55 protein-coding genes and 1 pseudogene (1 of these 56 cut by a window edge) are annotated in these 54790 nt (G+C 71.7%); 24 read left to right on the forward strand and 32 right to left on the reverse strand.

Features of this window, described 5'->3' with window-relative positions; all coding sequences use genetic code 11:
• Positions 1-522 precede the first annotated feature (522 nt).
• The 4 genes and pseudogenes from ACZ3ZE_RS14920 to ACZ3ZE_RS14935 all read left to right on the forward strand — a co-directional run bounded on the left by ACZ3ZE_RS14920 (position 523) and on the right by ACZ3ZE_RS14935 (position 2636).
• Entirely contained in the window at positions 523-1104 is a 582-nt protein-coding gene (locus tag ACZ3ZE_RS14920) for a Uma2 family endonuclease (RefSeq protein ID WP_467259303.1), read from the forward strand.
• A 238-nt stretch (positions 1105-1342) separates the two neighbouring features.
• Positions 1343-1705, forward strand: a pseudogene (locus ACZ3ZE_RS14925) (CPCC family cysteine-rich protein); the annotation flags it as partial.
• A gap of 405 nt (positions 1706-2110) precedes the next feature.
• Positions 2111-2380 carry a type II toxin-antitoxin system Phd/YefM family antitoxin gene (locus ACZ3ZE_RS14930; protein WP_019434848.1) on the forward strand — a complete coding sequence of 90 codons (270 nt, stop codon included), beginning with the start codon at positions 2111-2113 and terminating at the stop codon, positions 2378-2380.
• The gene (locus ACZ3ZE_RS14935) at positions 2373-2636 is read left to right on the forward strand and encodes a type II toxin-antitoxin system RelE family toxin (protein WP_356515150.1); all 264 of its coding nucleotides are present in this window, start codon (positions 2373-2375) and stop codon (positions 2634-2636) included. Before ACZ3ZE_RS14930 ends, ACZ3ZE_RS14935 begins: the two co-directional genes overlap by 8 nt.
• Positions 2637-2770: 134 nt before the next feature.
• On the opposite strand, the gene ychF is transcribed toward ACZ3ZE_RS14935, so the two are convergent.
• A complete protein-coding gene (gene ychF, locus ACZ3ZE_RS14940; RefSeq protein WP_361176190.1) occupies positions 2771-3859 on the reverse strand; it encodes a redox-regulated ATPase YchF in 1089 nt (362 codons plus the stop codon).
• 151 nt (positions 3860-4010) lie between these two features.
• On the opposite strand from ychF, the gene ACZ3ZE_RS14945 reads away from it, so the two are divergent.
• Complete coding sequence (locus ACZ3ZE_RS14945; RefSeq protein ID WP_442305357.1) at positions 4011-4622, forward strand: DUF6542 domain-containing protein; 612 nt, start codon at positions 4011-4013, stop codon at positions 4620-4622.
• 189 nt (positions 4623-4811) lie between these two features.
• Here ACZ3ZE_RS14945 and ppgK read toward each other — a convergent pair whose 3' ends face one another.
• Both ppgK and ACZ3ZE_RS14955 read right to left on the reverse strand, forming a co-directional pair.
• Positions 4812-5567 carry a polyphosphate--glucose phosphotransferase gene (ppgK, locus tag ACZ3ZE_RS14950; protein WP_467259307.1) on the reverse strand — a complete coding sequence of 252 codons (756 nt, stop codon included), beginning with the start codon at positions 5565-5567 and terminating at the stop codon, positions 4812-4814.
• Between the two features lie 30 nt (positions 5568-5597).
• Positions 5598-6617: a 4-hydroxy-3-methylbut-2-enyl diphosphate reductase gene (locus ACZ3ZE_RS14955; protein ID WP_361176186.1), complete on the reverse strand. Its 1020-nt coding sequence runs from the start codon at positions 6615-6617 to the stop codon at positions 5598-5600.
• 54 nt (positions 6618-6671) lie between these two features.
• Between ACZ3ZE_RS14955 and ACZ3ZE_RS14960 the strand changes: the two genes are divergently transcribed.
• From ACZ3ZE_RS14960 to ACZ3ZE_RS14975, 4 genes are all read left to right on the forward strand, one after another.
• Positions 6672-8039, forward strand: coding sequence for an APC family permease (locus tag ACZ3ZE_RS14960; protein WP_361176184.1), 1368 nt, complete (start codon positions 6672-6674; stop codon positions 8037-8039).
• Between the two features lie 110 nt (positions 8040-8149).
• Complete coding sequence (xseA, locus tag ACZ3ZE_RS14965; RefSeq protein WP_361176182.1) at positions 8150-9361, forward strand: exodeoxyribonuclease VII large subunit; 1212 nt, start codon at positions 8150-8152, stop codon at positions 9359-9361.
• A 194-nt stretch (positions 9362-9555) separates the two neighbouring features.
• Entirely contained in the window at positions 9556-9813 is a 258-nt protein-coding gene (locus tag ACZ3ZE_RS14970) for an exodeoxyribonuclease VII small subunit (RefSeq protein ID WP_361176180.1), read from the forward strand.
• A gap of 137 nt (positions 9814-9950) precedes the next feature.
• Entirely contained in the window at positions 9951-10544 is a 594-nt protein-coding gene (locus ACZ3ZE_RS14975; RefSeq protein ID WP_361176178.1) for a malonic semialdehyde reductase, read from the forward strand.
• Between the two features lie 86 nt (positions 10545-10630).
• Here the strand turns inward: ACZ3ZE_RS14975 and ACZ3ZE_RS14980 are convergent, their stop codons facing one another.
• Positions 10631-11146 carry a DUF4245 domain-containing protein gene (locus tag ACZ3ZE_RS14980; protein ID WP_467259783.1) on the reverse strand — a complete coding sequence of 172 codons (516 nt, stop codon included), beginning with the start codon at positions 11144-11146 and terminating at the stop codon, positions 10631-10633.
• A 134-nt stretch (positions 11147-11280) separates the two neighbouring features.
• Here ACZ3ZE_RS14980 and glpX point away from each other — a divergent pair, with 134 nt between their 5' ends.
• The gene (glpX, locus tag ACZ3ZE_RS14985) at positions 11281-12312 is read left to right on the forward strand and encodes a class II fructose-bisphosphatase (RefSeq protein WP_361176174.1); all 1032 of its coding nucleotides are present in this window, start codon (positions 11281-11283) and stop codon (positions 12310-12312) included.
• Positions 12313-12420: 108 nt separating this feature from the next.
• On the opposite strand, the gene ACZ3ZE_RS14990 is transcribed toward glpX, so the two are convergent.
• Together ACZ3ZE_RS14990 and ACZ3ZE_RS14995 are read right to left on the reverse strand one after the other, a co-directional pair.
• On the reverse strand, positions 12421-12789 hold the full coding sequence (locus tag ACZ3ZE_RS14990) for a WhiB family transcriptional regulator (protein ID WP_361176172.1): 369 nt from the start codon (positions 12787-12789) through the stop codon (positions 12421-12423).
• A gap of 204 nt (positions 12790-12993) precedes the next feature.
• Positions 12994-13704 carry a DUF1707 SHOCT-like domain-containing protein gene (locus ACZ3ZE_RS14995; protein WP_361176170.1) on the reverse strand — a complete coding sequence of 237 codons (711 nt, stop codon included), beginning with the start codon at positions 13702-13704 and terminating at the stop codon, positions 12994-12996.
• A gap of 209 nt (positions 13705-13913) precedes the next feature.
• On the opposite strand from ACZ3ZE_RS14995, the gene ACZ3ZE_RS15000 reads away from it, so the two are divergent.
• Entirely contained in the window at positions 13914-15581 is a 1668-nt protein-coding gene (locus ACZ3ZE_RS15000; RefSeq protein ID WP_467259310.1) for a fumarate hydratase, read from the forward strand.
• Positions 15582-15765: 184 nt separating this feature from the next.
• The gene (locus tag ACZ3ZE_RS15005) at positions 15766-16398 is read left to right on the forward strand and encodes an HAD family acid phosphatase (RefSeq protein WP_361176166.1); all 633 of its coding nucleotides are present in this window, start codon (positions 15766-15768) and stop codon (positions 16396-16398) included.
• A gap of 27 nt (positions 16399-16425) precedes the next feature.
• On the opposite strand, the gene ACZ3ZE_RS15010 is transcribed toward ACZ3ZE_RS15005, so the two are convergent.
• Both ACZ3ZE_RS15010 and ACZ3ZE_RS15015 read right to left on the reverse strand, forming a co-directional pair.
• Entirely contained in the window at positions 16426-16929 is a 504-nt protein-coding gene (locus ACZ3ZE_RS15010) for a dirigent protein (RefSeq protein WP_361176164.1), read from the reverse strand.
• A 154-nt stretch (positions 16930-17083) separates the two neighbouring features.
• The gene (locus ACZ3ZE_RS15015; protein ID WP_361176162.1) at positions 17084-18622 is read right to left on the reverse strand and encodes a ricin-type beta-trefoil lectin domain protein; all 1539 of its coding nucleotides are present in this window, start codon (positions 18620-18622) and stop codon (positions 17084-17086) included.
• A gap of 134 nt (positions 18623-18756) precedes the next feature.
• Between ACZ3ZE_RS15015 and ACZ3ZE_RS15020 the strand changes: the two genes are divergently transcribed.
• The 3 genes from ACZ3ZE_RS15020 to ACZ3ZE_RS15030 all read left to right on the forward strand — a co-directional run bounded on the left by ACZ3ZE_RS15020 (position 18757) and on the right by ACZ3ZE_RS15030 (position 23190).
• Positions 18757-20166, forward strand: a complete 1410-nt coding sequence (locus ACZ3ZE_RS15020) for a class II fumarate hydratase (RefSeq protein ID WP_467259313.1) — start codon at positions 18757-18759, stop codon at positions 20164-20166.
• 141 nt (positions 20167-20307) lie between these two features.
• Positions 20308-20973, forward strand: a complete 666-nt coding sequence (fomD, locus tag ACZ3ZE_RS15025; RefSeq protein ID WP_361176158.1) for a cytidylyl-2-hydroxypropylphosphonate hydrolase — start codon at positions 20308-20310, stop codon at positions 20971-20973.
• A 360-nt stretch (positions 20974-21333) separates the two neighbouring features.
• Positions 21334-23190 carry an ATP-binding SpoIIE family protein phosphatase gene (locus tag ACZ3ZE_RS15030; protein ID WP_361176156.1) on the forward strand — a complete coding sequence of 619 codons (1857 nt, stop codon included), beginning with the start codon at positions 21334-21336 and terminating at the stop codon, positions 23188-23190.
• Positions 23191-23260: 70 nt separating this feature from the next.
• Here the strand turns inward: ACZ3ZE_RS15030 and ACZ3ZE_RS15035 are convergent, their stop codons facing one another.
• Positions 23261-25450 carry a transglycosylase domain-containing protein gene (locus tag ACZ3ZE_RS15035; protein WP_361176154.1) on the reverse strand — a complete coding sequence of 730 codons (2190 nt, stop codon included), beginning with the start codon at positions 25448-25450 and terminating at the stop codon, positions 23261-23263.
• Between the two features lie 230 nt (positions 25451-25680).
• Here ACZ3ZE_RS15035 and ACZ3ZE_RS15040 point away from each other — a divergent pair, with 230 nt between their 5' ends.
• The 3 genes from ACZ3ZE_RS15040 to ACZ3ZE_RS15050 are packed head-to-tail and all read left to right on the forward strand — an operon-like array spanning position 25681 to position 29230.
• Entirely contained in the window at positions 25681-26205 is a 525-nt protein-coding gene (locus ACZ3ZE_RS15040; protein WP_046909803.1) for a PadR family transcriptional regulator, read from the forward strand.
• On the forward strand, positions 26202-26885 hold the full coding sequence (locus tag ACZ3ZE_RS15045) for an ABC transporter ATP-binding protein (protein WP_361176152.1): 684 nt from the start codon (positions 26202-26204) through the stop codon (positions 26883-26885). The genes ACZ3ZE_RS15040 and ACZ3ZE_RS15045 overlap by 4 nt, the downstream gene beginning before the upstream one ends.
• Complete coding sequence (locus ACZ3ZE_RS15050) at positions 26882-29230, forward strand: FtsX-like permease family protein (RefSeq protein WP_361176150.1); 2349 nt, start codon at positions 26882-26884, stop codon at positions 29228-29230. The genes ACZ3ZE_RS15045 and ACZ3ZE_RS15050 overlap by 4 nt, the downstream gene beginning before the upstream one ends.
• An 86-nt stretch (positions 29231-29316) precedes the next feature.
• Here the strand turns inward: ACZ3ZE_RS15050 and ACZ3ZE_RS15055 are convergent, their stop codons facing one another.
• On the reverse strand, positions 29317-30252 hold the full coding sequence (locus ACZ3ZE_RS15055) for a LysR substrate-binding domain-containing protein (protein WP_361176148.1): 936 nt from the start codon (positions 30250-30252) through the stop codon (positions 29317-29319).
• Between the two features lie 152 nt (positions 30253-30404).
• Between ACZ3ZE_RS15055 and ACZ3ZE_RS15060 the strand changes: the two genes are divergently transcribed.
• Positions 30405-30959: a peroxiredoxin gene (locus tag ACZ3ZE_RS15060; RefSeq protein WP_361176146.1), complete on the forward strand. Its 555-nt coding sequence runs from the start codon at positions 30405-30407 to the stop codon at positions 30957-30959.
• A gap of 2 nt (positions 30960-30961) precedes the next feature.
• The gene (locus ACZ3ZE_RS15065) at positions 30962-31495 is read left to right on the forward strand and encodes an alkyl hydroperoxide reductase (protein ID WP_329423570.1); all 534 of its coding nucleotides are present in this window, start codon (positions 30962-30964) and stop codon (positions 31493-31495) included.
• Between the two features lie 63 nt (positions 31496-31558).
• On the opposite strand, the gene ACZ3ZE_RS15070 is transcribed toward ACZ3ZE_RS15065, so the two are convergent.
• The 5 genes from ACZ3ZE_RS15070 to ACZ3ZE_RS15090 form a co-directional block, all read right to left on the reverse strand.
• Positions 31559-32236: a hypothetical protein gene (locus ACZ3ZE_RS15070; RefSeq protein ID WP_361176142.1), complete on the reverse strand. Its 678-nt coding sequence runs from the start codon at positions 32234-32236 to the stop codon at positions 31559-31561.
• Complete coding sequence (locus ACZ3ZE_RS15075; RefSeq protein ID WP_467259315.1) at positions 32233-33693, reverse strand: AI-2E family transporter; 1461 nt, start codon at positions 33691-33693, stop codon at positions 32233-32235. Before ACZ3ZE_RS15075 ends, ACZ3ZE_RS15070 begins: the two co-directional genes overlap by 4 nt.
• 97 nt (positions 33694-33790) lie before the next feature.
• On the reverse strand, positions 33791-34492 hold the full coding sequence (locus ACZ3ZE_RS15080; protein ID WP_442305352.1) for an aggregation-promoting factor C-terminal-like domain-containing protein: 702 nt from the start codon (positions 34490-34492) through the stop codon (positions 33791-33793).
• A gap of 360 nt (positions 34493-34852) precedes the next feature.
• Positions 34853-36175: a PhoH family protein gene (locus ACZ3ZE_RS15085; RefSeq protein ID WP_361627500.1), complete on the reverse strand. Its 1323-nt coding sequence runs from the start codon at positions 36173-36175 to the stop codon at positions 34853-34855.
• 359 nt (positions 36176-36534) lie between these two features.
• Positions 36535-37296: an isoprenyl transferase gene (locus ACZ3ZE_RS15090; RefSeq protein WP_329423559.1), complete on the reverse strand. Its 762-nt coding sequence runs from the start codon at positions 37294-37296 to the stop codon at positions 36535-36537.
• A gap of 110 nt (positions 37297-37406) precedes the next feature.
• Here ACZ3ZE_RS15090 and mgrA point away from each other — a divergent pair, with 110 nt between their 5' ends.
• Complete coding sequence (gene mgrA / locus ACZ3ZE_RS15095; protein ID WP_361176134.1) at positions 37407-38444, forward strand: L-glyceraldehyde 3-phosphate reductase; 1038 nt, start codon at positions 37407-37409, stop codon at positions 38442-38444.
• Positions 38445-38712: 268 nt separating this feature from the next.
• Here mgrA and ACZ3ZE_RS15100 read toward each other — a convergent pair whose 3' ends face one another.
• Positions 38713-40239 (reverse strand): DUF2079 domain-containing protein, encoded by a 1527-nt coding sequence (locus tag ACZ3ZE_RS15100; protein ID WP_467259318.1) that lies wholly within the window; start codon positions 40237-40239, stop codon positions 38713-38715.
• A 25-nt stretch (positions 40240-40264) separates the two neighbouring features.
• Positions 40265-41008: a prepilin peptidase gene (locus ACZ3ZE_RS15105; RefSeq protein WP_361176130.1), complete on the reverse strand. Its 744-nt coding sequence runs from the start codon at positions 41006-41008 to the stop codon at positions 40265-40267.
• Between the two features lie 53 nt (positions 41009-41061).
• On the opposite strand from ACZ3ZE_RS15105, the gene ACZ3ZE_RS15110 reads away from it, so the two are divergent.
• Positions 41062-41466: a DUF192 domain-containing protein gene (locus ACZ3ZE_RS15110; protein WP_361176128.1), complete on the forward strand. Its 405-nt coding sequence runs from the start codon at positions 41062-41064 to the stop codon at positions 41464-41466.
• Here the strand turns inward: ACZ3ZE_RS15110 and ACZ3ZE_RS15115 are convergent.
• Complete coding sequence (locus tag ACZ3ZE_RS15115; protein WP_361176126.1) at positions 41427-42524, reverse strand: glycosyltransferase family 39 protein; 1098 nt, start codon at positions 42522-42524, stop codon at positions 41427-41429. The genes ACZ3ZE_RS15110 and ACZ3ZE_RS15115 overlap by 40 nt on opposite strands.
• 30 nt (positions 42525-42554) lie before the next feature.
• Positions 42555-42911: a hypothetical protein gene (locus ACZ3ZE_RS15120; RefSeq protein ID WP_361176124.1), complete on the reverse strand. Its 357-nt coding sequence runs from the start codon at positions 42909-42911 to the stop codon at positions 42555-42557.
• Between the two features lie 169 nt (positions 42912-43080).
• Here ACZ3ZE_RS15120 and ACZ3ZE_RS15125 point away from each other — a divergent pair, with 169 nt between their 5' ends.
• Positions 43081-44022: a hypothetical protein gene (locus tag ACZ3ZE_RS15125; RefSeq protein WP_467259321.1), complete on the forward strand. Its 942-nt coding sequence runs from the start codon at positions 43081-43083 to the stop codon at positions 44020-44022.
• Positions 44023-44034: 12 nt separating this feature from the next.
• Here ACZ3ZE_RS15125 and ACZ3ZE_RS15130 read toward each other — a convergent pair whose 3' ends face one another.
• The 13 genes from ACZ3ZE_RS15130 to ACZ3ZE_RS15190 form a co-directional block, all read right to left on the reverse strand.
• The gene (locus ACZ3ZE_RS15130; RefSeq protein WP_442305347.1) at positions 44035-44649 is read right to left on the reverse strand and encodes an OmpA family protein; all 615 of its coding nucleotides are present in this window, start codon (positions 44647-44649) and stop codon (positions 44035-44037) included.
• Positions 44650-44659: 10 nt separating this feature from the next.
• The gene (locus ACZ3ZE_RS15135) at positions 44660-45247 is read right to left on the reverse strand and encodes a hypothetical protein (protein ID WP_467259324.1); all 588 of its coding nucleotides are present in this window, start codon (positions 45245-45247) and stop codon (positions 44660-44662) included.
• Between the two features lie 21 nt (positions 45248-45268).
• Positions 45269-45952: a pilus assembly protein TadG-related protein gene (locus ACZ3ZE_RS15140; protein WP_363291012.1), complete on the reverse strand. Its 684-nt coding sequence runs from the start codon at positions 45950-45952 to the stop codon at positions 45269-45271.
• Entirely contained in the window at positions 45952-46161 is a 210-nt protein-coding gene (locus ACZ3ZE_RS15145; RefSeq protein ID WP_361627482.1) for a Flp family type IVb pilin, read from the reverse strand. The genes ACZ3ZE_RS15140 and ACZ3ZE_RS15145 overlap by 1 nt, the downstream gene beginning before the upstream one ends.
• A gap of 90 nt (positions 46162-46251) precedes the next feature.
• Positions 46252-46854 (reverse strand): response regulator transcription factor, encoded by a 603-nt coding sequence (locus tag ACZ3ZE_RS15150; protein WP_467259327.1) that lies wholly within the window; start codon positions 46852-46854, stop codon positions 46252-46254.
• Entirely contained in the window at positions 46851-47738 is an 888-nt protein-coding gene (locus tag ACZ3ZE_RS15155; RefSeq protein WP_361176114.1) for a DUF5936 domain-containing protein, read from the reverse strand. The genes ACZ3ZE_RS15150 and ACZ3ZE_RS15155 overlap by 4 nt, the downstream gene beginning before the upstream one ends.
• 12 nt (positions 47739-47750) lie before the next feature.
• Positions 47751-48695 carry a type II secretion system F family protein gene (locus tag ACZ3ZE_RS15160; protein WP_361176112.1) on the reverse strand — a complete coding sequence of 315 codons (945 nt, stop codon included), beginning with the start codon at positions 48693-48695 and terminating at the stop codon, positions 47751-47753.
• Between the two features lie 15 nt (positions 48696-48710).
• Complete coding sequence (locus tag ACZ3ZE_RS15165; protein ID WP_361176110.1) at positions 48711-50054, reverse strand: CpaF family protein; 1344 nt, start codon at positions 50052-50054, stop codon at positions 48711-48713.
• A complete protein-coding gene (locus tag ACZ3ZE_RS15170; protein ID WP_361176108.1) occupies positions 50051-50467 on the reverse strand; it encodes a TadE/TadG family type IV pilus assembly protein in 417 nt (138 codons plus the stop codon). Before ACZ3ZE_RS15170 ends, ACZ3ZE_RS15165 begins: the two co-directional genes overlap by 4 nt.
• Before the next feature lie 113 nt (positions 50468-50580).
• Positions 50581-50949: a TadE/TadG family type IV pilus assembly protein gene (locus tag ACZ3ZE_RS15175; protein WP_361627476.1), complete on the reverse strand. Its 369-nt coding sequence runs from the start codon at positions 50947-50949 to the stop codon at positions 50581-50583.
• A 1-nt stretch (position 50950) separates the two neighbouring features.
• Positions 50951-52204 carry a CpaE/TadZ family protein gene (locus tag ACZ3ZE_RS15180; protein ID WP_361176104.1) on the reverse strand — a complete coding sequence of 418 codons (1254 nt, stop codon included), beginning with the start codon at positions 52202-52204 and terminating at the stop codon, positions 50951-50953.
• An 8-nt stretch (positions 52205-52212) separates the two neighbouring features.
• The gene (cpaB, locus tag ACZ3ZE_RS15185; protein ID WP_361176102.1) at positions 52213-52917 is read right to left on the reverse strand and encodes a Flp pilus assembly protein CpaB; all 705 of its coding nucleotides are present in this window, start codon (positions 52915-52917) and stop codon (positions 52213-52215) included.
• A 138-nt stretch (positions 52918-53055) separates the two neighbouring features.
• Complete coding sequence (locus ACZ3ZE_RS15190) at positions 53056-53916, reverse strand: hypothetical protein (protein ID WP_467259330.1); 861 nt, start codon at positions 53914-53916, stop codon at positions 53056-53058.
• 403 nt (positions 53917-54319) lie between these two features.
• Here ACZ3ZE_RS15190 and ACZ3ZE_RS15195 point away from each other — a divergent pair, with 403 nt between their 5' ends.
• Positions 54320-54790 carry the 5' portion of a chitinase gene (locus tag ACZ3ZE_RS15195; protein ID WP_442305344.1) on the forward strand. The gene runs 1212 nt beyond the window's last position, so only the first 471 of its 1683 coding nucleotides appear in the window; its start codon is at positions 54320-54322; the stop codon falls past the right edge of the window.

Genomic DNA, 54790 nt, shown 5'->3' on the forward strand with positions numbered 1-54790 from the left:
CCCTCTCGGGCTTTCCTCCGGGCGCTTCCTTCGTTCTTGCGTTTCCGACTCTATCAGATCTTTCCGATCCGATTTCCTCGGTGCTTTCCGGTCCCTTTCGCTTTCGCTCCGGGCCCTTCCGGCGGTTCCGACTCTATCAGATCCTTTCGGGCCTGACTCCCAGTCAGCGGGTTTTGTCTTCTCGGCTGTTGGGCCGTTCCGACGAGTGAGACTTTAGCGGATTCCTTGCCCCCGAAGCCAATCGAGCGACTCGCACTCGAATCCTTCGGACAGAGATTCCTCATTCCGCAAAAACGCACGAGAAGACGAACGGAACGACAAAGAACCGTCGGCTTCTGTGGTCTTGCGGGATGGCTGTCCGGGGCCGATCTGCATCGGTGCTCACGTCGGACAGCTCGGAGGACATTACGCATCAGGGGAAGCCGTGTCAACTTCGCCCCCGCGCCCCGCCCCGCCCCACGACGAGGGGGCCTCCTTCTCGTTAGCCCTCCGGCTTGATGCCCGGGCCGCTACCGTGAAGCCGTGACCGCACTACCCGACTGGATGCGCCCGCCGCGCGCGGAAGGCTGGTTCGCGGAGGACCTCGACCGCCTCCCCGAGGCACCCCGCCACACCGAGCTGATCGACGGAGCCCTCGTCTTCATGGTGTCGCCCCAGAGGTGGTGGCACGGCCACCTCGTCACCATGCTCACCGTTGCACTCATGGAGCAGGTGCCCGCCGGCACCAGAGTCGGCCGCGAGATGACCATCAAGCTCGACCCGCGCAACCGTCCCGAGCCGGACCTGCTGGTGACGACGGCCGATTTCGACGGCGACCGTACCTGGTTCGCGCCGGAGGAGGTCCGGCTCGTCGTCGAGGTCGTCTCGCCCGAGTCCGCCCATCGCGATCGCACGGTAAAGCTCCGCAAGTACGCGGAGGCCGGCATCCCGCACTACTGGTGCATCGAGGACGAGGACGGGGCGCCTGTCGTCCACGTCTACGAGCTCGACGAACCCACCGGCGTCTACGCGCCCGCCGGGATCTTCCGGGGCACCCTCCAGCGCCCGGTGCCCTTCGATATCAGCCTGGACCTCGGCAAGCTCACGCCGCCCCGAACTGGCTGAGAAGGCCGCTCCGAGTCAGCACGGGAGTACAGAAACGGGAGTACAGAAGGGGTCGGACTCGCCAGAGTCCGACCCCTTCTCACCTGCATGCTCGACGAAACGACTACACATTGAAGCGGAATGCCTGCGGCCTGATACTGACCCGCGGACTGGCCGGAGGCGGCGAAATCCCTGGCGCACCGACGGGGCCCGCAAGGAGACTGCGCCGGTGAGTGACTCCTGACCCTGTCCCTGTCCCTGCTGCGGGCACCGCGTACTGGGCGCGATGCCCGGCTCGTACGAGATCTGTCCCGTCTGTTTCTGGGAGGACGACGGGGTCCAGTTCCGCTGGCCCACCATGAGCGGCGGCGCGAACAGGGTCTCCCTGATCGAGGCCCAGCGGAACTACCAGGACTTCGGCGCCTGCGACCAGCACGGCCGGCGGTACGTCCGCCCGCCGGCCGAGGACGAGCCGGTCGACCCCGCCTGGCGCCCCATCGACCTGACACGCGACTCCTTCGAGGACTGGGCGGCCGAGGACCGCGCCCCGTGGCCCGACGACCGCTCGGTGCTCTGCTGGTGGCTCCCCACCTTCTGGCGCCGGGACCACTCCGCGTCGTGACCTCCCACATCGAGGCACTCGGAGCTGATCTGGATCGGCGCGGACGCCATACCCGCCGTCATCAACGGCCTTCCCTCCCTCGCGGCGGCTTCGGTCAGCTGACCGCCATCGAGGTCTTCGAGGAATGGGCGATCCCCGCTGCGGCCCCGCTCTCATCGGCCTGCTGGACCGAGCCAGGCGGCATCCGCTGGGCCTTGAGGAGTCCCCGACCCAGACGGCCTTTCGCCGGACGTATTACACGTTAGAAGCGGAACGTTCAACGCAGAGCTCCGACCTGCGGAAACACGGCTCTGGAAGTGGTTGCCCAGCACCCATCCAGCACGGTGCGAGTTCATCCAGCGCATCCAGCACCACACGGCCCGACCAAGGTTGTGTACACATGGCACACTCGGTACGCTTGAGCGCATGACGCAGCCGCTGCCCATAGAGTCCATCCGCGACGTGCGCGCCCACCTGGCGGAAGTCGTGGAGCGTGCGGACCGCGACGACGTACCCACGGTCATCACGCGCCGGGGCAAGGAAGTCGCCGCCGTGGTCTCCATCGAGGTGCTGCGCAAGTACCAGGAGTGGGAAGAGCGCGAGATCAACCGGATCATCGACGAGCGCATGGCCAACCCCGCTCCCGGCATCCCGATCGAGGACATCATGAGGGAGACGCTGGCGCGCGGTGAGTGAGTACCGGACCGTCTTCCGACCGGAGGCGCAGGCCGAGCTTCGGAAGATCCCTCGCGACATGGCGCTGCGCATCCTGGCCAAGCTGACCGAGCTGGAGAGCGATCCCCTCGGCTTCAACACCACCGCACTCGTGTCCCAGCCCGAGCGACGCCGTCTGCGCGTCGGCGACTACCGCGTCGTCTACACCCTCGACAACGGAGAGCTGGTGGTCTGGGTCGTTCATGTCGGACACCGGTCCACCGTTTACGAGACCTGATTGCCGCTGACCCCACGTCAGAATATCCAGCACCCATCCAGCACGGTGACGGCGAAGGGGTCGGACTCGGCAGAGTCCGACCCCTTCTGACCTGCATGTTTGCCGCGTCAGCGACGTGGTGCTAATTCACCCGCTCAGACGTTGAAGCGGAACTCCACCACGTCGCCGTCCTGCATGACGTACTCCTTGCCCTCCATGCGGGCCTTGCCGGCCGAGCGGGCTTCGGCCACCGAGCCCGTGGCGACCAGGTCGGCGAAGGAGATGACCTCGGCCTTGATGAAGCCCTTCTGGAAGTCGGTGTGGATCACACCGGCCGCCTCGGGGGCCGTCGCGCCCTTCTTGATGGTCCAGGCGCGGGACTCCTTCGGGCCTGCCGTCAGGTAGGTCTGGAGGCCGAGGGTGTCGAAGCCGACGCGGGCGAGGATGGCCAGGCCGGGCTCCTCGGCGCCGACGGACTGGAGGAGCTCCATGGCGTCCTCCTCGTCGAGCTCGGTGAGGTCCTGCTCCAGCTTGGCGTTGAGGAAGATCGCCTCGGCCGGGGCGACCAGGGCGCTCTGCTCGGCCTTGAAGGCGTCGTCGGTCAGCTCGTCCTCGTCGACGTTGAAGACGTAGAGGAAGGGCTTGGTGGTGAGGAGGTGGAGGTCGTGGAGGAGCTCCGCCTTCTCCGAGCCCTGGACGATGCCCTGCGAGAAGAGGGTGTCGCCCTTCTCCAGGATCGCCTGGGCGGCCTCGACGGCGGCGACCTTGGGCGCCGTGTCCTTCTTGATCCGCATCTCCTTCTGGAGGCGCGGCAGGACCTTCTCGATGGTCTGGAGGTCGGCGAGGATCAGCTCGGTGTTGATCGTCTCGATGTCGTCCTTCGGCGAGACCTTGCCGTCGACGTGCACGACGTTCTCGTCCTTGAAGGCGCGGATGACCTGGCAGATCGCGTCCGACTCGCGGATGTTCGCCAGGAACTTGTTGCCCAGGCCCTCGCCCTCGCTCGCGCCGCGCACGATGCCGGCGATGTCGACGAAGTCGACGGTGGCCGGGAGGATGCGCTGGGAGCCGAAGATCTCGGCCAGCTTGGTCAGGCGGGCGTCCGGGACGCCGACGACGCCGACGTTGGGCTCGATCGTGGCGAACGGGTAGTTGGCCGCCAGCACGTCGTTCTTGGTCAAGGCGTTGAACAGGGTCGACTTGCCGACGTTCGGCAGGCCGACGATTCCGATCGTGAGCGACACGGTGGCGACTTCCCTAGAGGAGTGGAGGTGGGGCGATCCCCCAGTTTACGGGGGCACCGGAGCGGCCCCCGACGGCGCTCTTCGCGCCAAGGTCACCCAAAGGGCGTGTCCCGCACGTGGTTCCCGGCCCGTTCCGACCTACGTTGGTGGGGTGGAGCAGCACAGGACACGCAAGCCGCGGTCGCGGCGCCCCGCCGGGCGCCCGCCGCAGACCCCTCTGACGCCGCCCGGCGCGCTGGTCGAGGGCGCCTCGGTCTATCGCGTCGCCGCCCGTCCGCGGCCCGGCCAGCCCCGGGTGGAGCGCCCGGCGCCGCCGGTCGTGGTGGCGTTGCGCAAGCTGCCGAACCCGCGGCTCACCGGCCTCGGCGCGGGCCTCTTCGCCTCCGCCGTGATGCTGGTGCTGGGTTTTCTCGACTGGCTGCTGTTCGACAGTTCGCCGCTCGTCTTCGGCCTGCTGTTCCTGCCGGTCAGCGCGCTGACCGCACTGTGGGTCCGTACCGCCGACCTCGTCACCGCCCCGATCAGCGTCCCCATCGCCTTCGCCGTCGGCGTCGTGCCCATCTCGGGCGGTACAGGCGGGGTGGGCGGGCAGGCGATGGCGCTGGTGACGGCGCTGGCCGTGCACGCCGGGTGGCTGTACGGGGGCACGCTCGTCGCCGGTGTGATCACCAGCGTGCGCAAGGTGCGGGACATGGGCCGACGCCAGCGCGCCGCGGGAGCCGCCGTACGCCCGGTCCGACGGCCGGCCCCGGAACGCGGCTGAGCCGGACGACGGCGGGGAGGGGGCCGGATCCGGAGCGGGGGTAGGGGGTGTCCGGACGTGGCGGCGCCCGCAACGAGCGAAGCGAAGTGAAGGTCGCAGTCCGGACACCCCCTACCCCCGCGGAGGTTCCGGCCCCCGCCGGACCACCGGCCGGCCGGCCCTCCGAGGCCGCGAGGCCGCCGAGGCCGCCTAGGCCCCCGAGACCCCCGAACCCGCCGCCATCCCCGCCCCCACGATCCCCGCGTTGTTCTGCAGCTCCGCCGGGACGATCTCCGCCTCGATTCCCTCGATCAGCGGCAGGAACCTGTCCGCCTTGCGGCTGACGCCGCCGCCGATGATGAAGAGCTCCGGCGAGAACAGCATCTCCACGTGCGCCAGGTACTTCTGCACCCGTCGCGTCGCCCAGTGCTCCCAGCTGAGGTCCTCGTCCTCCCGGGCCTTCGAGGAGGCGCGCTTCTCGGCGTCGTGCCCCTTGAGCTCCAGGTGGCCGAGCTCGGTGTTGGGGACGAGCCGCCCGTCGACGAAGACGGCGGAGCCGATGCCGGTGCCGAGGGTGAGCAGAATGACGGTGCCCTTGCGGCCGCGGCCGGCGCCGAAGGCCATCTCGGCGACGCCGGCGGCGTCGGCGTCGTTGAGGACGGTGACCGGCAGGCCGCCGAGGCGGTCGCCGAGCAGCTTGCCCGCGTCGACGCCGATCCAGGACTTGTCCACGTTGGCCGCCGTGCGGATGGTGGAGCCGGTCACCACGCCGGGGAAGGTGACGCCGACCGGGCCCTGCCAGCCGAAGTGGGCCACGACCTCCGCGACGCAGCCCGCCACGTCGTCGGGTGTGGCGGGCTGCGGGGTCAGTACCTTGTGGCGCGGCTCGGTCAGGTCGCCGCGGTCCAGGTCGACGGGGGCTCCTTTGATGCCCGAGCCGCCGATGTCCACTCCGAAGACGTTCATGGACCCAACGTTACGGGCCGGAGCCCTGCGTCACTCGTTTTCGAGCAGGGCCGCCGCCTCGGCGCGCAGTTCCTTGTTGCGCAGCTCCTTGGGCAGCGAGAAGGTCAGCGACTCGTCGGCCGTCTTGACGATCTCCACGTCGGCGTAGCCGCGCTGGGACAGCCACTCCAGGACCTCCTGGACCAGCACGTCGGGGACGGAGGCGCCGGAGGAGAGGCCGACGCTGGTGACGCCCTCCAGCCAGGCCTCGTCGATCTCGCTGGCGAAGTCGACGAGGTACGCGGCGGGGACGCCGGCCTGCTTGGCGACCTCGACCATGCGGATCGAGTTCGAGGAGTTCTTGGAGCCGACGACGATGACGAGCTCGGCCTGGCCGGCGAGCTCCTTGATCGCGATCTGGCGGTTCTGCGTGGCGTAGCAGATGTCGTCGGAGGGCGGGGAGATCAGCTGCGGGAACTTCTCCTTCAGCGCGTCCACCGTCTCCATGGTCTCGTCGACCGAGAGCGTGGTCTGGGAGAGCCAGACGACCCGGGAGGGGTCGCGGACCTCGACCTTGGCGACGTCCTCGGGGCCGTCGACGAGCTGGATGTGGTCGGGGGCCTCGCCGGAGGTGCCGATGACCTCCTCGTGGCCCTCGTGGCCGATGAGGAGGATGTCGAAGTCCTCGTTGGCGAAGCGGACGGCTTCCTTGTGCACCTTCGTCACCAGCGGGCAGGTGGCGTCGATGGTGGCGAGCCGGCCCTGGCGGGCCTCCTCGTGGACGGTGGGGGCGACGCCGTGCGCGGAGAACATCACGATGTTGCCCGGCGGCACCTCGGTCGCCTGGTCGACGAAGATCGCGCCCTTCCGCTCCAGGGTCTGCACGACGTACTTGTTGTGGACGATCTCGTGCCGGACGTAGATCGGGGCCCCGTACTGCTCCAGGGCCTTCTCCACGGCGATCACGGCACGGTCCACACCCGCGCAGTAGCCGCGGGGAGCGGCGAGCAGGACACGCTTCGGGCGGTTCGTCGCGGGCGTCGACGCGGGCGTTGCAGTCATGCGTCCCATCGTAAGGCCGCGTCGGTCAGCGTTTGGAGCGGTGCTGTGGCCGAAACTGGCGCCATGGCTGAGGACGCGCGGGGGCAGGCGGGGGAGGAAGCGCGGCTCGCGGAGCACACGGGGCTGCGCAGGGACCTGGGGTTCCGGGATCTCGTCGTGTACGGACTGCTGTTCATCGCCCCGATGGCACCGGTCGGCGTCTACGGCACGCTCGACGCGAAATCGCACGGCGCGGTCGCACTGGTGTACCTGGTGGCGACCGTCGCCATGGCCTTCACGGCGCTGAGTTACGCGCAGATGGTGCGGGTCGCTCCGCAGGCCGGGTCCGTCTTCACGTATGCGCGCAAGGGGCTCGGGGAGGGGCCGGGGTTCATCGCCGGGTGGATGGCGATGCTCGACTATCTGCTGATCCCGGCCGTCGCGTACCTCTTCGCGGGGATCGCGATGGAGGCGCTGGTCCCGGAGGTGGACCGCTGGGTGTGGACGGCGATCGCGGTCGTCGTGACGACCCTGCTCAACCTCTGGGGGGTGCGGGCGGCGGCCCGCGTCGGCTTCGCGGTCCTGGCCATGGAGATCGTGGTCCTGCTGGTGTTCATCGTGTCGGCGGTGGTCGTGCTCGTACGGGACGGGGCGCAGCGGGACTGGTGGTCGCCGCTGACCGGTGACGCCGGGTTCTCCGCCGCGGCGGTGCTGGGGGCGGTGTCGGTGGCGGTCCTGTCGTACCTCGGTTTCGACGCGATCGCGTCCTTCGCGGAGGAGGTGACCGGGGGGTCGGCGAAGGTGGCGCGGGCGGTGCTGTTCTGTCTGGCGCTCGCCGGTGTGCTGTTCGTGGCGCAGACCTGGCTGGTCGCGCTGATCGAACCGCTCTCCTCGAAGGAGCTGGCGGCGGATCCGGCGGCGCAGGGTTCGGCCTTCTACGACGCGGTCGACGCGGCCGTCGGCGACTGGCTGCACGATCTGGTGGCGGTGTCGAAGGCGATCGGGGCGGCGTTCGCGGCGCTGGCCGGGCAGGCGGCGGGCGGGCGGCTGCTGTTCGCGATGGGCCGCGACCGGCGGCTGCCGCATGTGCTGGCGCGGACGGACTCGGGGGTGCCGCGGGTGGCGCTGCTGGTGGCGGCGACGGTGACGATGATCGCCGCGGTGTGGGCGGCCCGGCGCGACGACGGGCTCGACCATCTGGTGTCGGTCGTGGACGTGGGCGCCCTGACGGCCTTCGTGCTGCTGCACGCGAGCGTGGTCGGCTGGTTCGCGGTGCGGCGCATGGAGGGCCCGCCGCACTGGTTCCGGCATGTCGTGGCCCCGGTGCTGGGCGCGGCGATCCTGATCGCGGTCATCGTGGAGGCGTCGCCGGCGGCGCAGGTGGTGGGGGTGATCTGGCTGGGGATCGGGTTGGTGGTGCTGGCGGTGCAGGGGTCTCGGCGGGGGGTTTGACGGGGGCGCGTTCGACGGGGCCCCCTGCTGGTGGGGTGAGCGGAGGCCCCGCGCGGACGGGCCGCACGGCGGACGGCCCGCGTGTCCGACCTCCCCGTTACGCTCGGCGCATGGGTCTGAACACGTCCGCCGAAGCGCCGCTGCCCGTCGGGGAGGTCTCCCGGCTCATCGGGGGGTGGATCGACCGCCTGGGGGCGATCTGGGTCGAGGGGCAGATCACGCAGTTGTCGCGGCGGCCGGGAGCCGGGGTCGTCTTCCTGACGCTGCGGGATCCCTCGTACGACATCTCGATCAACGTGACCTGTTACCGCCAGGTCTTCGACGCCGTCGCCGACGTCGTCTCGGAGGGCGCCCGGGTCGTCGTGCACGCGAAGCCGGAGTGGTACGCGCCGCGGGGGCAGCTGTCGCTGCGGGCGGTGGAGATCAAGCCGGTCGGGATCGGTGAGCTGCTCGCCCGGCTGGAGCAGTTGAAGCGGAGCCTGGGCGCGGAGGGGCTGTTCGCCCTGGACCGGAAGAAGCCGCTGCCGTTCCTGCCGCAGCTGGTGGGTCTGGTCGTCGGGCGGGCCTCGGCGGCCGAGCGGGACGTGCTGGAGAACGCGCGGAGGCGCTGGCCCGCCGTCCGCTTCGAGGTGCGGAACGTGGCGGTGCAGGGCGTGAAGGCCGTCCCCCAGGTGGTGGGGGCCGTGCGGGAGCTGGACGCGCACGAGGGCGTGGACGTGATCATCGTGGCGCGGGGCGGCGGCAGCGTCGAGGATCTGCTGCCGTTCTCGGACGAGCAGCTGGTCCGGGCGGTGGCCGCGTGCCGTACGCCGGTGGTGTCGGCGATCGGGCACGAGCCGGACTCGCCGCTGCTCGACCTGGTCGCGGACCTGCGGGCGTCCACGCCGACCGACGCCGCCAAGAAGGTCGTGCCGGACGTGGGCGAGGAGCTGGACCGGGTGCAGGGCCTGCGGGACCGGGCGCTGCGGAGCGTGCGGGGGCTGCTGGAACGGGAGGAGCGGGGGCTCGCGCACGCGCTGGCGCGGCCGGTGATGGAGCACCCGCAGCGGATGGTGGAGGTCCGCGAGGACGAGGTCGCGGCGCTGCTCGCGCGGGGCCGGCGGACCTTCGGGCATCTGCTGGACCGGGCCGAGTCGGAGTTGTCGCACACCCGGGCGCGGGTCCGGGCGCTGTCGCCCGCGGCGACGATGGAGCGGGGGTACGCGGTGCTGCAGCGGGCGGACGGGTCGGTGGTCCGGGACCCGGTGGAGGTGGCGGTGGACGAGGAGCTGCGGGCGCGGGTGGCCGCGGGCGAGTTCACGGTGCGCCGGACGGCTCCCTGACGCGCTGGGACCCCTCCACGACGCGGCGGGGGCGCTCCCCGGCCCGGCGGAAGCGCCTCCCGAAACGGCGGGACCGTTCCCGCCCCGGCGGGGCCGCTCCCCGGCTCAGTGGCAGCCGGATCGCTTCCCGAGGTCAGAGAAGTGTCGGGAAGTACAGAAGAACGTCAAGGATCTGACAGACAAGGGTGGTTGGCATGGCGGCACGCACGGGCGCGGAAGAGACTGCACTCGGCTACGAACAGGCGCGCGACGAGCTCATCGAGGTCGTGCGGCGGCTGGAGGCGGGCGGTACGACGCTGGAGGAGTCCCTGGCGCTCTGGGAGCGCGGCGAGGAGCTGGCGAAGGTGTGCCGGCGTTGGCTGGAGGGGGCTCGCGCCCGTCTGGACGCCTCGCTCGCCGCGGAGGAGCCGGAGGGGTCCTCGGCCGGTGCCGGCGGCTCCGGGGACGAGTAGGCATCGGGGTCTCGACGGCGTCGCTGTAGACTCGACCTGTGAAGCGGATCACTATCCGGATAGGATTGTTGAAGTTTCACCTACCTTGGGCGTACTGTCGTAGCCATAGCCCCCGTACACCCCGGAAGGTACGCAGCATGTCTTTCGCCCTTGACCCCACCGCCCAGGACCTCCTCTTCCGTGAGGCCCGCACCGCCAACACGTTCACCGACGAGCCGGTGACCGAGGAGCAGGTCCAGGCGATCTACGACCTGGTCAAGTACGGCCCCACCGCCTTCAACCAGACCCCGCTGCGCATCACCCTGGTCCGCTCCCCCGAGGCCCGCGAGCGCCTGGTGAAGCACATGGCCGAGGGCAACCAGCCCAAGACCGCCGCGGCCCCGCTGGTCGCGATCCTCTCCGCGGACAACGAGTTCCACGAGGAGCTCCCGGCCCTGATGCCGCACTTCCCGCAGGCCAAGGACCTCTTCTTCTCGGAGCGTCCGGTCCGCGAGCAGTCCGCTCTGCTGAACGGCGCCCTGCAGGCCGCGTACTTCATCATCGGCGTCCGCGCCGCCGGCCTGGCCGCCGGCCCGATGACCGGTCTCGACTTCGCCGGTGTCCAGAAGGAGTTCCTGGACGCCGACCACACCCCGCTGATGGTCATCAACATCGGCAAGCCGGGCGAGGACGCCTCCCCGTTCCCGCGCCAGCCGCGCCTCGCCTACGAGGACGTCATCACCACCGTCTGATCCGTTCGGACCCGGACACCGGACACGAGGAAACCCCCCGGGCGCCCAGCGCCCGGGGGGTTTCCTCGTATGCCCGCTTCCGGGGGCTAGACCTTCTTCCCCTGGAGCGCGCCCGCCATCTGCGCGAGGCGGTCGAACGACGCGGTGCCGGTCACGACGGTCGTCGCGCCGTTCTCGGTCCGCACCAGGGCGTCGTACTTCGGACCCTCCCAGCGCTGCCAGACCTTTCCGGCGACCGACTGGGTCCTGCCGGAGTTCTTGGCCTGCAGGGTGACGTCGGGCACGTACTTGCGCGCCTCCTCGGTCGACTGGTGGACCGCCACGTACTGGGTGTCCGGGTCCAGGAAGCCGAGCTGCCACGCGTCGTGGTTCTCCCGCTTGTACGAGACGACCGTCGCGCGCCAGTCGTCGCCGAGGCCCTCGGGGGCCAGCACCGGGTACGGTGCCGCCCGCTGGGCCGTCAGGAGCTCGACCCGGTAGTCCTTCGTCGGGACCGGGTCCGCCTTGTCGTCGTGCGGGATGAAGAGATACATCACACCCGCGGCGACCATGATCACCCCGAGGGACTGGAACATCCCTCGTACCGTCTGCCTGCCTCGCATACCTGCCACGCCCCCATGGTCGCATCATGGTGTTGTGCTCATACGTGGGCCCCTCTGCTCATTTTGTCGACCTGACGATAGAGTCACAGCACCCTCTTTTATCCGGCCGTCGCCGTACAGAAAGGTGCGCTCTGATGACCGAGCACCACCTCCCGCCCGAACTGGAGGTCTCTCCCGAGGCCCCCGACCGCAACCTCGCGCTCGAACTGGTCCGCGTCACCGAGGCGGCCGCCATGGCCGCCGGCCGCTGGGTCGGCCGCGGTGACAAGATCGGCGCGGACGGCGCAGCGGTGAACGCCATGCGCACCCTGATCTCCACCGTCTCGATGAACGGCGTCGTCGTCATCGGCGAGGGCGAGAAGGACGAAGCCCCGATGCTGTTCAACGGCGAGCGGGTCGGCGACGGCACCGGCGCCGAGGTCGACATCGCGGTCGACCCGATCGACGGCACCACCCTGAACGCCAAGGGCATGCCGAACGCGATCGCCGTGCTGGCCGCCGCCGACCGCGGCACCATGTTCGACCCGTCCGCGGTCTTCTACATGGACAAGCTGGTCACCGGCCCCGAGGCCGCCGACTTCGTCGACATCAACGCCCCCGTCTCGGTCAACATCCGCCGGGTCGCCAAGGCCAAGAACTCCTCCCCCGAGGACATCACGGTCGTCATCCTGGACCGCCCGCGGCACGAGGGCATCGTCAAGGAGATCCGCGAGACCGGCGCCCGGATCAAGTTCATCTCGGACGGCGACGTCGCCGGTTCGATCATGGCCGTCCGCGAGGGCACCGGCGTCGACATGCTCATGGGCATCGGCGGCACCCCCGAGGGCATCATCTCCGCCTGCGCCATCAAGTGCCTCGGCGGCGTCATCCAGGGCAAGCTGTGGCCCAAGGACGAGGCCGAGCGCCAGAAGGCCCTCGACGCCGGCCACGACCTGGACCGGGTGCTCTCCACCGACGACCTGGTCTCCGGCGACAACGTCTTCTTCGTCGCCACCGGCATCACCGACGGCGAGATCCTGCGCGGGGTGCGCTACCGCGCCGAGACGGCGACCACCCAGTCGCTCGTCATGCGCTCGAAGTCCGGCACGATCCGCCAGATCGACTCCACGCACCGGCTCTCGAAGCTGCGCGCGTACAGCAAGATCGACTTCGACCGCGCGAAGTAACCCGCGGTCGGCGGCCCGCCGGGAACGGCGGCCGACGCGACGACGGTACGAAGAGGGGCGCCCCCATGTGCGGTGGGGGCGCCCCTTCCCGTACGGGCGACGGACCCGTCAGCCGGCCTGCGCGATGCCCTCGGTGGCGGTCTTCCTGAGCTCGACGTCGCGACGGCGGCGCCGGGCGAGCACGACACGGCGCTCGGCGGCGGTGAGCCCGCCCCACACCCCGTACGGCTCGGGCTGGAGCAGCGCGTGCTCGCGGCAGGCGACCATCACGGGACAGCGGGCGCAGACCCGCTTGGCGGCCTCCTCGCGGGAGAGCCGGGCGGCGGTGGGCTCCTTGGACGGGGCGAAGAACAGTCCGGCCTCGTCCCGACGGCACACCGCCTCCGTGTGCCAGGGGCCGGCCTCGTCCTCCCGAGCGGGGACGCGCTGGGACGGCACGGCGGCGACCTGGAGGGGCTGATGCGGCATGTGCAGCACGGTCTACTCCTGACGACGGCTTCGCGAGCGAGCGACGATGCACCAGCCCTACCCGCTGTGCGCGCGCCTATGCACTGCGTGCCCCCGAGTTCCGCAGCGCGGACACCGGGCGGCGAATTCCGGTCACTCCGGATCGCCGCCCGGGGAAATCCGGGGAATCAAGGGGGATTCACGGCCGAACCGGCGGGAAGCGGACCGCCCGCGTCAGCCGTCGAGACGCTTGCGCAGCTTGTCCTGGACGCGGCCCTGAAGGTCGGTGATCCACTTGCCGCGCTTGGGCTTGGCCTCGACGTTGCCGAAGACGGTGAAGCCGTTGACGACCACGAGGGGGGCCTGCGGGTCGGCGCCCTCCAGGGTCACCACCTCGAAGTTGCCGAAGATGCCGGTGCCGCTGCCGCGCAGGCTGATGTTCTCCGGGACGCGGACCTCCACGTTGCCGAAGATCGAGGTGGCGTTGATGGTGGTGAGGCGCTGGGCGAAGATCGCCTCGGTCAGGTCGATCTCGACGTTGCCGAAGAGCGCGAAGGCGTTGGTCTTGCGGCCGACCCGCCAGCGGCCCTTGCGGGTGGTGCTGGAGAAGACCGCGACCAGGTTGTCGGCGGGGCCCTCCGCCTCCTCGGGGCCGTACAGCGGGGCGGCGGCCGGCGCGGCCCCGGACCGGGCCGCGGGCAGGTCCCGCACCAACGGCTCCAGCTCGCCCACGGTCTTGGCGCGGTAGACGGCGTCGATGCGGTCCGAGTGCTCCTCGGGGTCGATCCGTCCCTCGGCCAGGGCGTCCCTGAGGATGTCCGCGATCCGGTCCCGGTCGGCGTCCGAGGCCCGCAGCGAGCCTTCCGGATCCGCGTAGGCGGGCCGGGGCGCGGGGGCGGGCTCGGTGGGAGCGACCGGCTGCTGGGGCTGCTTTTCGAGGTCCACGTCCTCAGCCTAGCGAAACGCGATAGATCGCGACCAGGGGAGGGCGCCGTGTCCTGTGGACAGGGCGCGGAATGCGCCATCGCGGAGTGTTCGGGACGGCTAGTGAGCCTTACCTCACAGGATCCGCGCCGCGTCCGCGTCTTACGCTGGAGGGCGCGCCGCCAACGGAGGCGGCGCAGCTGTCTGCCGAGTGAGGAATGGCCGCCGTCATGCCTGAGTTTGCGTACTCCGATCTGCTCCCCCTGGGAGAGGACACCACGCCGTACCGCCTGGTGACCGCCGACGGCGTCTCCACCTTCGAGGCCGACGGCCGTACGTTCCTCAAGGTCGAGCCGGAGGCACTGCGCCGGCTGGCCGCCGAGGCCATCCACGACATCCAGCACTTCCTGCGCCCGGCCCACCTGGCCCAGCTGCGGCGGATCATCGACGACCCGGAGGCGTCGAGCAACGACAAGTTCGTCGCGCTCGACCTCCTCAAGAACGCGAACATCGCCGCCGCGGGCGTCCTGCCCATGTGCCAGGACACCGGCACCGCGATCGTCATGGGCAAGCGCGGCCAGAACGTCCTCACCTCGGGCCGTGACGAGGAGGCCCTGTCCAAGGGCGTCTTCGACGCGTACACCAAGCTGAACCTGCGCTACTCGCAGATGGCCCCGGTGACCATGTGGGAGGAGAAGAACACCGGCTCGAACCTGCCCGCGCAGATCGAGCTGTACGCGACCGACGGCGGCGCGTACAAGTTCCTCTTCATGGCCAAGGGCGGCGGCTCGGCCAACAAGTCCTTCCTCTACCAGGAGACCAAGGCGGTCCTGAACGAGGCCTCCATGATGAAGTTCCTGGAGGAGAAGATCCGTTCGCTGGGCACCGCGGCCTGCCCGCCGTACCACCTGGCGATCGTGGTCGGCGGCACGAGTGCCGAGTTCGCGCTGAAGACCGCCAAGTACGCCTCCGCGCACTACCTGGACGAGCTGCCCGGCGAGGGCTCGGCCGAGACCGGCCACGGCTTCCGGGACAAGGAGCTGGAGGAGAAGGTCTTCGAGCTGACGCAGAAGATCGGCATCGGCGCGCAGTTCGGCGGCAAGTACTTCTGCCACGACGTGCGTGTGGTCCGCCTCCCCCGCCACGGCGCCTCGCTGCCCGTCGCCATCGCCGTCTCCTGCTCGGCCGACCGCCAGGCGGTCGCGAAGATCACCGCCGAGGGTGTCTTCCTGGAGCAGCTGGAGACCGACCCGGCGCGCTTCCTGCCGGAGACCGAGGACGCCCACCTGGAGGCGGGCGAGGTCGTGCGGATCGACCTCAACCGGCCGATGGACGAGATCCTCGCCGAGCTGACCAATCACCCGGTGAAGACCCGCCTCTCGCTGAACGGCCCGCTGGTCGTGGCGCGCGACATCGCGCACGCCAAGATCAAGGAGCGGCTGGACGCGGGCGAGGAGATGCCGCAGTACCTGAAGGACCACCCGGTGTACTACGCGGGCCCGGCGAAGACCCCCGAGGGCTACGCCTCCGGCTCCTTCGGCCCGACGACGGCCGGCCGGATGGACTCGTACGTGGAGCAGTTCCAGGCGGCGGGCGGCTCGAAGGTCATGCTGGCCAAGGGCAACCGGAGCAAGCAGGTCACGGACGCGTGCGGCACGCACGGCGGCTTCTACCTCGGCTCGATCGGCGGCCCGGCGGCGCGGCTCGCGCAGGACTGCATCAAGAAGGTCGAGGTCGTCGAGTACGAGGAGCTCGGCATGGAGGCGGTCTGGAAGATCGAGGTCGAGGACTTCCCGGCGTTCGTCGTGGTGGACGACAAGGGCAACGACTTCTTCCAGAACCCGGCGCCGGAGCCGACCTTCACGCACATCCCGGTGCGTGGCCCGGGTCTCGGCTGACCCCTGCGGCCCGCACGGCACGGCGCCCCCCGGTCCTTCGGGACCGGGGGGCGCCGCCGTTCCCGCCTGTTGTCGATCTCCGCTCAGAAAGTGGCTACCGACCGGTAGCCGTGGCGTCACTTACTGGCCAGTATTGGCCGCGAGCATGTCAACCACTGAGCCGGTCGACCCTCGGGAGCCCCCCATGCCCTCCGCCACAGCCAAGGCCTCGGCAACCGCCGCCGTCGCCCTGACCACCGCCTTCCTCGTCGTCGGCCCCGCGCCCGCCGCCTTCGCGGCCGACCCGGACACCCACGTGACGTCGACCGCCGCGATCAAGCACGTCGACTACACGACCTGGCGCCGTGACGTCGCCGCCGTGGTGGCCGAGGCGCGCCCCTACATCGAGGAGCGGGCCGCGGACGCCGGCCGCGAGAAGCAGGCGATCGTCCTCGACATCGACAACTCCTCCCTGGAGACGGACTTCCACCCGTTCTGGGAGCTGCCGACCCCCGCGATCGCCGACGTCCGCGCGCTGGTCCAGGACGCCCACGAGCGCGGGGTGGCCGTCTTCTTCGTGACGGCCCGCCCCGGCATCATCCAGTCCCTCACCGACTGGAACCTGAAGCGGGCCGGCTACCCGGTCGACGGGCTGTACGTACGGTCCCTGCCCGACCTGTTCGCCGAGGTCAGCGCGTACAAGACGGAGAAGCGCGCGGAGATCGAGGCCAAGGGCTACACGATCATCGCGAACATCGGCAACAACACGACCGACCTCGTCGGCGGCCACGCCGAGCGCACGTTCAAGCTGCCGGACTACGGCGGCAAGCTGTCGTAGGCCGCTCCCTGCCGCCGACGGGCGGCCTCAGCGCGTGGTGATGTGGAAGTCCATCCTGGACCAGTCGCCGTCCGGGGTGGAGCGGACCCAGCCGCGCGCGTTCTTGAAGTCGCCGGTGCCACCGGTGACCGCGATGTCGAGCGCCGGCGGCGCCTGGTCGTTGGGGTCGACGGCGGCGAGGGTCTGCAGCGCGAGTGTCCCGCCGGGGCCGCCGTTCAGCACGACGGTGCCCACGCACTGGAGGTCCATCGGGTCCCCGGTGCGCACCACGGCGCAGACGACGCCGTCCCGGCCGACCTTGTCGCCGCCGGCGTCCTTGGTCTTGTAGAGGTCGTCGGCGAAGGCCATGGTGTCCCCCACCTTGGGCGCCGGCATGCTCGCGCTCGGCGACGGCCCGGCGACCTGCTTGGCGTACAGGGTGAACTCGAAGCCGTCGACGGTGTCGGCCGAGGCCGGGGCGACGGGACCGAGGGCGAGGACGGCGACCGTGCAGACGCCGAGCGCGCCCATCCTCCTGGAGCTGCGGATCATGTGCTGCCTCCCGCGAGGTGGCTGTTCTCCCCGAGCCCGCTTCACATTCTCCGACGGGCGCCCCGGATTCGCCCACTCGGGCGAACGCGCGGGGCCCCGGCCACCCCCACGGTGGCCGGGGCCCTGCTCGCGTACGCGCTGGACGAAGCCCAGGTCAGACGAAGCGCTGGTTGGCCGAGCCGGTGCAGTTCTGGAGCCGGATCGCCTCCTTCGCCGCGCCCTGGGTCAGGCACAGGCCGGTCGCCCCGGCCGGGCGCACGGTGTCGCCGTCGCGGACGAACTTCTGGTTGGCGCCGCCGTGGCAGTTCCACACGATGAGCGCGGTGCCCGCCGAGTAGTTCGTGCCGGGGACGTCCAGGCAGCGGTCCTGGGTGAGCCCGGTGTGGACGGTGCGGCGGGCGGAGTCGTACCACCAGTTCTGGTTCCGGCCGCCGTGGCAGTCCCAGCCGAGCACGGCGGTGCCGTTGGCCGACTCGGACGCGTTGACGTCCAGGCAGTTGCCGGTGGCCGCGTTCTTCAGCGGCCGGTAGGCGTCGTCCCAGGCGAGCGGGAAGAGCGTGGGGGTGCCGCTGGAGTCGACGTCCGCGCAGCTCGCCTCGCGCAGGCCGGAGCCGTAGATCTGGGTCAGGCAGGACGCGAAGGCGCCGTGGCCCCGGTAGTTGGGGTGGAAGGACTGGCGGACGGAGTTCTCGTCCGGGGTGCCGGGCTTGGAGAGGTCGATGTAGAGGCCCCGGGCCCAGGTGTCCTCCATGCAGACCTCGTGGCCGTGGAAGAGCCGCGAGTTGTCGAGGAAGACCGCGCCGGTGTCGGCCGCGGCCTTGCGCATGCCGCGCTCGAAGGCCGGGACGGCGGTGTTGCGGCCCCACTTGGTGTCGGAGTCGTAGCCGAGGCCGCCGCAGGACAGCTTGCCGGGGAAGTTCGGGTTGTCGTTGAAGTCCGGTCCGATGGGGCTCGGGTAGCCCATCAGGACCAGCTTGTAGTCGGTGTCGGCGTACCCGGCGTCGCGCATGACGGTCCGCAGGTCGCCGACGGTCTGCTCGACCTTGGGGACGAGCGCGTCGACGCGGGCCTGCCAGCCGGGGGCGTACTTGGGCTCGCAGGTGCCCTGCAGGAGCAGGTAGCGCTGGACGCAGTCGGTCATGACGGGACCGAACTGGAGGTCGTCGTTGGCGCCGGCGACGAGCAGCACCATCTTGATGCGGGTGTTGCGCGCCTTGACGGCCAGGTTGTCGCTCTGGACGAGCTCGTCCGCGTACTGCTTCGAGCCGCCGATGCGGATGTTGCCGGTGTACGCGCCGGAGCAGGCCACGTTGAACGTGAGGTCCGCGGGGATCCCGGTGCGGTGGATGGCGGCGTCGGGCGAGCGGTGGCACCAGTTGGTGGGGCCGTTGGTCGGCGCCTCGTAGTTGCCGACGCCCTCGCCGGAGATCTCGCTGTCGCCGAGGGAGATGAGACCCGTCTTGCGCTGGGCGAGCGGGCGCTCCTCCGGGCTGCCGTAGATCTTCGTCGCCTCGGCGGCCCGGACCGCCTCCAGCTCCGGCGGGAGCGGTACGGAGGTGATCTGGACCGTGTTGGCCGTGTTGCTCGTGTCGGCCGCGCCGGCGGGGGTGGCGGCCGTCATGCTGCCGAGGGCCGCCGCCGCCGCGGCGACGGCTGCGATCGGCCAGCGGAGTCTGTACCTGGTGCGCCTCATTGCGCCTCCTGGAAGTGGGGTTACCCACGGTTTTTACTGGCCGGTAAGCGTCTTGGGAATACGTCTAACAAGACAAGTGCTCAAGTTTTTCGGGGGGTTCGGGAGGTCACCCCCCGACCAGAACAGCCAGGAGGATGACGAAGATGAACGACGAAGCCGGCTACCGGACCGAGCACGACTCCATGGGCGAGGTCCGCGTCCCCGCCCACGCCAAGTGGCGCGCCCAGACCCAGCGCGCGGTGGAGAACTTCCCGGTCAGCGGCCAGCGCCTGGAGCGCGCCCACATCGCGGCCCTGGCCCGGATCAAGGCCGCCGCCGCCAAGGTCAACGCCGAACTCGGCGTGCTCGACAAGGAGGTCGCGGAGGCCATCGCGCAGGCGGCGGACGAGGTCGCCGAGGGGCGCTGGGACGAGCAGTTCCCCGTGGACGTCTTCCAGACCGGCTCCGGCACCTCGTCGAACATGAACACCAACGAGGTGCTCGCCACCCTCGCCGGCGAGCGCCTGCCCGGAGGCCGGGAGGTGCACCCCAACGACCACGTCAACGCCTCCCAGTCCTCCAACGACGTCTTCCCGTCCTCGATCCACATCGCCGCCACCGGCGCCGTCACCCACGACCTGATCCCGGCACTCACCCATCTGGCGGAGTCCCTGGAGCGGAAATCGGCCGAATTCGCGGACGTGGTGAAGTCCGGCCGCACCCACCTGATGGACGCCACCCCCGTGACCCTCGGCCAGGAGTTCGGCGGCTACGCGGCCCAGGTGAGGTACGGCGTGGAGCGGCTGCGCGCCACGCTCCCCCGGCTCGCCGAACTCCCCCTGGGCGGCACGGCGGTGGGCACCGGCATCAACACGCCGCCCGGCTTCTCGGCCGCCGTCATCGCCGAGGTCGCCCGGGCCACCGGACTGCCGCTCACCGAGGCCCGCGACCACTTCGAGGCCCAGGGCGCCCGGGACGGCCTGGTGGAGACGTCCGGGCAGCTCAGGACCATCGCGGTCTCCCTCACGAAGATCGCCAACGATCTGCGCTGGATGTCCTCGGGACCGCGCACCGGGCTCGCCGAGATCAACCTGCCGGACCTCCAGCCGGGCTCGTCGATCATGCCGGGCAAGGTCAACCCGGTGATCCCCGAGGCGGTCCTGATGGTCGCCGCCCAGGTGACCGGAAACGACACCACGGTCGCGGTCGCGGGCGCGGCCGGGAACTTCGAGCTCAACGTCATGCTCCCGGTGATCGCCAAGAACCTCCTGGAGTCGGTCCGGCTGCTCGCCAACGCCTCCCGCCTGCTCGCGGACCGCACCGTCGACGGCATCACCGCCAACGTGGAGCGGGCCCGCGAGTACGCCGAGTCCTCGCCGTCGGTGGTCACCCCGCTGAACAAGTACATCGGGTACGAGGAGGCCGCCAAGGTCGCCAAGAAGTCGCTGGCCGAGCGCAGGACCATCCGCGAGGTGGTCCTGGAGTCCGGGTACGTGGAGCGGGGCGACCTCACCCTGGCCCAGCTCGACGAGGCCCTCGACGTCCTGCGCATGACCCGCCCCTGACGCACCCCCATGCCACCCCGGTCCCGCACCTGACGGCGCCCGGCCCGCCCCCGGCCCGCCCCTGACCCGTTCTCGCCTACCGTCGGCGCTTCCGTGACCTTCGCCGCAGCGGTGCCGGGGGCGCGCCCCTAAGATCTGCGCATGACAGGATCCGGCCGCCCCCAGCACTGGGCGCCTGGGGATCACATCCTCTGGCGCTACCGCGACAACGGCACCGGCGACGTGCACATCTGCCGGCCGGTGACCGTCGTGCGGGACACCCCGGAGCTGCTCGCGGTGTGGATGGCGCCCGGCACCGAATGCGTCAAGCCGGTCCTGACCGACGGCACCCCCGTGCACGAGGAGCCGCTGGCCACCCGGTACACGGCGCCGCGCACCACCACCCGCTCGCACTGGTTCGGCACCGGCGTGCTCAAGCTGGCCGCGCCCGCGGAGCCGTGGTCCGTCTGGCTGTTCTGGGACCGGGGCTGGCGCTTCCGCAGCTGGTACGTGAACCTGGAGGAGCCCCGCACCCGTTGGTCCGGCGGCGTCGACTCCGAGGACCACTTCCTCGACATCTCCGTCTACCCGGACCGCAGCTGGCTGTGGCGGGACGAGGACGAGTTCGCCCAGGCCCAGCGGGCCGGTCTGATGGACCCGGCGCAAGCCGCGCGCGTCAAGGCGGCGGGCGGGTCCGCCGTCGAACTGATCCGCTCCTGGGGGGCACCTTTCTCCGACGGCTGGGAGGACTGGCGGCCGGACCCCGCATGGCCCGTGCCCCGGCTGCCGGCCGACTGGGATCGCACCCCGGCGCACACGGCGCCATGAGACCCTTGATGCGCCCCCGGGGTGCAACCGTAGGATCGTCCTCCGCAAGCAGTCGATCATCGGCGTCCTACCCGAAGTCACACCCGAAGTCACACCCGACGCCCCACCCGATGTCCCACCCGAACGGGACGTCAACCACTGAGCACGGCACAGGAACTGACCGCAAGTCATCCATGAGGTCCTCATGAGGGGGAGAGCAGTGCCCGACGTGCGCCCGGGTGTCCGCACCCCTTTCGCAGCCCCCGCCCGCCCGGCGTTCACATCCACCGCGTGCCGGGGGTTTAGCCCTGCCGAAGGCGCGGCATCGGCGAGAAGAGCGAGTGCAGCGCACCACCGGCCCGGACGGACGGAACCCCAGGCGTGACGGAGCATCCCACCTCCCACGAAGGCCGCAAGGCGATGGCCGCCCGGCCGCAGGAAAGCGCTCGCCCCCGTCAGGAGACGGCGGCGACGGCGGCAGCGGCCGCCGTCGCGGTGCCCGCACCCTCCCCCGGCGGCGGTGGCGGCAACGGCGCGGACGGAGCAGCGGCGCGGCGCGAGGGCGACCGGCTGCGGTTCGTGGGCGCCGCCACCCGGCGGATCGCGCGCGGCCTCGACCTGGACGAGATCGTCCTCGGCCTGTGCCGGGCGACCGTGCCGACCTTCTCCGACGCGATCCTCGTCTACCTCCGCGACCCGCTGCCGGTCGGCGACGAGCGCCCGGCGGAGCCCTTCGTGCTGCGGCTGCGCCGCACCGACCGGCTGCGCTTAACGGACCTGGAGGGCGAGGAGCTGGTCCTCGTCCCCGACCCGGACCCGACCCCCGCCGCCGAGCTGTGCGAGGTCCGCTCGGGCAGCGCGCTGGCCGAGGTGCTGCGCGGGGTGCGGCCGGTGCCCGGCGACTCCGCCGCGGCCCGGGCGGCGCTGCCGGAGCTGCTCGGCTCCGACCACCCGGTGCCCGGCGGGCAGCGGGCCATACTCGCGCCCCTGCGCGGCCGGCGCCGGGTGATCGGCGCGGCCGTGTTCCTGCGCCGCCCCGAGCGCGGCGGCTTCGAGCCGAACGACCTGCTCGTGGCGGCCCAGTTGGCGACCCACACGGCGTTGGGCATCGACAAGGCCGTGCTGTACGGGCGCGAGGCGTACATCGCGGACGAGCTGCAGCGCACCATGCTGCCGGACTCGCTGCCGCAGCCGACCGGCGTACGGCTCGCCTCGCGCTACCTGCCGGCGGCCGAGACGGCCCGGGTGGGCGGCGACTGGTACGACGCGATCCCGCTGCCCGGCAGCCGGGTGGCGCTGGTCGTCGGCGACGTCATGGGCCACTCCATGACCTCGGCGGCGATCATGGGCCAGCTGCGCACGACGGCGCAGACCCTGGCCGGGCTCGACCTGCCGCCGCAGGAGGTGCTGCACCACCTGGACGAGCAGGCCCAGCGGCTCGGCGAGAACCGGATGGCCACCTGCATGTACGCGGTGTACGACCCGGTCTCGCACCGGATCACCATCGCCAACGCGGGCCACCCGCCGCCCATACTGCTGCACCTGGGCGGGCGGGCCGAGGTGCTGCGGGTGCCGCCCGGCGCGCCGATCGGCGTCGGCGGGGTGGACTTCGAGGCGGTGGAGCTGGACGCGCCGGCCGGGGCCACGCTGCTGCTGTACACGGACGGCCTGGTGGAGTCCCGGCTGCGGGACGTGTGGACCGGGATCGAGCAGCTGCGGGAGCGGCTCGCGGCGACCGCCCAGCTCACCGGCCCCGACCACTCGCCTCCGCTGGAGGCGCTCTGCGACGACGTCCTCGACATGCTGGGTCCGGGCGACCGGGACGACGACATCGCGCTGCTCGCGGCCCGCTTCGACGGGATCGCGCCGAGCGACGTGGCGTACTGGTTCCTGGAACCGGAGGACGCGGCCCCGGGCCGGGCCCGGCGGCTCGCCCGGCGGGCCCTGGAGCGCTGGGGCCTGGAGGAGCTGTCGGACTCGGTGGAGCTGCTCATCAGCGAGGTGGTGACCAACGCGGTGCGGTACGCGGAGCGTCCGGTGACGCTGCGCCTGCTCCGTACCGACGTGCTGCGCTGCGAGGTCGGCGACGACTCGCCGCAGCTGCCCCGGCAGCGGCGGGCCCGGGACACCGACGAGGGCGGGCGCGGCCTGTTCCTGGTGAACCGGCTGGCCCGGCGGTGGGGCGCGACGCGCCTCTCCGGCGGCAAGGTGGTCTGGTTCGAGCTGGCCACGCGCTGACCCGGCGCGCGGAGGTACGAGAAAGGCGACGGCCGGGCCCCTGTGCGGGGGGCCCGGCCGTCGCCTTGTCTCACTGGCCCGGTCGGCCGTCGACGACGCCGTTGTTGCCGTCCGGCGGCGGCTCGGTCGTCGGCTCGTCCGTCTTCGTCGGCGGCGGCTCCGTCGGAGTCGTGGCCGTCGACGTGGGCGGCTGGGTCGGCGTGGTGGCCGTCGAGGTCGGCGGCTGCGTCGGCGTGGTGGCCTCGTCGCTGGGCGTCGTGGTCGGCGTGGGCGACCCGGTGGTCGCGGTCGGCGTCGGGGCGGTGCCGTCGCCGCCGGAGGTGCCGTCGGTCTTCAGGTCGAAGGAGGCGTCGGAGCCGCCGCCGAGCGCGTCGGTGGTGTAGGCGCCCCAGATCTGCGCGGGGGTGCGGCCACCGTTGGCGCGGCCCGGGTTGATCGTGTCGGTCAGGGTGACCTGGTTGCCCTTGGCGTCCTCGCCGAAGAGGCCGACGGCGGTGACCAGTTCGGGGGTGTAGCCGACGAACCAGGCCGAGCGGTTGTTCTCGGAGGTGCCGGTCTTGCCGGCCGCCTCGTAGTCGCCGGCGGCGCGGAAGCCGGAGCCGGACTGGACGACGCCCTGCATGGCCTTGGTGGTGGTGTCGGCGGCCTCGCGGCTGATCACCCGGTCGCCGATCGACTTCACGGGGTCGGCCGTGCGGTCCTTGTGCTCGGCGGACTTCACGAGGGTCGGGGTGACCTTGACGCCGTGGTTGTCGAGGGTGGCGTAGGCGCCGGCCATGTCCATGGTGGAGGCGCCCATGACGCCGAGCGACATCGACGGGGTCGCGCCGAAGTCGACGCCGTCCTTCATGCCGAGGCCGATCGCGGTCTGCTTGGCCTTGGTGGGGCCGACGTCGACGATCATCTGGGCGTAGACCGAGTTGATCGAGCTGTTGGTGGCCTTCTGGACGGTGACCGGGCCGTAGCTCTGGTTGTCCTCGTTCTCCGGGTTGAACGGGATGGAGCTGCCGACCACCGCGCGCTTGCTGGTGCCGTCGTAGATCGTGCCGAGGCCGATCTTGCGCCCGTCCTGGGTCACGGCGTCGTTGTCGAGCGCGGAGGCGAGGACGAGCGGCTTGAAGGTCGAGGCGGGCTGGTAGTCGCGCCGGGTGGCGTTGTTGGTCCAGTGCTCGGTGGCGCCGATGCCGCCGTAGAGGGCGACGACCGCGCCGGTCTTCGGGTCGACGGAGGTGGCGCCGGCCTGGACGCTGGCCTGCTTCTTGCTGTCCTTGCGGTTCAGCTTGTCCTCGAGCTGGTCGTCGACGGCCCGGACGAGCGCCTTCTGCTTCTTCTCGTCGATGTTGAGGGTGATGGTCCAGCCGCCGGCCTTCAGGTCCTCCTCGCTGACGCCCTGGCGCATCAGCTCCTGGTTGGCGGCCTCGACGATGTAGCCGCTCTGGCCGCTCATGCCCTTGGGGGCCTTGGGCTTCTGCGGGACGGGGAACTTCATGCCGGCGCGCTTGCCGGAGTCGAGCCAGCCCTCGCCGACCATGTTGTCGAGGACGTAGTTCCAGCGCTGCTCGACCAGCTTGCGGCCCTCGGGGCTCGCGGAGGTCCAGTCGTACTGGCTGGGGGCCTGGAGCAGGGAGGCGAGGTAGGCGCCCTGGGCGGCGTTCAGCTTGGTGGCGTCGATGCCGTAGTACGCCTGGGCGGCGGCCTGGATGCCGTAGGCGTTGCGGCCGTAGTAGCTGGTGTTGATGTACCCGGCGAGGATCTCGGGCTTCGACATGTTCTCATCGACCTTGATGGCGATGACCATTTCCTTGAGCTTGCGCGTGGCCGTCTGGTCCTGGCTCAAGTAGTAGTTCTTCACGTACTGCTGGGTGATGGTCGAACCACCCTGCTTGCCCTTGCCGGTGAGGGTGTTCCACGCGGCGCGGACGGTGCCCTTGATGTCGACGCCGTTGTCCCTGTAGAAGGTCTTGTTCTCGGCGGCGACGAAGGCCCGCTGGACGTCCTGGGGGACCTTCTCCAGGCCGACGATCTCGCGGTTGATCTTGCCAGTGCGGGCCATGACCTTGCCGTTGGAGTACTTGTAGATGTTGCTCTGCAGCGTCGCGTCGGCGTTGGCGGTCGGCACCGGGACCATCACGTAGACCGCGTAGAGGGCGCCCATGACGAGCAGGCACCCCACGAAGAACGTGCCCAGGAGTTTCTTCCAGGTGAAGAGGCGGCGTATGCGCCCGCCCTTCCTCGCCTGGCCCTTGCTCGTTCGGCCCATGTCTTCCGTCGCTCCGCTCGTCGTGGAATCAGCTCAGAAAGCTAACACCGCCCATGGAGACAAAGGGCGATCGATCCGGATTTACCGGACGTGACAATCAGCACCTGCTCCCGAGGGAACCGACGCTCCACAGCGCCCGATGGTTGTGTGCCGCCGGTCACATTCTGCTCGTACGGGGGTGCCACCAGGGCTATACATCGTGCGTATACACGCCATGTACAGTGACACCCATGTCCATCGGTCACACCCTTCTGGGACTCCTGGAGTCCGGCCCGCGCCACGGCTACGACCTCAAGCGCGCCTTCGACGAGCGGTTCGGCCACGACCGGCCGCTGCACTACGGGCAGGTCTACTCGACCATGTCCCGGCTCCTGAAGAACGGTCTCGTCGAGGTCGACGGCATCGAGGCCGGCGGGGGCCCCGAGCGCAAGCGGTACGCCATCACCGAGGCGGGCATCACCGATGTCGCCGCCTGGCTGGCCACCCCCGAGAAGCCCGAGCCCTACCTCCAGTCGACGCTCTACACCAAGGTCGTCCTGGCCCTGCTCACCGGGCGCGGGGCCGCCGAGCTCCTCGACGTCCAGCGCACCGAGCACCTGCGCCTGATGCGCGAGCTCACCCGGCGCAAGAAGGACGGCGACCTCGCGGACCAGCTGATCTGCGACCACGCCCTGTTCCACCTGGAGGCCGACCTGCGCTGGCTGGAACTGACCGCCGCCCGCCTCGACCGGCTCGCCGAGGAGGTCCGCCGATGACCGCCGAACCGCTGCTCAGGGCGAGCGGGATCGACAAGGCGTACGGGCCGACGCCGGCGCTGGCCGGGGCCGACTTCGCCCTGCGGGCCGGGGAGGTCGTCGCCGTGATGGGCCCCTCCGGCTCCGGCAAGTCCACCCTGCTGCACTGCCTCGCCGGCATCGTCCGCCCCGACGCCGGGACCATCCACTACGACGGGCGCGAGCTGACCGCCCTCACCGACGGACAGCGCAGCGCCCTGCGCCGCGCCGACTTCGGCTTCGTCTTCCAGTTCGGCCAGCTGGTCCCCGAGCTCACCTGCGTCGAGAACGTCGCCCTTCCGCTGCGTTTGAACGGCGAGCGGCGCAAGAGCGCCGAGGAGAGGGCGCGCACCTGGTTGACGCGCCTGGAGGTCGAGGACGTGGCCGGCAAGCGCCCCGGCGAGATATCCGGCGGCCAGGGCCAGCGGGTCGCCGTGGCCCGCGCCCTCGTCACCGCCCCGCGGGTGATCTTCGCCGACGAGCCGACCGGCGCGCTCGACTCGCTCAACGGCGAGCGGGTGATGCGGCTGCTCACCGACGCCTCCCGGGACACCGGCGCCGCCGTCGTCCTGGTCACCCACGAGGCCCGGGTCGCCGCCTACTCCGACCGCGAGATCGTGGTCCGCGACGGCTCCGTACGGGACACGGAGTGGGCGGTATGAACCCGCGGACCTGGGCGCGCGACCTGGCGCTCGGCGCGCGCTTCGCGATCACCGGCGGCCGCGGCGGCTGGATCCGTACGGCCCTGACGGCGACCGGCATCGGCTTCGGCGTGGCCCTGCTGCTGGTCGCCGCGTCGCTGCCGAACATGCTCTTCCAGCGGGAGGTACGGGAGTCCGCCCGGGTGCCCGACGCCAGCTACCAGGTCACCAAGCCGGGCCCCGACACCTTTCTGCACGTGGGCCACCGCACCGAGTACCGGGGCGAGGTCGTCACCGGCCTGCTCCTCCGGCCCGAGGGCGCTCGCCCCGCGCTGCCGCCCGGCGCCGCCGCGATGCCGGGCCCGGGCGAGATGCTGGTCTCCCCCGCCCTCGCCGAGCTGCTCGGCTCCCCCGAGGGGACGCTGCTGCGCGAGCGGATCCCGTACCGGACCGTCGGCACCCTCGGCGAGGCCGGACTGATCGGCCCGACGGAACTGCGGTACGTGGCCGGCAGCTCGACCCTCACCACGGACAACTACGACGGCCGCGGCAGGACGTACGGCTGGTCGGTGCCCGAGGAGCCGAAGAACGCCTTCCTGCTCCTGCTCGTCGTCATCGGCTGCGTGGTGCTGCTGCTGCCGGTGCTGGTCTTCATCGCCACCGCCGTCCGCTTCGGCGGCGAACAGCGCGACCGGCGGCTCGCGGCGCTGCGGCTGGTCGGCGCGGACAACGCGACGACCCGGCGGATCGCGGCCGGTGAGTCCCTCGCGGGCGCGCTGCTCGGGCTCGGCACCGGCGCCGTCCTCTTCGCCGTGGCCCGGCAGTTCGCCGGCACCGTGACGTTCTGGGACGTCAACGCCTTCCCGTCCGACGTGTCCCCGCTGCCCTGGCTGGCCGCCCTGATCATCGGCGCGGTGCCGGTCGCCGCCGTCGCGGTCACCCTCTTCGCGCTGCGCGAGGTCGCGATCGAGCCGCTCGGCGTCGTCAGGACCGCCACCCCGCGGCCCCGCCGCCTCGCCTGGCGGCTGGTCCTCGTGCTGGCCGGGGCGGCGCTCCTCGTGCCGTCCGTCTCGGGCGTGCGGATCGAGCAGACGCAGATCGACACGGTCTGGGTCGCCGGCGGCACCACCCTGGCCCTGATCGGGCTCACCACCCTGCTGCCCTGGCTGGTGGAGGCCCTGGTGAAGCGGCTGCACGGCGGCCCGGTCGCGTGGCAGCTGGCCGTCCGCAGGCTCCAGTTGAGCAGCAGCGCCGCCGCCCGCACGGTCAGCGGCATCGTCGTCGCGGCGACCGGGGCGATCGCCCTGCTGATGCTGTTCCAGGCGATGCAGAACGACTTCATGCGGCCCACCAACATGGACACCGCCCGGGCCCAGATGCAGACCCGGGTCCGCGCCCACGACGGCGACGCGGCCCGGGTGATGATCGGGAAGCTGGCCGGGACGAAGGGCGTCACCGGGGTCGCCGGCGTCATCGAGTCCAACCTGTGGCGGCCCGGCCCGCTCGCCAAGGGCGAGGACATGCGTCCGATGACCTCGATCGCCGTCGGCGACTGCGCCTCCCTGAAGGAGCTCGCCACCCTGCCCTCCTGCAAGGACGGCGACGTCTTCGTCGCCCTCGCGCACGGCACGGAGGGGCCCGAGGACGCCTGGGTGACCCGGACCGCGAGGGCGGGCGCCCTGGTGGACCTGCGCGATCCGGAGCTCCACAAGGCCGGACCGCCGCCCACCTGGCGCGTCCCCGCCACCGCCCGCACGGTGGACTCGCGCCGCGACCCCATGGGCATGGTGCAGTTCGGGATCCTCGCCACCCCGAAGGCGATCGACGCGGCACGGCTCGACACCCCCGGCGTCAACGCGATGATCCGGATCGACCCGGCGGTGCCGGACGCCCCCGAGTACGTACGGAACGCGGTCGCCGCGCTCGATCCGCTGACCCGCGTCGACACCCTGCAGAACATGGAGCGCGACGCCCAGTACGCGAGCGTCCGCACCGGGATCCTGGTCGGCGCCACGCTGACCATGCTCCTCGTGGCGGCCTCGCTCCTGGTCACCACCCTGGAGCAACTGCGCGAACGCCGACGGCTGCTGTCCTCGCTGGTCGCCTTCGGCACCCGGCGCAGCACGCTCGGCTGGTCGGTGCTGTGGCAGACCACCGTGCCGATCGTCCTCGGGCTCGCCCTCGCGGTGGTCGGCGGACTCGGCCTCGGCGCGGTGCTGCTGCGGATGATCGGCAAGCAGGTCGAGGACTGGTGGGTCTTCCTGCCGGTGGCCGGTGTCGGCGCGGCACTGATCGCCGCGGTGACCCTGCTGAGCCTGCCGCTGCTGTGGCGCCTGATGCGCGCCGACGGGCTCAGGACGGAGTAGTCGGGGTACGGAGGGACGCCGGGGTACGAGGCGGGGCGGGGGCCCGGGGTCTCAGCTCCCGGCGCCCCGGGGCGGGCGCGGGGTTTTCAGGTCTCCGCGCCCGCGACCCGTACCGGCAGGCGGCGCATCGCCTCGCGCAGCGCGCCCGCCAGTTGCCCGAACTCGGAGTGGCGGGCCGCGCCCGTGCGCATGGCGAGCGCGATCCGGCGGGACGGCGCCGGGGCGGCGAAACAGCCGGTGTGCAGGGCCGTGTTGCGGGCCGTCTCGACCTTGACCGCGGTGCGCGGCAGCAGGGTCACGCCGAGGCCGCCCGCGACCAGCTGGACCAGCGTCGAGAGACCGGCCGCGGTGGTGGTGACCGGCGCCCCCTCGGTGCGCCCGGCCTCGCGGCAGATGTCGAGGGCCTGGTCGCGCAGGCAGTGCCCCTCGTCCAGGAGCAGCAGTTTGAGCTCCCTGAGGGCCTCGCGCGGGATGTCGGTGCGCCCGGCGAGCGGATGCCCCTCGGGGGTGACCAGGACGAAGTCCTCGTCGAACAGCGGGAGTTCGGTGACCCCGGGGGCGCCCAGCGGCACCGCCAGCAGCAGCAGGTCGAGCCGTCCGGCGGACAGCCCGTCGAGCAGCGAGGAGGTCTGCTCCTCGTGCACCTGGAGGTCGAGCTCCGGGTAGCGGGTGTGGACCAGGCGCAGCACGGTCGGCAGCAGGTACGGCGCGACCGTCGGGATGACCCCGAGCCGCAGCACGCCCGTGAACGGGGCCTGCGCCGCCTCGGCCTCCTCCATCAGCTCGCCGACCGCGTCGAGTACGGCGCCGGCCCGCACCGCGAGCCGCTCCCCCGCGGGCGAGAGCAGTACTTTGCGCGTCGTACGCTCAAGGAGCTGGACACCGAGTGCCTCTTCGAGAGCCGACACCGCGCCCGAGAGGGCGGGCTGGCTCATCCCGATGGCCGCCGCCGCGTCCCGGAAGTGGAGGTGCTCCGCGACCGCCGCGAAGGCTCTGAGCTGGGACAGGCTGGGTTGTTTCACACGCCGGGCCGGGATCACTGATAACCACCTTCGATCAACTTGAGCCAGTCTAGCTATTTCACTGATCAATGCACTCCGTGCCATGCTGGGGATTCGTCCAACCCCTCACGGAAGACCTCAAAAGGGATCCTTCCGAACTGCAAGGAGAGCGCGTGCTCACTGTCGGTGACCAGTTCCCCACTTACGACCTGACCGCCTGCGTGTCGCTGGAGAGCGGCAAGGAGTTCGAGCAGATCGACCACAAGTCCTACGAGGGCAAGTGGCGCGTGGTGTTCTTCTGGCCGAAGGACTTCACCTTCGTCTGCCCCACCGAGATCGCCGCCTTCGGCAAGCTGAACGACGAGTTCGCCGACCGCGACGCCCAGATCCTCGGCGTCTCCGGTGACTCCGAGTTCGTGCACCACGCCTGGCGCAAGGACCACGCCGACCTGCGTGACCTGCCCTTCCCGATGCTCGCCGACTCGAAGCACGAGCTCATGCGCGACTGCGGCGTCGAGGGTGAGGACGGCTTCGCCCAGCGCGCCGTCTTCGTCATCGACCCGAACAACGAGATCCAGTTCACCATGGTGACCGCCGGCTCCGTCGGCCGTAACCCCAAGGAGGTCCTGCGGGTCCTGGACGCCCTGCAGACCGACGAGCTGTGCCCGTGCAACTGGAACAAGGGTGAGGACACCCTCGACGCCGGCGCGCTCCTGGCCGGTGAGTGAGCATGGCGCTCGATGAGCTGAAGGCCGCCGTCCCGGACTTCGCCAAGGACCTCAAGCTGAACCTCGGCTCGGTCATCGGCAACAGCGACCTCCCGCAGCAGCAGCTGTGGGGCACGGTGCTCGCCTGCGCCATCGCCTCGCGCTCGCCGAAGGTGCTGAAGGAGCTGGAGCCCGAGGCCCAGGCCAACCTGAAGCCCGAGGCGTACCAGGCCGCCAAGTCGGCCGCCGCGATCATGGCGATGAACAACGTCTTCTACCGGACCCGGCACCTGCTGTCGGACCCGGAGTACGGGACGATGCGCGCCGGTCTGCGGATGAACGTCATCGGCAACCCGGGCGTCGACAAGGTCGACTTCGAGCTGTGGTCGCTGGCCGTCTCCGCGATCAACGGCTGCGGCCAGTGCCTGGACTCGCACGAGCAGGTCCTGCGCAAGGCCGGTGTCGACCGCGAGACCATCCAGGAGGCCGTGAAGATCGCCGCGGTCATCCAGGCGGTCGGCGTCACGCTGGACGCCGAGGCGGTCCTGGCCGAGTAGGGCCAAAGTCCGCGCGTACGACGAGAAGGGCCCCGGGGCGCAGCACGCCCCGGGGCCCTTCTGTCATGCCTTGAGCTCCGCCATCAGCGCGGTCATGTCCTCCACGAGGAAGGTGCGGGTCGCGGCCGGGTCGAGTGCGGGCGGCTCGGGCGGCGGGCCGGTCCCGTCGTACATCAGGTTCGGTGAGAGCGACAGCTCGATGACGGTCTGCCCGTCCAGGACGCGCAGCGACATCGTGCCACCGCCGTCGTCCGTGAACTGGGCGATCTCGCCGACTCCGGAGACCCGCTCGCCGCCGCCCTCCAGCGGGTCGTTCATCAGAGCCTCGAACTCCGGGCCGGGATCCGTGACCCGGTGCACGGTGTACGTCACCCGCACCTCGTAGGAGACCGGCTTCCCCTCCAGCGGCACCATGCACTCGGCCCGGTAGAGGGCGGGCTGCTCCACGGTGATGGGGTTGGTCGTCTCCCCCCTGCGCCCGAAGGCCGAGGCCAGGCCGTCCACCTTGGCCCGCGCGCACGGGTCGATGCCCGGCTTGTACCCCTTCAGGTCCGGCCCGCGCCCGTCCTCGTGCCGGTCGTACGCGACGAGTCCGCCGGTCCACACGGCCGAGGCGGCGACCGCCCCGCCGAGCGCCCACAGCCAGGGGCGCCGGGGCCCGCGCCGCTTCGGCTCGGCGGGGAGGGGCTCCAGGGCGGCCGGGAACTCCGTACCGCCGACCAGCTCCGGTTCCGAGATCACCCGTCCGCCCGCTCGGGCGTCCCCGGCGCGGGGGTCGGCGCGACCTCGTGGGCGGTGGCGCCGTGCGGCTCGGGCGAGGCGCGCAGGGCCTGTTCGTGGCTGTACGCGCGGAGGTAGCCGACCACCGTGTTGGCGACGGCTACCAGCGGGACGGCGACGACGGCGCCGCCGATGCCGGCGGTCAGTCCGCCGGCCGCGACCGCGAGGACCACCGCGAGGGGGTGCACCCGCACGGCCCGGCCGAGGATGAACGGCTGGAGGACGTGGCCCTCGATCTGCTGCACGGCGAGCACCACCACGATCACCATGAGGGCGGTGAACACCCCGTTGGTGACGAGCGCGACGACGACGGCGAGGGCACCGGAGAGAACGGCGCCGACCATCGGGATGAAGGCGAAGAGGAAGATGAAGACGGCGAGCGGCACGGCCATCGGCACGTCGAGGAAGTAGAGCCCGAGGCCGATGAACACGGCGTCGATCAGGGCGACGAGCACCGTGCCGCGGACGTACGCGGTGAGGGTGCGCCAGGCCCGCGGACCGGCTCCGGCGACGCCGGGCCTGGCCTGCGCGGGCACCAGCTTCAGCGTCCACTCCCAGACCTTCTTCCCGTCGTGGAGGAGGAAGAGGGTGGAGAACATGGCGAGCAGGATGCCGGTCATCGCCTCGACGATCACGGTCACGCCCTGGAGTCCGGCGGAGGTGATCTGCTCGGCGTTGGCGCCGATGGTGTCGCTGAGGTTCTTGGCGATGTCGTTGATCTGCGACTCGGTCACATGGAACGGGCTGTCGAGCAGCCAGCGCTTGAGTTCCTCGATGCCGTCCCTGACCTGGTCGGACAGGTTGTCGATGTTGTCCATCACCTGCCAGACCACGAACCAGCCGACCAGGCCCATCACGACGAAGCCGGAGACGGCGGTGACGGCGGTGGCCAGACCGCGGGGCAGGCCCTTGCGACGCAGCAGGGCGACGGTGGGCTGGAGGAGCGCGGTGATGAGGAGGGCGGCGACGAAGGCGAGCACGACCAGCTGGACGGAGCTGATCACCTTCATCAGTACCCAGACCGTGCCGGCGAGGACGAGCAGCCGCCAGCCGGCCTCGGCGGCGACCCGCATGCCCCACGGGATGGCGGCGACGGGGTCGGGCCGGGCGGCGACGGCGGGCGCGTAGGCGGGCGGTGCCGGGACGGAGGCGGCGGAGGCCGCGGCGTCGCCGGTCCCGGGGTCCGGCCCGGTTCCCTTGTCCGTGTCGGGGCGCGGGCCCGCGACCGGGTCCGCGACGGCGGCGGCCCCGGGGACGGGTGCGGCGGACGCGGGGGCGTACGCCGGGACGTCCGGGACGACGTACGGCAGGCCCAGCGGATCCTCGCGTTCGGCCTCCGCGCGGCGCTCGTCAAGGCGCTCGCCCATACGGCTGACGCTCGCGCCCAGCCGGTTCAGCCATCCTGGCAGTCTCGACATGCTCTATCCCTCTCCCCCTCCGAACCCCCCGAACCTACACGCACGCAGCCCCCCACCGTAGGACGGCGAGGGGCTGCGCGAAGTTGAGCGGCCGGTACTAGTACCAGCGGTTGGCCTGCCAGAAGGACCAGGCGCCGCACGGGCTGCCGTAGCGGCCGTCCATGTAGCTGAGGCCCCACTTGATCTGGGTGGCGGGGTTGGTCTGCCAGTCGGCGCCGGCCGAGGACATCTTCGAGCCGGGGAGCGCCTGGACGAGACCGTAGGCGCCCGAGCCCGCGTTGACGGCGCGGTAGTTCCAGCCGGACTCGTGGTCCACGATGTTGCTGAAGCACTGGAACTGGTCGGCCGGGATCATCTGGCGAGCCATCGCCTTGACCTCGGAGACGCTGTACGAGCCCTGGGCGGAGAAGCTGCTCGCGTCGCGCAGCGAGGAACGGCTGGCCCGGTCGGCCTCCTCCTTGCGCTCCTTCTCGGCCTTCTCTGCCTTGTCGGCGGCCTTCTTCTTCGCCTCGGCGTCCTTCGCGGCCTGGATGCGGGCGGCTTCCTCGGCGGACTTGCGCGCGAGGGAGTCGGCGGCGGCGGCCTGTACGTCGGCCTGCTCCGAGAGGGAGGAGACCTGTACCTGGGCCTGCTCGCCCGCGGGAATGTCCGCGAGCAGCGTGGTGTCGGCCGCGGTGGCCTCGAAGTTGTCGTCAGCGGGCTGCGCGACGTTGCCCGACGCGACGCCGACGACGGCGCCGACAGTGGTGACCGCAGTGGCCGAAGCCACCGCGAATCCCCGGACCGAGATCCGGCTCACACGGTTTCCTTCCAGCATCGCCCGCGCAGGTGACCAAGCGGGCGAAATCGTGCCCCTGGCGCTGGTCTCCGAACTGCTGGGTCACAGAAGACACGGGCCCGTGGTGCTGTGGGCGGCATACGGCTGACGGCTGTTCAGTTGTGTGGTTCCACACCCCTGAGGGTGCACGTGTGCCGTATGCGGGGCCTGACGGAAGCAAGACTTTGCCGGACGTCGACACCGCAAGGCAATTCTCCACTGCGTGTGAAAGCTCACACCTGATCAGACGCACGGGTTTTGGGCGATACGGCGGACAACGCGGCGCCGCCCGGCTAAGCTCCTGCGCTTTGCCGGGCGGCGCCAACTGTGGTGCGATTCGGGTCAGATCTGGCCGTCCTCCAGCATTTCGGTCACGAGCGCGGCGATCTGCGAGCGCTCGGAGCGGGTGAGCGTGACGTGCGCGAAGAGCGGATGCCCCTTCAACTTCTCGACCACGGCGACGACTCCGTCGTACCGCCCGACCCGCAGGTTGTCGCGCTGGGCGACGTCATGGGTGAGGACGACCCGGGAATTCGCTCCGATACGGGACAGAACGGTCAACAGCACGTTCCGCTCCAGGGACTGGGCCTCGTCCACGATGACGAACGCGTCGTGGAGCGAGCGGCCCCGGATGTGGGTGAGCGGGAGCACCTCCAGCATGCCCCGGCCGAGCACCTCCTCGATCACCTCGCGCCCCGCCACGGACGAGAGGGTGTCGAAGACCGCCTGGGCCCAGGGGCTCATCTTCTCGGCCTCGGTGCCCGGCAGATAGCCGAGCTCCTGGCCGCCGACCGCGTACAGCGGACGGAAGACCATCACCTTCTGGTGCTGACGGCGCTCCAGGACCGCCTCCAGGCCCGCGCAGAGCGCGAGCGCCGACTTGCCCGTGCCGGCCCGGCCGCCCATCGAGACGATGCCGACGTCCGGGTCGAGCAGCAGGTCCAGCGCGATCCGCTGCTCGGCGCTGCGGCCGCGGATCCCGAAGACCTCCCGGTCGCCCCGCACCAGCCGGACGCCGCCGTCGGCCGCGACCCGGCCGAGGGCCTTGCCGCGCTCGGACTGGAGGACCAGACCGGTGTGCACGGGCAGCTCGGCCGCCTCGGGCACGTGCAGCCTCTCCTGGTCGTAGAGGATGTCGATCTGGTCCGCGGAGAGGGCCAGTTCGGACATCCCGGTCCAGCCGGAGTCCGTGATGGCGAGTTCCGCCCGGTACTCCTCGGCGAGGAGGCCGACCGAGGACGCCTTGATGCGCAGCGGCAGGTCCTTGGAGACGACCGTGACGTCGTACCCCTCCGCCTGCAGGTTGCGCGCGACCGCGAGGATCCGTGAGTCGTTGTCCCCCAGCCGGTAGCCCGCCGGGAGGACGCCGGGGTCCGAGTGGTTGAGTTCGACGCGGAGCGTCCCGCCCAGGTCCCCGATGGGGAGCGGGGAGTCGAGGCGTCCGTACCGGACCCGGAAGTCGTCGAGCAGGCGCAGGGCCTGCCGGGCGAAGTAGCCGAGTTCGGGATGGTGCCTCTTGGCCTCGAGCTCGGTGACCACGACGATCGGGAGCACGACCTCGTGCTCGTCGAAGCGGGACATCGCGCTCGGGTCGGCCAGCAGGACGCTGGTGTCGAGAACATAGGTGCGCCTGTCGGACAAGCGGCGCTTAGTGCTGGTCACCACGGAAGGACAGACCCCCTTCGAGGACCCCTGTGAGGTCGGGGTGCGGCGGCTCCGCGCACAGGGGAGCCGTCGTCGCTGCGGAATGGGACCGGGCTCAGGCCGCGATGCGCGGGCCGAGCTCCGGCCCTCCGCTTCGTCCGCGCATCTCCTGCACGGTCGTCCTGGTGCAAAGGGCCTCCCGGGTGGCGGTCTCCGTGCCGCTCACTTCACCAGGGATATGCCCTCGAACACACGCCGTCATGCCATGGCATATGACGGCGTGTTCATGAACAAGGGGTGACCAGGGATGCCGAAGGGACCGGCGGTGCCGGGGACGCCGGTGGGGCCGCGTGCCGGCAGGCCGGTGGGGGCCGGACGCCTCAGGAACCGAAGCGGCGGTGACGGGCCGCGTAGTCGCGCAGGGCGCGCAGGAAGTCGACCTTGCGGAAGGCCGGCCAGTGCACCTCGCAGAAGTAGTACTCGGAGTGCGCGCTCTGCCACAGCATGAATCCGGACAGGCGCTGCTCGCCGCTGGTGCGGATGACCAGGTCCGGGTCGGGCTGGCCGCGGGTGTAGAGGTGCTCGGAGATGTGCTCGACGTCGACGATCTCGGCGAGCTCCTCGAAGCTGGTGCCCTTCTCCGCGTGCTCCAGGAGCAGCGAACGGACCGCGTCCGCGATCTCCTGGCGGCCGCCGTAGCCCACCGCGACGTTCACGAGTATCCCCGTGTTGTCGTGGGTGGCCTGCTCGGCCTCCTTCAGCACGGACTGGGTGCGGGCCGGCAGGAGGTCCATGGTGCCCACGTGGTGCACCCGCCAGCGGCCGTCGGCGGCGAGCGCGCGGACCGCGTCCTCGATGATCGCGAGCAGCGGGACCAGCTGCTCCTCCGGGCGGCTCAGGTTGTCGGTGGAGAGCATCCAGAGGGTGACGACCTCGACGTCGGTCTCGGAGCACCAGCCGAGCAGTTCCTGGATCTTGTCCGCGCCGGCCTTGTGACCCTGCTCGGGGGTGCCGCCGGCGGCCTTGGCCCAGCGGCGGTTGCCGTCGAGGATGACACCGATGTGCTTGGGCACCTGGGCGTGGTCGAGTCGGCCTTCCACCCGGCGTGCGTACAGCCCGTACACCAGGTCACGCAGGTTCACCGTTCTTTACCCCTCCATGAGCGTCGGCCCCCCGAAGCCGCCACATTACTGCGCACGGGTCACGGGCTCCCAGCCCGGGACTGTCACAAGTCCGTGATAGGGAGAGATACGTGACTGATTCCCCCCTGTACCGCGCCGCCGCGAACCGCTACGACTCCATGGAGTACCGGCGCACCGGCCGCAGCGGGCTCAAGCTGCCCGCGGTCTCCCTCGGCCTGTGGCACAACTTCGGCGACGACCGCACCCTCGACTCCCAGCGGGCGATCCTGCGCCGCGCCTTCGACCTGGGCGTGACCCACTTCGACCTGGCCAACAACTACGGACCGCCGCCCGGCTCCGCCGAGCTGAACTTCGGCAAGATCTTCGCGCAGGACTTCGCGCCCTACCGGGACGAGCTGATCGTCTCGACCAAGGCCGGCTACGAGATGCACCCCGGCCCGTACGGCGAATGGGGCTCCCGCAAGTACCTGATGTCCTCGCTCGACGCCTCCCTGAAGCGGATGGGCCTCGACTACGTCGACATCTTCTACTCGCACCGCTTCGACCCGCACACCCCGCTGGAGGAGACGATGGGGGCGCTCGCCTCCGCCGTCCAGCAGGGCAAGGCGCTGTACGTGGGCGTCTCCTCGTACACCAGTGAGCAGACCGCCGAGGCCGCGCGGATCCTCAAGGAGATGGGCGTCCCGGCCCTGATCCACCAGCCGTCGTACTCGATGATCAACCGCTGGACGGAGGACGACGGCCTCCTCGACACGCTGGAGGCGGCCGGCATGGGCTGCATCTCCTTCGTGCCGCTGGCGCAGGGGCTGCTCACCAACAAGTACCTGAAGGGCATCCCGGAGGGCTCCCGGGCCACCCAGGGCAAGTCCCTCGACCCGAACCTGCTCTCCGGCGAGGTGCTGCGCCGGCTGCGCGGCCTGGCGGACATCGCCGAGCGGCGCGGGCAGTCGCTCGCGCAGCTCGCGCTGGCCTGGGTGCTGCGGGACGAGCGGATGACCTCGGCGCTGATCGGCGCGTCGAGCGTCGCCCAGCTGGAGGAGAACATCGCGGCCCTCGCCGGGGCGCCGCTGTCGGAGGAGGAGCTGAAGGAGATCGACTCCTTCGCCGTCGACACCGAGGGCACCAACATCTGGGCCGGCCGGGGCTGACCCGCCCCTGGGGGCGGCGGGAAAGAAAAAACGGGCCGGTCCGTGGGGGGGATACGGACCGGCCCGAGGGGGGGTTTCCACCATAACCCTTCATTAGTCGTCCTGCGCGCCACCCGCGCCGACCGGAGCGTCGCGGATTCTCCGGAGGCCAAGCGGCACAAGGGCTGTGAGGGCCGGTGGCGGGTTTGCGCCCGGGCGTGGCGGCGGAATCGGTACCTCCGACGGGGGACCCCCGCGCCGGGTCGTCCGGTTGACGCGGCGGCGCAGGTCAGGACGGGGTGCGCGGGGCTCTCACGCGGTGCAGCAGGGTGATGCCGTCACGGCGGGCGACCAGCTCGTAACCGTGTTCGCGCTGCGCGGCCCGGAGCTCGGCGAGCTGCTGGGGCAGCGGGTAGGGCCAGTGGCCCGGCTTGTACGGCCAGGCCTCCGGGGCCTCGCTGTCGTGGATGATCCACTCGGCGGTCGGCGGCGGCAGGTCCTCGCGGGGGTACGCGTACAGCCGCCCGCCGACCGGGAAGGTCGGGAAGAGGACGACGGCGCAGCGCGAGGTGAGCTGCGGGGCGAGCCGGTTGGACGCGGCGACGGTGGCCCCGTCGGGGATCTCGTCGAGCAGCGCGCGGGCGGCCCGCAGATGCCCGGTGGTGTGCCAGGTGGCCCGTTGGGCGAGCTGGGCCAGCGGGAACGAGGGCAACAGGACGGCGGTCACGGCGAGCACGGTGGCGAGCGAGGCGCGGACCGTGCGCGGGTCGGTCGCGCGGCCGAGGACGTCGATGAGTCCGGCGAGGACGACGGGCATGAGGATCGCGCTGTAGTGGAAGGCGGTCCCCCAGTGGAAGCCGTTCTCCGAGGCCATCCGCCAGGCGAGGGTGGGCAGCGCGATCAGCGCGAGCGGGGAGCGCAGGGCGAGCAGCGCGGACGGGGCGAAGACGAGCACGAGGGTGGTGGCCTTCGTCTCGGGGCGCAGCAGGTCGAGCGGGGCGTGGGCGAGGGCGCCGAGGAGCGAGCCGTGGGCCGCCGCGAGGTTGCCGCCGTGGGCGTAGCCGCCGGTGGGGTCCAGGGCGGGCAGCAGGACCTTGATCTCCAGGAACGAACCGAGCAGGCCGGCGGCGGCGGTGGCGAGGCCGAGCCGGAGGGCGCCCCGGTCGGCGCGGCCCTTGACGGCGACGTAGCCGCCGACGGCGGCGAGGGTGAGGCCCAGGTCCTCCTTGACCAGGAGCAGCGGCGCGGCCCAGCCGACGGCGGTCCGCCAGCGCTGCCGGCCGAGCGCCTCCAGGGAGAAGGCGAGCAGGGGCACGGCGAGGGTGACCTCGTGGAAGTCGAAGGCGGCGGCGGAGGCGACGCCCCAGCTCAGCCCGTACGCGGCGGCGACGGCGTGGGCGGCGCGGCGGCCGAGCGCGCGGTCGGCCCAGCGGGCGAGCGGGACGACGGCGAGCGCGAGGAGCGCGGACTGGGCGACGAGCAGGGTGAGCGGTGAGGGCCAGAGGCGGTAGAGCGGGGCGAGGGCGGCGAGCAGGGGGTGGAAGTGGTCGCCGAGGAGGTTGAAGCCCTCGCCGCGCAAGGGGGCGACGGGGGCGCGGAGTTCGGCGTAGGCGCGGACGGCCTGTTCGAAGATGCCGAGGTCGTATCCGGTGGTGCGCATGAGCTGGTGGCGGCGTACGGCGACGGTCGCGTAGAGCAGGCAGAGGGCGAGGGCCCAGGCCCAGGGCAGGGCGGCGGGGCGCCGGTACCAGGGGGTGGGGGCGGGACGCTCCGGCCCGTACGTGCCTGATGCCGGGTGCTCAACGATTGTCCGCATATGGGGTGATGCTAGGGCGGCCTCTTCAGGGGGTGGCGGTGAACGCGCCGAGGAGCAGGCCGAGGAGGGCACCGCCGAGCATGAAGGGGCCGAAGGGGATCGCGGACCCCCGGCCCGCCCGCCGGGTCAGGACGAGCCCGAGGCCGTACAGCGAGCCCAGCAGGAATCCCGCGAACGCCCCCGCGAACAGCACGCCCCAGCCGTACCAGCCGAGCGCGGCGCCGAGCGGGACGGCCAGCTTCACGTCACCGAAACCCATGCCGTCCGGGTGCACCAGGAACAGCAGCAGATAGCCGCCGCCGAGGACGAGCGCGCCCAACAGGGCGTGGACCCAGGAGCCCGCCGCGTACGGGAGGAGCGCGGCCACCGCGAGCAGCAGCGGCAGCGCCCCGGCGAGCGGCAGGGTCAGCCGGTCGGGCAGCCGGTGGACCCGCACGTCCACCCAGGCCAGCAGGGTGCCGAAAGGCGCGACGAGCAGCCAGACCAGCAGCTCGGGCCGCGGCCCGGCGGCCGCCGCGAGCGCCGCGCAGGCCAGCGCCGTGAGCAGCGGCGCGGTCAGCGGCGCGGAGGTGGTGGCGCACCCGGCCCGCCCCGGGCCGCCCAGCCAGCCGCGCGCCGGACCGGCGAAGGGATGCCCGGCGGGGCAGCGGTCGCGCCAGGGCTCGTCCGCGGCGACGGAGAGCCGGTACGCGGCCCGGGGCACGAGACGGCCGACGGCCGCGCCCCACAGGGCGGCGGCCGAGACGAGGGTGATCCAGACGGCGTCCACGGGGCGACCCTAGGGCCTGGGCCGGACGCGCCGCAGGCCCTAGGGTCGGCCCCATGGGGTGGAGTACGGGAGCGGGGCGGGCCTGGCGGGACGGCGCGGGAGTGCTGGTCGCGCCGGGCGGGGAGGTGCCTTTGGAGATCGCCGCTACCTATCGGGCCCGGCGGCGGGGGCTGCTCGGCCGGGACGGGATCGCGGGCGCGCTGCTCATCACGCCGACCAACAGCGTGCACACCTTCGGCATGCGCTTCACGATCGACGTCGCCTATCTGGACCGCTCACTGACCGTCCTCGACGTGGTGACGATGCGCCCCGGTCGGCTCGGCATGATCCGCCCGCGCGGCCGGCACGTCCTGGAGGCGGCGGGCGGCGCGATGGCGCGGTGGGGGCTGCGCCGGGGCGTACGGGTCACGGTGGACCGTCACGGCGGACCGGAGCCGAGCAGCGTGAACGCCCCGTAGACGCCCGAGCCGAGGGCCAGCACGGCGAGGACCGGGACCGCGGTACGGGACCGGAGCCGGGCCAGGGCCACGGCCGGCGGCAGGAGCAGGCCGAACGCGGGCATCATCAGGCGCGGCCGGGAGCCGAAGTACGCGGCGCCGACCAGCGAGATCGCGACGACGGTGACCGAGTAGACGAGCAGCGGAAGCGGCTGCCGCTGCCGCACGCACAGGGCGATCAGCCAGCCGAGCAGGCCGAGCGCGGCGCACAGGCCGAGCGCGGCGGGCCAGGGCAGCCCGGCGATGAAGCGGGCGAGGGCGACGCCGCCGTCGATGGAGTTGCCCCAGGCGGCCTGGACGTCGAAGTAGGCCGTCGCGCTGCCCTGGCGGACGCCGACGTAGACGATGTACGCGAGCCAGCCGAGCGGCGCGAGCAGCGCGCCCGCGACGACGGGGGCCCTCAGTCGGCGCTCCCGTACGCCCGTCACCAGGGCGGTGATCCCGATCGCGGCGATCAGCGCGGCGGCGGTCGGCCGGGTGAGCCCGGCGCACACGCACAGCGCGCCCGCGAGGATCCAGCGCCCGCGCAGCACGGCGAGGACCGACCAGGCGGCGAGCGCGGTGAAGAGCGTCTCCGTGTACGCCATCGACTGCACGAACGCCGTCGGGTACACGCCCCACAGGACGGCGAGCACGATCCCGGCGCGCTTCCCGGCCACGTGCGCGCCGACCTCGTAGATGCCCCAGGCGGCGGCGAGCGAGGCGGCCCAGGAGACGAGGAGCCCCGCGGTGGGCACGTCGACGGGCAGGACGGCGGAGACGGCCCGTTCGAGGGCGGGGAAGAGAGGGAAGAAGGCGAGGTCGGCATGGACGCTGCCGTCGGGCAGGGTGACCTGGTAGCCGTAACCGTGCTCGGCGATCCGGGTGTACCAGACCGCGTCCCAGCGCCCCATGAGCCGGTGCAGCCCGTCCTTGCCGGTGACCGCCGCGACGACGGCGAGCGCGGCGAGACCGACGAGACGGGTGGCGGCGTAGCCGCCGAGGGCGGCCCAGGGCGGGGCGGGGGCGGTGCGGGACATGCGATCGATTATGTCCGGCGCCGGCACCGCCTAGCCGAGGGGCCGGATCCTCAGGAACCGCGCCGAGAGGACCGGGCCGAGCTGCCCCGCGATCTCGTGGCCGGGCTCCGGCGGGGCGGGCAGGTCGCCCAGGAACGAGGTGGTGATCACCTCGTCGATGCCGAGGACGCCCCGGCAGCACTGCTCCTCCAGGAACTCCAGGGTGCGCCGCCAGCGGTCCTGGTCCTCCAGGAAGGAGCTGACCGTGCCCTGGACCACGTCCCAGAAGAAGACGTGCGGCAGGACACCGCCCTGGGTGAAGACGTGCGACTCGTACGCGTCACGGAACTCGGGGATCCGTGCGACGAGGTCGCTGACCAGTTGGACACTCGGGGTCGTGGTCGTCATCGGCTGCCCATTTCGGACTTCGAAAGCGCTCTGTAGCGGTTGCTCTTCCGACCAGCATGCTCCTCCTGAAGTGCCCCGTCCCGTCACTTTTGCGCTTTCCTGACGACGTCTTATGCCGGGTTTTCCACAGGGGGTGCGAAAGATCCCCCATCCGTGGATCGTTGCGCGTATGTACGAGTTGGTGACACTCGCCCGGGGCGGAGTGCTCCTCACGGTGTGGGCGCTCGCCGCGGGCTGGCCGCGGGGCCGGCTGGACGGACGGCTGCGCGCGGACGGCTGGCAGCGGATCTGCAGGGGCGCGTGGGCGGTCCCGGGGAAGGAGGTGGACTGGAGGGTGCGCGCGGGAGCGGTCCAACTGCTCCGCCCCGACCTGGTGTGCAGCCACCACACGGCGGCGGCCCTGCACCGCATCGAACTCCTCACCGCCGGCCCACAGCCGGGGCAACCCCCCACCCCCCTCCACTTCACGACCCGCGGAAGCGGCTCCTCCCCCGGCTGGATACGAGTGCACCGGACCTCCGCCCTGACGGACCGTGACTGCTCCGTCAGGCGCGGCCTGCGCGTGACGAGCCCCGCCCGGACCGTCGCCGACCTGATACGGGCCGCCGCCGCACGCGAGGCGGCGGTCGTCGTCGCGGACTCGGCGCTCTCCCGCCGCTTCGTGGCGGGCCTGCGCCGGGACCCGCTCGTCGACCGCGAACAACTCGCCGCGGAACTCGCGTCACCCCACCGCCCGGGCGGCCCCCAGGCCCGCCGCCGACTACCCCTGGCCCACCCCGGCTCGGGCTCCCCCGCCGAGACCGTCGCCCGCCTCCGCATGCGCGACGCGGGCCTCCACCCCGAGATCCAGCCCACCCTCCACACCCCCACGGGCCACCCCCTGCACCCGGACTTCTACTTCCGCGCCGCCGGCCTGGCCGTCGAGATCGAAGGCTTCGCCTTCCACGGCACCCGCCAGGCCCACGAACGCGACATCCACCGCTTCAACACCCTCCAGACCTGCCCGTCCGTCCGCCGCGTCCTCCGCTTCACGGCCCGCGAGGTCTTCACCCACCCGGACCGCATGACGAGAACCATCCGCGAGGCGCTGGACGCGCTCGGCGAGCGGTGACCACCCGCCGCCCTAACCCGAGGTGCGCGGGAAGGACACCTCGACGCGGCGGTTCTTCTTGCGTCCCTCCTCGGTGGCGTTGTCGGCGATCGGGTAGTCCTCGCTGTAGCCGCGGATGTCGAAGGTCGTCCCCGGGTCGAGGTTCTTCGCCAGTTCCAGCTGTACGGCGTCGGCGCGGGCCTTGGAGAGCTTCAGGCCGTGCTCGTACGAGCCGAGGTTGTCGGTGAAGCCGAAGACCCGGACCCGGCCGGAGCCCTGCTTGTTGATCTCCGCGGCGATGGCGGCGATGCGGGCGGTGGCGGCGGGGCCGAGTTTGGCGCTGTCCTTCGCGAACAGCACCTCGGCCTGGAGCGCGAACGTCACGTCGACGTTGGTGTCCTCGCGGCGCTGCTCGCCGCCCTGCTCCTCGACGATCTGCTTGATGTCGAGGATCTTCGCGGGGGCGAGGGTGGCGCCGTCGGGAAGCATGAGCGCGGGCGAGTTCGCGTCGATCGGGGGCGGCGGGGACGCGCTGGAGGTCGATCCGGGCGGATCGTCGGCCCGCGCCGTGCCGGCGACACCTGCGGTGCCGGACAGCAGGACCAGGGCGGTGGTGAGGGCGGCGAGTCGGCGGGGTGTCGTCGTCATGGCTGCGCCCTCAGGAGAGCTTGATGGTGGCGGGGTCGAAGGTGGGGAGCTGGAGGGAGACCTCGGTGGTGCCGGGGGGTGGGGCGGGGAACTGCATGAAGACCGCGGCCGATTCCCCGGCGCCGAGGATGTCCAGTCCGGTGGTGGTCAGGGGCCGCCCGTCCGTGTCGCGCAGCACGTAGTAGCGCTTCTTCCCCTGGGTGTCCACGAGCGTGGCCCCGCCCAGGGAGTTGCCGTGCTTCAGCACCTCCGTCTCGTCGCCCCGCGTGCCCACCGGAACGGCGCGGCCCTTCTCCGAGGTGTTCTTCAACGAGCCCTTGACGGTGAGGAATCCACCCGCGTCCCGTTCGGCGGCGGTGACCGCGAGCTCGAACCCGTCCGGGCCCTTGAGGACGGCCATCGGCTCGGCCGGCTCCTCGGACTGCGGCTGCGTGTTCCCGCTCGCCGTGTCCCGGGGGGCCGCCGTGGTCGCCTTCGGCTTGTCCTGCTGCGGCTGCTGGGCCTCGCCGCCACAGCCCGCGAGGCCGAGGATCAGTCCGGCCGCCATGGCCGCCGCGGCCACTCCTCTGCCGGCCTTCGTTGCGTGCCGCACTCTCATGAGAACAAGGTCCTTCGCTCGTCAGTCGACCAGTCGGACGGTAAAGAGCTCGGCCGCGTCGGGCAGCCTCGGGTGCTCCGGGTCGATCGTCCACTCGACGCCGTCGCAGAACAGGCCGGTGATCGGCTCCGGTTCAGGGCTCGGGGTGGGGGTGGGTTCGGGTGTGGCCGTGCCCGTCGGGGCCGGGTTCGTGGGGGGCGGGGTCGTGGGCGGCGGCACCGTCGGTGCCGGGGGGTCGAAGAAGCAGCGGGGTTCCAGCACGGCGGTCGCCGTCGCCGACGCGTGCCGGTCCGCCGTTCCCGGGACGACCGAGTCGCCCACGGTGCCCAGGGTGCGGATCGTCACGCGGAACCCTTCCTCGCCCGACAGCCGGACGCACCGGTCGCCCCAGAGCTCGGCGTCGTTCTCCTCCGCGAACACCGCCGCGTTCCGGCACGCGGAGACCGTGTCGTACTCCTCGCCCCGCAGGTACGCGGCCCACTCGGCCGGGTCGAGGATCACGTCGAGCCAGCCGTCCCTGAGCTGTCGCCTGGCGTCCTGCGCCGCGGCGAGCGCGGCGGAGTCCGCGGCGGTCTGCCCGCTGTTGCGCACGGCCGCCGCCTGTCCCACGGCGAAGTAGACGAACGCGAGGAAGAGAAGCGCCGCCACCACGGTGATGTACACCGGGAAGGCCTGCCCCGCCTCCGGGTCCCGGCCGGCCGGCACTACTTGGTCAGTTCGGCGATCTTGTTCGTGATGGCCGCCTTGATGGTGGACCCGATGTCCGTGCCCGTGATCGCGACCACGATCGCCACCACCACCACGATGATCCCCAGGTACTCCACCGCCGTCTGCCCCCGGTCCCCCCGCCTCCTCGACCAACTCCCGGCCTGTACGCGGGCCTTGGTCAGGAGCTTCAGCAGCGCGTCGTTCATGGTGTTCCCCTCCGTGTCCGGCGACGCGGGCAGGGTACGCCGGGAGGGTGGGGTGTTCACAGGGTCCGTAGGCCCAATCACGGTGGGTAGTCATGACGCCGTCCTCGTGCCGAGCCAGGAGGCGATGGCTTCGCCGCGGGTGGTGCTGGCGAGTTTGGCGAAGATGCGGTTGATGTGGTTCTTGACGGTCTTCTCGGTGATGAAGCAGGTGGTGGCGATCTGCTGGTTGGTCATGCCCGATGCGATCAGGTCCATCACCTCCGCCTCCCTCACACTCAGACCGAACCGTCCCACATCTGATTGCACTTGCGAAGCTGGATTTCTGAAACGCAATATATTCGAGACAGTTGAGCCCGCGCCAGTGTGTGCAGTCGCACGCATGGCCCGTAAGAGCTCGTCCAGGGTGAACGCGCCGTGGACCAGGTAGGACACGCCCTGCGGTGGGGTCTGGCCCGGGTGGGTCAGGAGGAGGACCGGGGCCACTGAGGTCAGGGGGGCCAGGGGAGGCAGGGGGGTGGGGGCGTCCAGGAGGATCAGGTCCGGGGTGGTGCGGCGGGCCGTGGGGAGGGTGGTGTGGGGGTCGGGGGTCTCCGCCACGACGCGGAGGTCGGTGCGGGTGCTCAGGAGGGCCGTGAGGCCGGCTCGTACCACCGGGTTCGCGCTCGCCACCAGGACTCTCATCGTGGTCCTCATTCGCCCGTGATCGAGCCGAAGTCGGTGCCCGTGCCGAGGAACAGGCCCGCCCCCAGCAGGATCATCGTCGCCGGGACCATCAGGGTCGTGATCACCATCGTCGCCTTGGGGACCGCCTTCGCCGCCTTGCGCCGCGCGTTCTGCGCGTCGGTGCGCCGCATGTCGTTGGCGATCTGGATGAGGGTGTCGACGATCGGGGCGCCCAGCTCCTCGCCCTGCTGGAGGGCGGTGACGAACTGCGCGACCTGTTCCGAGTCGTTGCGCCGCCGCAGTTCGTCGAAGGCCTGGCGGCGGCTGACGCCCATGTCCATCTGGCGCAGGGTGATGCGCAGTTCGTCGGCCCACGGCCCCTCGTACTTCTCGGCGACGCGTTCGAGCGCCTGCCGGAAGCCGAGCCCGGCGGAGACGACGACGGCGAGGACGTCGAGGAAGTCGGGGAGGGTGCGCTCGATCTGGTCCTTGCGGATGCGGACCGCGGACCAGATGCCGACCTCGGTCCAGAACGCGCCGAACGCGAAGAGGAGGACCGCGACGAGGAACGAGCCCCTGGCCAGCATCAGCAGCCCGCCGAGGACGCCGAGGAAGCCGTAGACGGCGCGCCGGGCCCCGTACCGGTCGATCGTGAGGCCCCCGGGGTTGCCCGCGAGGTCGATCCGGCGGCGTACCGAGCCGACCCGCTTGGGGCCCATGAGCCGCAGCACGGCGGGCGACCAGCGCATGCCGAGCCGGTCGACGAGCGAGTCGACGGCGCCGGTGCGGGTGGCGCCGACCTCCAGGGCGAGCTGGAGGTCGGAGGGCAGCTTGACGTCCGCGCGGTAGAGGCGGATGCCGTAGCAGGCGCCGGCGACGGCGAGCCCGGCGAGGAGGGCCAGCAGCAGGTCCACGGTCACACGCCCCTACACGTCGATCTTCGAGAAGCGGCGGATCGCGACGAAGCCCACCCCGTAGAGCGCGAAGGCGATCACCACGGCGAGCTGTCCCATGCCCGAGCCCGTCATCCGGTCGAGCGCGCCCGGCTGCATGTTGTCGATGAGCAGCAGCGAGCCGACGCCGATGACCGGCACCGCGTACGCCGTGAGGCTCACCTGCGACAGCTGGGTGCGGACCTCGCGGCGGGTCTCCTTGCGCTCCTCCAGCGTCTCGGTGAGGTTGCGCAGGGAGGAGACGACGGTGCCGCCGGCCCGGTTGGCGAGGACCAGCGTCGTGACCAGGACGACGAGTTCGCGGGAGGGCAGGCGTTCGGCGAGTTCGCCGAGCGCCTCGTCGACGGAGGTGCCGACGGCGAGCTGCTGGGCGACCTTCTCCAGTTCGTCGCCGGCCGGGGCCTCCAGCTCGTCGGCGGCGAGCGAGAGCGCCATCCGCAGGGCGAGTCCGGCCTGGGTGGCGTTGGCGAGGATGCGGGAGAGCTCGGGGAGCTGGTTGATGAACTTCTCGATGCGCTTCTGGCGCTGCCAGTTGAGGAAGCCCATCGCCACCCACACGCCGAGGAAGCCGCAGATCGGCCCGAAGAACGGCGAGAGCAGCGCCTGTCCGGCGGTCCAGAGGACGGCGACCGTGGCGGCCATGTAGACCACGAACTCGCCCGGGGTGACGTCGAGTCCCGTGGCGGAGATGCGCAGTTCCAGCTTGCGGCCGAAGCGGGTGCGGCGGACCCGGCGGTCGATGCCCCGGAAGGGGCGGCGCCGGCCTCCCGTACCGCCCTCGCCGCCTTCGCCGCTCTGGGACAGGCGGGCGATCAGCGCGGCCCGCTGGGCGGCCCCGCTCGCGTACGTGTGGATGCCGAGCACGGCCAGGACGCAGCAGATCAGCGCCACGCCCGCGGTCAGCAGAGTCGGATTCACGTCGGTCTTCCTTCCCTACTTCGCTTCCCGCACGGCCAGGTGCGTGTCGTGCGCGGCCACGCCGAAGGCCTGCGGAACGGGCTGCCCGGCCATGTAGAGCCGCTGGGCGACCCGGCGCGGCAGCGGGTGGTACGCGAACTCCCCGTACACCCGCCCGTCGGCGGCGAGCGGCTGCGCCCGGAAGCCGCAGACGGTGGCGAGGAGGTAGCGCTCGCGCCCGTCGGAGGCGAGGATCGCGATCTCGGTGATCCGGCGGGTGCCGTCGGGGTGGCGGGTGAGCTGGACGAGGACGTCGACGGCGCTGTTGATCTGGTCCCGCAGCGCCTCGAAGGGGACCTTGACCTCCGACATCGACGCCAGGGTCTGGAGCCGCATGAGGGCGTCCTCGGCCGAGTTGGCGTGGACGGTGGCGAGCGAGCCGTCGTGGCCGGTGGACATCGCCTGGAGCATGTCGAGGGTCTCGCCGCCGCGGACCTCGCCGACCACGATCCGGTCGGGGCGCATCCGCAGCGAGTTGCGGACCAGGTCGCGGATGGTGACGGCGCCGCGGCCCTCGATGTTGGGCGGGCGCGCCTCCAGGCGGATGACGTGGGACTGCTGGAGCTGGAGTTCGGCCGAGTCCTCGATGGTGATGACCCGCTCGCTGTCGGGGATCAGCCCGGACAGGGCGTTGAGCAGCGTGGTCTTCCCGGTGCCGGTGGCGCCGGAGACGATGATGTTGAACTTCGCCTGGACCAGGCCGGAGAGCAGCAGCAGCATCTGTTCGTCGAGCGAGCCGAGGCCGATCATCTCGTGCAGGGTGTACGCCCGGGGGAAGCGGCGGATGGTGAGCGTGGCCCCGGTGAGGGAGAGCGGCGGGATGATGACGTTGACGCGCTCGCCGGAGGGCAGCCGGGCGTCGACCATCGGATTCGACTCGTCGACCCGCCGGTTGACGGTGGACACGATCCGCTCGATGGTCTGCATCAGCTGCTCGTGCGAGGCGAAGCGCAGCGGCAGCAGCTCCACCCGTCCGGCCCGCTCGATGTAGATCTGGTCGGGTCCGTTGACCATGATCTCGGTGATGGACGCGTCTTCGAGGAGCGGTTCGAGCACGCCGAGTCCGAGGGCCTCGTCGACCACCCGGCGGATCAGCTGGGCGCGTTCGGCCGTGGACAGGACGGGGCCCTCGCGGCTGATGATGTGGCCGAGCACCCGTTCCAGGCGCGCCCGGCGCTCGGCGGCGGCGAGCGCGGACATCTCGGTGAGGTCGATCTCCTCCAGGAGCTTGGCCCGGAAGGACGCGACGAGGTGTCCGTCCTCCCGGCCGCCGCCGGCGCCGGTCTCCTCGGGGTGGCCGATACGGGACCTCAGGCTCATCGCCGGTCCTCCTGGGGGGCGTCGGGCAGGGGCATGACGGCGGTCCTCGACACGTCGTCGAAGTCCGTGAAGGGGATGAGCGAGGGGACCTTGACGGTGACGGTGACGGAGACGGTGGACCCGCCGCCGGACACGCTCACGCCGCTGCGGCCCGCGATCCAGCCGCTCATCGCCGCCTTCCCCGCGGCCGCCGGATCCGGTACGGAGCCGGGGTCGTCGACACTGGCGGCCCGCGCCGCCGCCCGCGCCCCCGTGCCCGCCTGCTGGGCGGCGTACGCGGCGACACCGAACTGCACGCCGACGAGGCCGACGAGGAGGAGGATCGGGAGGAAGCCCAGGTACTCGACGGCCACCTGCCCCCGGTCGCGCCGCCGGAGCCTGCCGCCCGCGGAGGGCGCGAGTCGTCCCGCCACGGAGGGCCCTAGCCGCCCCGCCACGGAGAGCCTGAGCCGCCTCGCTACGGAGGGCCTGAGACACCCCGTCACGGATCGCCCGCGTCGCCCCGTCCCGGCTCGTCCGAGTCGTCTCATCGCGGATCCCCCTCCCATACGGCCCCGGCCTCGGCCGTCACGTCGAACGGGAAGCTGATCGCGCCCGGGAAGAGCACGGGCACCCGCAGTTTCACCGTCGCCCGCACCATCCCGCCGTCCCGGCCGCAGTCGGCCGAGGCGCCCGCGACCCAGGCGCCGTCCAGGTGGCGTCGGGCCGCCGTGCCGCAGTCGTCGCCGACGGCTTCGGCGCGGGCCGCCTCGTCCGCCGCGTTGCCGGCGAGGGTGAAGGTGTAGCCGATCAGGACGCACTGCCACAGCAGGACGAGGGTGAGCAGGATCAGGGGCAGCATGCCGACGAACTCGACGGCCACCTGTCCCTTGTCGTCCCGCCCGGCGAGCCTCATGTCAGCGCCCCGCCCCGCGCCGCCGCAGCCCGAGGGCGCCGCGCTCGCCGCCCCGTACGAGCTCCTTGCCGTGGGAGGGGCCGCCGGTCTTCACGAGCCCCAGTTCGCCGGCGAGCGCCCACAGCGCCTGCTTGACGGTCGAGCGGGCGTCCAGGTCGTGCAGGCGGCCCGCGTCGACGACGGCGGCGAGTTCCTTGAAGTGGGCGGGGACGGTGACGCCCGTGATGCGGGTGCCGGTGATCTTCTGGACGAGGGGCGGCTGGATCTCGGTGGCCCGCTGGTGGCGGTTGACCAGCATGGTCGTCTCCTCCGGCTTGCGCACCTGGAGCCGGTCCCACATCCGTACGGCCCGTTTGGCGGCCCGGACGGCGACGACGTCGGGGGTGGTGACGAGGAGGGCGGTGTCGGCCATCTCGACGGCGGCGGCCCCGGCCCCGTCGAGGTGGCTGCCGCAGTCGATGACGACGATCTCGTAGCGGCTGCGGAGGGCGCTGACGATCTGGCGGGCGGAGCGGTCGGTGACCTCTTCGGCTCGTTCGCCCTCGGCGGGGGCGAGGAGCAGGCTGACGCCGGTCTCGTGGACGAACACGGCGTCCTGGAGGACCCGGGGCGAGATGTCGTCGACGGCGGCGAGGTCGGCGAGCGAGCGGCGGAACTGGACGTCGAGGTAGGAGGCGATGTCGCCGCCCTGGAGGTCCATGTCGACGAGGGCGACGGTGTGGCCGGAGGCGCGGGCGGCGAGGGCGAGGTGGACGGCGGTGACGGTGGTGCCGACGCCGCCCTTGGCACCGCTGACGGTGACGACCCGGCCGCCGGGTCCGGTGAGGGCTTCGGTGCCGGCGCCGAGGTGGCGGCGGACGCCGGTGGACCACTGGGCGGCGGCCTGGACGCGGCTGGCCAGCTCCTCGTAGCCGAGGGGGAGGGTGACGAGGCCGCGGGCGCCGGAGTCCATGGCGGCGGAGAAGAGGACGGGGCTGGCGTCGGCGGTGATGAGGACGACGCCGACGGCGGGGAAGCGCAGGGCGACCTCGCGGATCAGCTCCAGGGCCGGTACGGGCCCGATCCGCTCGTGGACGAGGACGACCTCGGGGAGTTCGTCGAGGGACTCTGCGGCGAGGCGGGCCAGGGTGTCGACGAGCTGGGTGGAGTCGGCGACGGGGGCGGCGGGTTCGGCGTCGGGGAGCTGGCCGATGAGGGTGGTGACCGCGCGGGCCGCGTCCGGGTCGCCGACCGCCGGCAGGATCCTGGTGGTCATGCGGGGCCTCACTTGTCCTTGTCGAGCGTGTAGGTGCGGTCGCGGGCGTCGGGCGCGTTGCTGCCGCCGGGCGCGACGAGGGCGAGGCGGACGTGCTGGGCGAAGGACTCGGCGTAGGCGACGCGCTGGGTGTCGACGGTGGAGAGCGCGAAGGTGATCGGGACGGCCTCGGTGGCGCGGTTGCGGTCCTCGCGGTCGGGGGTGAGGGCGGTGAGTTCGCCGACGTCGATGACCCGGGCGCCGGCGACGATCATCTTGGACTGGGCGGCCTGGCCGCCGCGTTCGCCGGCGAAGGTGGCGTAGATGTTGACGGTGGCGCCGGGGGTGATCTTGCCGGCCACTCCGGTGGCGGCGTCGATCATGATGGCGATCTCCTGCTGGCCCGGCTCCAGCGCGGGGCGCTTGACGATCATGTCGCTCTGGAGGAGCGAGCCGGCCTTGAGGGTGGTGACGGCGATCTTGCCCTCGGTCTGCGCGAGGTCGGTGACGGCGGTGGCCGGCAGCCAGCGCTCGGGCATGGTGATCTTCTCGAACCGGCCGGGGCCGAGCGGGGTGTACGGCTTGATGTCGTCCTTGACGCGGTACGCGGTGACCTCGGGGCCGACCTTGGAGTTCACGTCGCTGATCACCGAGAGCACCCCGGCGAAGGCCCCGAGGGCGCACAGGACGGAGAGCAGCAGCAGGATGACACCACGGCGCTGGCGGGAGTTCATGGCCGTACTACCTCGATCGTGGACGTGGGGCGCTGATGACGGGAGGGGCGGGAGGGTCGGGACGGGCGGGGCTCGCGGGAGGGGCGGGGCTCGCGGGAGGGGCGGGCGGGAGCCGGCGGGGCGGGCGGGTTCACGGGGCTAGCGGCTCAGGGCGGTGGCCGCGGTCGGTTCGGCCGGGGACAGCGGGGCGGCGCAGAAGCCGCAGCGGTCGCCGATGAGCTCCATCCGGCACCAGTGGCAGGTCTCCCGCCGTACGGAGGACACCAGTTGGTGCAGGACGGGCAGGTCGGCGAGGTGGGCGGCGAACTCGACCAGCTTGGGCGTGCCCCACCAGCGGGGCGAGGACTCGGGCAGCGCGGTCTCCTGGACGGCGCGGACCTGCCAGCGCGGGGCGAGGGCGGCGGTGGGCCAGTCGGTCTGGAGCTGGCCGCGGGCGAGCACGAGGTCGGTGGTGAACTCGGGCCCGGTGAGCGTGTCGGGGCCGCCGCCGGATCCGATCCGTACGAGTTCGGGGGCGGGTCCGGCGAGGACGCCGAACTGGGCGCCGGGGAGCCAGCCCTTGACGTGCGAGGTGAGCCCGACGGGGACGCGGTCCAGCTTGGCGACGGAGCCGAGGACGGCGCCCGCGTACACGTAGTGCGTGAGCAGCCGGGCGGCGGAGGCGAGGACGCCGGGGCTGAAGTCGCAGCCGGAGAGCTGGCGCAGCTGGCGGACGAGGACGGCGGCGCCGAGCGGCGGCAGGGCGGTCCTGACGATCGCGATCCGGTCGGATTCCAGGAGCGAGCGGACGGTGTGCAGGCGCCGTTCGGTCGCTGCCGGTGCCGAGGCGGGGCAGACGACGATCACGTGCCCGTGGCGTTCGAGCAGCAGCTGGACGTCGGCGAGGGCGGCGTCGAGCGGGCGGGTCTCGGGGCCCGGCAGGACGGCGGCGGGGGGTGTCTGCGGATCGGTGGGCGGCAACACCAGATCGGGGCTGGTGACCGCAATCGCTGTCGGCACGCCGGGCTCCCCCGATCCCTCACTGACCACTACTTGCTGCGTTCGCAGCGTCACGCCTCTGCACTTTATCCACGTCCCCCGGGGTGGTGAACAGACAATCCTTCAAGCTCCGTCACTTTCTCCGCCACTCCCTTCCCGCCAGGCGCGTCGCCACGCACGTCGTCGTGCCGCCGCCGCACCGTCGTCGCGCCATCGTCGTGCCGTCGTCGCGCGCCTCACGGGCCCTGGTCCTGAACTGCGGTTCCTGCCAGAGGTCTTGACAACCCGATTGGTCTGGACCAGCTTGTTCCCCCGACGGTGGCCACCGTTCCGCACCTCCGTACGAAGACGTACGGCCTCCTCCCCTCCCCGATCCCCACTCCCCCACTCCCCCACTCCCCCACTCCACCCCCGGAGGCAGCAAGTGGACCGCACCACCAGAGCCGCACTGGCGCTCGCCGTCGGCGCCGGGCTCGTGTTCGTCGGCGGCACCGGCGTCGCCCAGGCCGCGGACGTCAACGTGGCCAAGAACGCCGGCTTCGAGAACGGCCTCGCCAACTGGTCCTGTTCCGCGGGCAGCGGCGCCGTCGTCTCCTCGCCGGTCCGCACCGGGGCCGGCGCCCTGCGGGCCACCCCGGCCGGCCTCGACAACGCCAAGTGCACCCAGACCGTGACGGTCAAGCCGAGCTCCACGTACACCCTGAGCGCATGGGTGCAGGGCGGGTACGCGTACCTCGGCGCGGCCGGCACCGGCACCACCGACGTCTCCACCTGGACCCCGGACAGCGCGGGCTGGAAGCAGCTGACGACCACCTTCACCACCGGGGCCAACACCACCTCGGTGCAGGTCTACACGCACGGCTGGTACGGCACGGCCGCGTACTCCGTCGACGAC

It is taken from the genome of Streptomyces sp. NPDC023157 (assembly GCF_055560575.1).

What these genes read in the sequence shown, in the direction of transcription:
- ACZ3ZE_RS15040 (WP_046909803.1), top strand. Translation starts at nt 25,681, where the DNA reads ATGTCCATCGGTCACACCCTTCTGGGACTCCTGGAGTCCGGCCCGCGC.
- ACZ3ZE_RS14975 (WP_361176178.1), top strand. Translation starts at nt 9,951, where the DNA reads ATGTCTTTCGCCCTTGACCCCACCGCCCAGGACCTCCTCTTCCGTGAG.
- ACZ3ZE_RS15035 (WP_361176154.1), bottom strand. Translation starts at nt 25,450, where the DNA reads ATGGGCCGAACGAGCAAGGGCCAGGCGAGGAAGGGCGGGCGCATACGC.
- ACZ3ZE_RS14970 (WP_361176180.1), top strand. Translation starts at nt 9,556, where the DNA reads ATGGCGGCACGCACGGGCGCGGAAGAGACTGCACTCGGCTACGAACAG.
- ACZ3ZE_RS15010 (WP_361176164.1), bottom strand. Translation starts at nt 16,929, where the DNA reads ATGATCCGCAGCTCCAGGAGGATGGGCGCGCTCGGCGTCTGCACGGTC.
- ACZ3ZE_RS15180 (WP_361176104.1), bottom strand. Translation starts at nt 52,204, where the DNA reads ATGACCACCAGGATCCTGCCGGCGGTCGGCGACCCGGACGCGGCCCGC.
- ACZ3ZE_RS14980 (WP_467259783.1), bottom strand. Translation starts at nt 11,146, where the DNA reads ATGCGAGGCAGGCAGACGGTACGAGGGATGTTCCAGTCCCTCGGGGTG.
- ACZ3ZE_RS14955 (WP_361176186.1), bottom strand. Translation starts at nt 6,617, where the DNA reads ATGGGACGCATGACTGCAACGCCCGCGTCGACGCCCGCGACGAACCGC.
- ACZ3ZE_RS15175 (WP_361627476.1), bottom strand. Translation starts at nt 50,949, where the DNA reads ATGAGGCTCGCCGGGCGGGACGACAAGGGACAGGTGGCCGTCGAGTTC.
- ACZ3ZE_RS15065 (WP_329423570.1), top strand. Translation starts at nt 30,962, where the DNA reads ATGGCGCTCGATGAGCTGAAGGCCGCCGTCCCGGACTTCGCCAAGGAC.
- ACZ3ZE_RS15110 (WP_361176128.1), top strand. Translation starts at nt 41,062, where the DNA reads ATGGGGTGGAGTACGGGAGCGGGGCGGGCCTGGCGGGACGGCGCGGGA.
- glpX (WP_361176174.1), top strand. Translation starts at nt 11,281, where the DNA reads ATGACCGAGCACCACCTCCCGCCCGAACTGGAGGTCTCTCCCGAGGCC.
- ACZ3ZE_RS15015 (WP_361176162.1), bottom strand. Translation starts at nt 18,622, where the DNA reads ATGAGGCGCACCAGGTACAGACTCCGCTGGCCGATCGCAGCCGTCGCC.
- ACZ3ZE_RS15130 (WP_442305347.1), bottom strand. Translation starts at nt 44,649, where the DNA reads ATGACGACGACACCCCGCCGACTCGCCGCCCTCACCACCGCCCTGGTC.
- ACZ3ZE_RS14960 (WP_361176184.1), top strand. Translation starts at nt 6,672, where the DNA reads ATGGCTGAGGACGCGCGGGGGCAGGCGGGGGAGGAAGCGCGGCTCGCG.
- ACZ3ZE_RS15005 (WP_361176166.1), top strand. Translation starts at nt 15,766, where the DNA reads ATGCCCTCCGCCACAGCCAAGGCCTCGGCAACCGCCGCCGTCGCCCTG.
- ACZ3ZE_RS15150 (WP_467259327.1), bottom strand. Translation starts at nt 46,854, where the DNA reads ATGAGGACCACGATGAGAGTCCTGGTGGCGAGCGCGAACCCGGTGGTA.
- ACZ3ZE_RS15050 (WP_361176150.1), top strand. Translation starts at nt 26,882, where the DNA reads ATGAACCCGCGGACCTGGGCGCGCGACCTGGCGCTCGGCGCGCGCTTC.
- ACZ3ZE_RS15125 (WP_467259321.1), top strand. Translation starts at nt 43,081, where the DNA reads ATGTACGAGTTGGTGACACTCGCCCGGGGCGGAGTGCTCCTCACGGTG.
- ACZ3ZE_RS15145 (WP_361627482.1), bottom strand. Translation starts at nt 46,161, where the DNA reads ATGAACGACGCGCTGCTGAAGCTCCTGACCAAGGCCCGCGTACAGGCC.
- fomD (WP_361176158.1), top strand. Translation starts at nt 20,308, where the DNA reads ATGACAGGATCCGGCCGCCCCCAGCACTGGGCGCCTGGGGATCACATC.
- ACZ3ZE_RS15075 (WP_467259315.1), bottom strand. Translation starts at nt 33,693, where the DNA reads ATGTCGAGACTGCCAGGATGGCTGAACCGGCTGGGCGCGAGCGTCAGC.
- ACZ3ZE_RS15115 (WP_361176126.1), bottom strand. Translation starts at nt 42,524, where the DNA reads ATGTCCCGCACCGCCCCCGCCCCGCCCTGGGCCGCCCTCGGCGGCTAC.
- ACZ3ZE_RS15135 (WP_467259324.1), bottom strand. Translation starts at nt 45,247, where the DNA reads ATGAGAGTGCGGCACGCAACGAAGGCCGGCAGAGGAGTGGCCGCGGCG.
- cpaB (WP_361176102.1), bottom strand. Translation starts at nt 52,917, where the DNA reads ATGAACTCCCGCCAGCGCCGTGGTGTCATCCTGCTGCTGCTCTCCGTC.
- ACZ3ZE_RS15000 (WP_467259310.1), top strand. Translation starts at nt 13,914, where the DNA reads ATGCCTGAGTTTGCGTACTCCGATCTGCTCCCCCTGGGAGAGGACACC.
- ACZ3ZE_RS15020 (WP_467259313.1), top strand. Translation starts at nt 18,757, where the DNA reads ATGACGAAGATGAACGACGAAGCCGGCTACCGGACCGAGCACGACTCC.
- ACZ3ZE_RS14930 (WP_019434848.1), top strand. Translation starts at nt 2,111, where the DNA reads ATGACGCAGCCGCTGCCCATAGAGTCCATCCGCGACGTGCGCGCCCAC.
- ppgK (WP_467259307.1), bottom strand. Translation starts at nt 5,567, where the DNA reads ATGAACGTCTTCGGAGTGGACATCGGCGGCTCGGGCATCAAAGGAGCC.
- xseA (WP_361176182.1), top strand. Translation starts at nt 8,150, where the DNA reads ATGGGTCTGAACACGTCCGCCGAAGCGCCGCTGCCCGTCGGGGAGGTC.
- ACZ3ZE_RS15165 (WP_361176110.1), bottom strand. Translation starts at nt 50,054, where the DNA reads ATGAGCCTGAGGTCCCGTATCGGCCACCCCGAGGAGACCGGCGCCGGC.
- ACZ3ZE_RS15100 (WP_467259318.1), bottom strand. Translation starts at nt 40,239, where the DNA reads ATGCGGACAATCGTTGAGCACCCGGCATCAGGCACGTACGGGCCGGAG.
- ACZ3ZE_RS15045 (WP_361176152.1), top strand. Translation starts at nt 26,202, where the DNA reads ATGACCGCCGAACCGCTGCTCAGGGCGAGCGGGATCGACAAGGCGTAC.
- ACZ3ZE_RS15120 (WP_361176124.1), bottom strand. Translation starts at nt 42,911, where the DNA reads ATGACGACCACGACCCCGAGTGTCCAACTGGTCAGCGACCTCGTCGCA.